Annotated in this window: 48 protein-coding genes, 1 other RNA gene and 1 pseudogene; 36 read left to right on the top strand and 14 right to left on the bottom strand. The window is 62.9% G+C overall.

Annotated elements, in window-relative coordinates; translation table 11 throughout:
- Window positions 1-94: 94 nt before the first annotated feature.
- The 4 genes from QN224_RS16750 to QN224_RS16735 all read left to right on the top strand — a co-directional run bounded on the left by QN224_RS16750 (window position 95) and on the right by QN224_RS16735 (window position 2,062).
- A complete protein-coding gene (locus tag QN224_RS16750) occupies window positions 95-934 on the top strand; it encodes a DUF4432 family protein (RefSeq protein ID WP_283977608.1) in 840 nt (279 codons plus the stop codon).
- A 73-nt stretch (window positions 935-1,007) separates the two neighbouring features.
- Complete coding sequence (locus QN224_RS16745) at window positions 1,008-1,346, top strand: TIGR01244 family sulfur transferase (RefSeq protein ID WP_173509720.1); 339 nt, start codon at window positions 1,008-1,010, stop codon at window positions 1,344-1,346.
- Window positions 1,347-1,406: 60 nt separating this feature from the next.
- Window positions 1,407-1,757 (top strand): cupin domain-containing protein, encoded by a 351-nt coding sequence (locus QN224_RS16740; protein ID WP_283977607.1) that lies wholly within the window; start codon window positions 1,407-1,409, stop codon window positions 1,755-1,757.
- Window positions 1,758-1,855: 98 nt separating this feature from the next.
- Entirely contained in the window at window positions 1,856-2,062 is a 207-nt protein-coding gene (locus tag QN224_RS16735) for a hypothetical protein (RefSeq protein ID WP_283977606.1), read from the top strand.
- Between the two features lie 128 nt (window positions 2,063-2,190).
- Here the strand turns inward: QN224_RS16735 and QN224_RS16730 are convergent, their stop codons facing one another.
- The 3 genes from QN224_RS16730 to QN224_RS16720 all read right to left on the bottom strand — a co-directional run bounded on the left by QN224_RS16730 (window position 2,191) and on the right by QN224_RS16720 (window position 5,804).
- Window positions 2,191-3,840, bottom strand: coding sequence for a thiamine pyrophosphate-binding protein (locus QN224_RS16730; protein WP_283977605.1), 1,650 nt, complete (start codon window positions 3,838-3,840; stop codon window positions 2,191-2,193).
- Between the two features lie 63 nt (window positions 3,841-3,903).
- Entirely contained in the window at window positions 3,904-4,857 is a 954-nt protein-coding gene (locus tag QN224_RS16725) for a DMT family transporter (protein ID WP_173509724.1), read from the bottom strand.
- An 11-nt stretch (window positions 4,858-4,868) separates the two neighbouring features.
- Window positions 4,869-5,804: an alpha/beta hydrolase gene (locus QN224_RS16720; protein WP_283977604.1), complete on the bottom strand. Its 936-nt coding sequence runs from the start codon at window positions 5,802-5,804 to the stop codon at window positions 4,869-4,871.
- Window positions 5,805-6,061: 257 nt separating this feature from the next.
- Between QN224_RS16720 and QN224_RS16715 the strand changes: the two genes are divergently transcribed.
- From QN224_RS16715 to metF, 4 genes are all read left to right on the top strand, one after another.
- A complete protein-coding gene (locus QN224_RS16715; protein WP_283977603.1) occupies window positions 6,062-6,835 on the top strand; it encodes a ribonuclease in 774 nt (257 codons plus the stop codon).
- A 119-nt stretch (window positions 6,836-6,954) separates the two neighbouring features.
- Complete coding sequence (gene ettA / locus QN224_RS16710; RefSeq protein WP_173509727.1) at window positions 6,955-8,604, top strand: energy-dependent translational throttle protein EttA; 1,650 nt, start codon at window positions 6,955-6,957, stop codon at window positions 8,602-8,604.
- A gap of 405 nt (window positions 8,605-9,009) precedes the next feature.
- Window positions 9,010-10,032 carry a metalloregulator ArsR/SmtB family transcription factor gene (locus QN224_RS16705; RefSeq protein ID WP_283977797.1) on the top strand — a complete coding sequence of 341 codons (1,023 nt, stop codon included), beginning with the start codon at window positions 9,010-9,012 and terminating at the stop codon, window positions 10,030-10,032.
- A 2-nt stretch (window positions 10,033-10,034) separates the two neighbouring features.
- Window positions 10,035-10,970 (top strand): methylenetetrahydrofolate reductase [NAD(P)H], encoded by a 936-nt coding sequence (gene metF, locus QN224_RS16700; RefSeq protein ID WP_283977602.1) that lies wholly within the window; start codon window positions 10,035-10,037, stop codon window positions 10,968-10,970.
- Window positions 10,971-11,492: 522 nt separating this feature from the next.
- On the opposite strand, the gene QN224_RS16695 is transcribed toward metF, so the two are convergent.
- The 5 genes from QN224_RS16695 to QN224_RS16675 form a co-directional block, all read right to left on the bottom strand.
- Entirely contained in the window at window positions 11,493-12,422 is a 930-nt protein-coding gene (locus QN224_RS16695; protein WP_283977601.1) for a DMT family transporter, read from the bottom strand.
- 239 nt (window positions 12,423-12,661) lie between these two features.
- Entirely contained in the window at window positions 12,662-13,873 is a 1,212-nt protein-coding gene (locus QN224_RS16690) for a lytic murein transglycosylase (RefSeq protein ID WP_283977600.1), read from the bottom strand.
- 248 nt (window positions 13,874-14,121) lie between these two features.
- Entirely contained in the window at window positions 14,122-14,907 is a 786-nt protein-coding gene (locus QN224_RS16685; RefSeq protein WP_269282190.1) for a glycoside hydrolase family 25 protein, read from the bottom strand.
- Window positions 14,908-15,106: 199 nt separating this feature from the next.
- The gene (locus tag QN224_RS16680; RefSeq protein ID WP_283977599.1) at window positions 15,107-15,781 is read right to left on the bottom strand and encodes a class I SAM-dependent methyltransferase; all 675 of its coding nucleotides are present in this window, start codon (window positions 15,779-15,781) and stop codon (window positions 15,107-15,109) included.
- Entirely contained in the window at window positions 15,778-17,028 is a 1,251-nt protein-coding gene (locus tag QN224_RS16675; RefSeq protein ID WP_283977598.1) for a DUF3419 family protein, read from the bottom strand. The genes QN224_RS16680 and QN224_RS16675 overlap by 4 nt, the downstream gene beginning before the upstream one ends.
- 181 nt (window positions 17,029-17,209) lie before the next feature.
- Here QN224_RS16675 and QN224_RS16670 point away from each other — a divergent pair.
- Window positions 17,210-18,576 (top strand): annotated as a pseudogene (locus QN224_RS16670) (serine hydrolase domain-containing protein).
- 140 nt (window positions 18,577-18,716) lie between these two features.
- Here the strand turns inward: QN224_RS16670 and QN224_RS16665 are convergent.
- The 3 genes from QN224_RS16665 to QN224_RS16655 form a co-directional block, all read right to left on the bottom strand.
- Window positions 18,717-19,724 carry a lytic transglycosylase domain-containing protein gene (locus QN224_RS16665; protein ID WP_283977597.1) on the bottom strand — a complete coding sequence of 336 codons (1,008 nt, stop codon included), beginning with the start codon at window positions 19,722-19,724 and terminating at the stop codon, window positions 18,717-18,719.
- A gap of 117 nt (window positions 19,725-19,841) precedes the next feature.
- Window positions 19,842-20,477 (bottom strand): LysE family translocator, encoded by a 636-nt coding sequence (locus QN224_RS16660; protein WP_283977596.1) that lies wholly within the window; start codon window positions 20,475-20,477, stop codon window positions 19,842-19,844.
- 196 nt (window positions 20,478-20,673) lie between these two features.
- Window positions 20,674-21,888: a pyrophosphate--fructose-6-phosphate 1-phosphotransferase gene (locus QN224_RS16655; RefSeq protein ID WP_173509737.1), complete on the bottom strand. Its 1,215-nt coding sequence runs from the start codon at window positions 21,886-21,888 to the stop codon at window positions 20,674-20,676.
- Between the two features lie 401 nt (window positions 21,889-22,289).
- Here QN224_RS16655 and QN224_RS16650 point away from each other — a divergent pair, with 401 nt between their 5' ends.
- The 17 genes from QN224_RS16650 to murB all read left to right on the top strand — a co-directional run bounded on the left by QN224_RS16650 (window position 22,290) and on the right by murB (window position 40,958).
- On the top strand, window positions 22,290-22,994 hold the full coding sequence (locus QN224_RS16650) for a DnaJ family molecular chaperone (protein ID WP_173509738.1): 705 nt from the start codon (window positions 22,290-22,292) through the stop codon (window positions 22,992-22,994).
- The gene (locus QN224_RS16645; RefSeq protein ID WP_283977595.1) at window positions 22,991-23,755 is read left to right on the top strand and encodes an N-acetylmuramoyl-L-alanine amidase; all 765 of its coding nucleotides are present in this window, start codon (window positions 22,991-22,993) and stop codon (window positions 23,753-23,755) included. The genes QN224_RS16650 and QN224_RS16645 overlap by 4 nt, the downstream gene beginning before the upstream one ends.
- A gap of 226 nt (window positions 23,756-23,981) precedes the next feature.
- Window positions 23,982-24,521, top strand: coding sequence for a lytic transglycosylase domain-containing protein (locus QN224_RS16640; RefSeq protein WP_173509740.1), 540 nt, complete (start codon window positions 23,982-23,984; stop codon window positions 24,519-24,521).
- A gap of 183 nt (window positions 24,522-24,704) precedes the next feature.
- Window positions 24,705-25,892 (top strand): FAD-binding oxidoreductase, encoded by a 1,188-nt coding sequence (locus QN224_RS16635; RefSeq protein WP_283977594.1) that lies wholly within the window; start codon window positions 24,705-24,707, stop codon window positions 25,890-25,892.
- A 192-nt stretch (window positions 25,893-26,084) separates the two neighbouring features.
- An RNA gene (gene rnpB, locus QN224_RS16630) (RNase P RNA component class A) lies at window positions 26,085-26,483 on the top strand.
- Window positions 26,484-26,911: 428 nt separating this feature from the next.
- Entirely contained in the window at window positions 26,912-27,352 is a 441-nt protein-coding gene (gene mraZ / locus QN224_RS16625) for a division/cell wall cluster transcriptional repressor MraZ (RefSeq protein ID WP_173509742.1), read from the top strand.
- 14 nt (window positions 27,353-27,366) lie between these two features.
- On the top strand, window positions 27,367-28,392 hold the full coding sequence (gene rsmH, locus QN224_RS16620) for a 16S rRNA (cytosine(1402)-N(4))-methyltransferase RsmH (RefSeq protein ID WP_283977593.1): 1,026 nt from the start codon (window positions 27,367-27,369) through the stop codon (window positions 28,390-28,392).
- 5 nt (window positions 28,393-28,397) lie between these two features.
- Complete coding sequence (locus QN224_RS16615; protein ID WP_283977592.1) at window positions 28,398-28,781, top strand: hypothetical protein; 384 nt, start codon at window positions 28,398-28,400, stop codon at window positions 28,779-28,781.
- Window positions 28,781-30,526 (top strand): penicillin-binding protein 2, encoded by a 1,746-nt coding sequence (locus QN224_RS16610; RefSeq protein WP_283977591.1) that lies wholly within the window; start codon window positions 28,781-28,783, stop codon window positions 30,524-30,526. Before QN224_RS16615 ends, QN224_RS16610 begins: the two co-directional genes overlap by 1 nt.
- 66 nt (window positions 30,527-30,592) lie before the next feature.
- Window positions 30,593-32,053: a UDP-N-acetylmuramoyl-L-alanyl-D-glutamate--2,6-diaminopimelate ligase gene (locus QN224_RS16605; protein ID WP_283977796.1), complete on the top strand. Its 1,461-nt coding sequence runs from the start codon at window positions 30,593-30,595 to the stop codon at window positions 32,051-32,053.
- A gap of 1 nt (window position 32,054) precedes the next feature.
- Entirely contained in the window at window positions 32,055-33,488 is a 1,434-nt protein-coding gene (locus tag QN224_RS16600; RefSeq protein WP_283977590.1) for a UDP-N-acetylmuramoylalanyl-D-glutamyl-2,6-diaminopimelate--D-alanyl-D-alanine ligase, read from the top strand.
- A gap of 242 nt (window positions 33,489-33,730) precedes the next feature.
- Window positions 33,731-34,831: a phospho-N-acetylmuramoyl-pentapeptide-transferase gene (gene mraY, locus QN224_RS16595; RefSeq protein ID WP_173509747.1), complete on the top strand. Its 1,101-nt coding sequence runs from the start codon at window positions 33,731-33,733 to the stop codon at window positions 34,829-34,831.
- Window positions 34,832-34,838: 7 nt separating this feature from the next.
- A complete protein-coding gene (murD, locus tag QN224_RS16590) occupies window positions 34,839-36,230 on the top strand; it encodes a UDP-N-acetylmuramoyl-L-alanine--D-glutamate ligase (protein WP_283977589.1) in 1,392 nt (463 codons plus the stop codon).
- Window positions 36,231-36,292: 62 nt separating this feature from the next.
- Entirely contained in the window at window positions 36,293-37,447 is a 1,155-nt protein-coding gene (ftsW, locus tag QN224_RS16585; RefSeq protein ID WP_173509749.1) for a putative lipid II flippase FtsW, read from the top strand.
- Window positions 37,448-37,450: 3 nt separating this feature from the next.
- Window positions 37,451-38,575, top strand: a complete 1,125-nt coding sequence (gene murG / locus QN224_RS16580) for an undecaprenyldiphospho-muramoylpentapeptide beta-N-acetylglucosaminyltransferase (RefSeq protein WP_283977588.1) — start codon at window positions 37,451-37,453, stop codon at window positions 38,573-38,575.
- A complete protein-coding gene (gene murC, locus QN224_RS16575; protein WP_283977587.1) occupies window positions 38,572-39,981 on the top strand; it encodes a UDP-N-acetylmuramate--L-alanine ligase in 1,410 nt (469 codons plus the stop codon). Before murG ends, murC begins: the two co-directional genes overlap by 4 nt.
- A gap of 2 nt (window positions 39,982-39,983) precedes the next feature.
- Entirely contained in the window at window positions 39,984-40,958 is a 975-nt protein-coding gene (gene murB / locus QN224_RS16570) for a UDP-N-acetylmuramate dehydrogenase (RefSeq protein ID WP_283977586.1), read from the top strand.
- 75 nt (window positions 40,959-41,033) lie between these two features.
- On the opposite strand, the gene QN224_RS16565 is transcribed toward murB, so the two are convergent.
- Window positions 41,034-42,344: an MFS transporter gene (locus QN224_RS16565; protein WP_283977585.1), complete on the bottom strand. Its 1,311-nt coding sequence runs from the start codon at window positions 42,342-42,344 to the stop codon at window positions 41,034-41,036.
- A gap of 578 nt (window positions 42,345-42,922) precedes the next feature.
- Here QN224_RS16565 and QN224_RS16560 point away from each other — a divergent pair.
- The 8 genes from QN224_RS16560 to ligA all read left to right on the top strand — a co-directional run bounded on the left by QN224_RS16560 (window position 42,923) and on the right by ligA (window position 54,450).
- On the top strand, window positions 42,923-43,849 hold the full coding sequence (locus QN224_RS16560) for a D-alanine--D-alanine ligase (RefSeq protein WP_173509754.1): 927 nt from the start codon (window positions 42,923-42,925) through the stop codon (window positions 43,847-43,849).
- Entirely contained in the window at window positions 43,837-44,766 is a 930-nt protein-coding gene (ftsQ, locus tag QN224_RS16555) for a cell division protein FtsQ (RefSeq protein ID WP_173509755.1), read from the top strand. Before QN224_RS16560 ends, ftsQ begins: the two co-directional genes overlap by 13 nt.
- Complete coding sequence (ftsA, locus tag QN224_RS16550) at window positions 44,763-46,094, top strand: cell division protein FtsA (RefSeq protein WP_173509756.1); 1,332 nt, start codon at window positions 44,763-44,765, stop codon at window positions 46,092-46,094. Before ftsQ ends, ftsA begins: the two co-directional genes overlap by 4 nt.
- Window positions 46,095-46,195: 101 nt before the next feature.
- Window positions 46,196-47,989: a cell division protein FtsZ gene (gene ftsZ / locus QN224_RS16545; RefSeq protein ID WP_283977584.1), complete on the top strand. Its 1,794-nt coding sequence runs from the start codon at window positions 46,196-46,198 to the stop codon at window positions 47,987-47,989.
- Between the two features lie 341 nt (window positions 47,990-48,330).
- Window positions 48,331-49,284 carry a UDP-3-O-acyl-N-acetylglucosamine deacetylase gene (gene lpxC, locus QN224_RS16540; RefSeq protein WP_283977583.1) on the top strand — a complete coding sequence of 318 codons (954 nt, stop codon included), beginning with the start codon at window positions 48,331-48,333 and terminating at the stop codon, window positions 49,282-49,284.
- Window positions 49,285-49,551: 267 nt separating this feature from the next.
- Window positions 49,552-50,418: an outer membrane protein assembly factor BamD gene (locus QN224_RS16535; RefSeq protein ID WP_283977582.1), complete on the top strand. Its 867-nt coding sequence runs from the start codon at window positions 49,552-49,554 to the stop codon at window positions 50,416-50,418.
- 36 nt (window positions 50,419-50,454) lie between these two features.
- Complete coding sequence (recN, locus tag QN224_RS16530; RefSeq protein WP_283977581.1) at window positions 50,455-52,128, top strand: DNA repair protein RecN; 1,674 nt, start codon at window positions 50,455-50,457, stop codon at window positions 52,126-52,128.
- Window positions 52,129-52,296: 168 nt separating this feature from the next.
- Complete coding sequence (gene ligA / locus QN224_RS16525) at window positions 52,297-54,450, top strand: NAD-dependent DNA ligase LigA (protein ID WP_283977580.1); 2,154 nt, start codon at window positions 52,297-52,299, stop codon at window positions 54,448-54,450.
- 197 nt (window positions 54,451-54,647) lie between these two features.
- On the opposite strand, the gene QN224_RS16520 is transcribed toward ligA, so the two are convergent.
- Entirely contained in the window at window positions 54,648-55,052 is a 405-nt protein-coding gene (locus tag QN224_RS16520) for a VOC family protein (RefSeq protein WP_283977579.1), read from the bottom strand.
- A gap of 118 nt (window positions 55,053-55,170) precedes the next feature.
- Window positions 55,171-56,100 (bottom strand): LysR family transcriptional regulator, encoded by a 930-nt coding sequence (locus QN224_RS16515; protein ID WP_283977578.1) that lies wholly within the window; start codon window positions 56,098-56,100, stop codon window positions 55,171-55,173.
- Window positions 56,101-56,206: 106 nt separating this feature from the next.
- On the opposite strand from QN224_RS16515, the gene QN224_RS16510 reads away from it, so the two are divergent.
- Window positions 56,207-56,953, top strand: coding sequence for an SDR family oxidoreductase (locus tag QN224_RS16510; RefSeq protein WP_283977577.1), 747 nt, complete (start codon window positions 56,207-56,209; stop codon window positions 56,951-56,953).
- A 36-nt stretch (window positions 56,954-56,989) separates the two neighbouring features.
- Window positions 56,990-57,589, top strand: a complete 600-nt coding sequence (locus QN224_RS16505; RefSeq protein ID WP_283977576.1) for an NAD(P)-binding domain-containing protein — start codon at window positions 56,990-56,992, stop codon at window positions 57,587-57,589.
- Window positions 57,590-57,671 lie beyond the last annotated feature (82 nt).

Raw genomic sequence — 57,671 nt, 5'->3', positions numbered from 1 at the left:
AATCGATTTAAGGATGAGCCAAGCGGCAGTTCAATGAATTGCAGCCCACCGTTTGCACCGGAGAGACGCGTGGGGCCGACTGCGGGAGATACATATGGAAACGACCTTGACCAGCACGCACGACGGCGTCCGGAGTCATCTCCTGTTCGACCGCTCGTCTGCGCTCGACATTGCCGCCTTCGTGGTCGATGGCACGGATCTTTCTCCCGGCTCCGCTATTCCCTCGGATGGCGACCCGCGGATCGACCGGGCGCTTGCCGGCTTTTTCTTCACCTGCGGTCCCGATCACATTCGCCATCCCGAGCCGGTCGAAGGTCAAGACGGGAGGCGCTACCCCCTACATGGTTCGCTTGCAGGCACGCCCGTCGTCCGGACGGAGATGTCCGCCGACGCCACCCGTTGTGAGGCTCTGACCGAGGTGGATCTTGCCTGTGGCGGCAAGGCGGCGCTCGAGCGCCGGTGGCATGTGAGCGAAGGCGGGCAATGCGTGATGCTTGAAGACCGCGTGACCAATATCGGCGTCTCGGCCTTCGCGCCGATGATGATGTATCACATGAACATTGGCGGCCGGCTGCTTGGCCAGGAAACGCGCGTCGTCAGTCCATCGCTCGAAAGCGGATCACTGGAGTGGCGCTTCGGCGAAGGCGAGAGCGCCCACTTGTGCACTCCCGCGCACGCAGAGGACGGCTGGTCGGAGGTCGCGCTCGGGCCATTGCCGGGGCTTGGCGGGCGGCGGCTTATCGTCCGCTTTCGCGTGGACACGCTACCGTTCTTGCAGATGTGGCGCTGCCAGCGCGGAGGCGCCAACGTCATCAGCATCGAACCCGCATCGCACCGCCTGGCGAAGCGAGGAGAGCTCGCGGCATCAGGCGAACTCAGCCTCATCGAACCCGGGCAGTCGCGCGGCTACGCGCTCGCCTTTGCCGTTTCCTGAAGGTTGCTTCGCGATTGACGCCGCCTCATGCCCGGCCTACATCAGGCCAACGCAGTTCAGAGGAAGCATCATCATGGACATTCGCCAGATCAACGATGAATACTCGGTCTCCGGCCAGATCACGGTCGAGGACCTGGATGAGATCAAGGCGCTCGGTTTCAAGTCCATCGTCTGCCATCGTCCGGATTTCGAGGCGCCTGATCAACCGACTTTCGATGCGATCGCCGCACGCGCTGCTGAGCTGGGCCTGGAGATTACCCATATTCCGGTGGGCCCGATGGGCGTGACCGCCGATGCCGTGACGCGCATGGTGGATGCGCTCGACGAATTCCAGCGCCCGATGCTCGGCTATTGCCGTTCCGGCGCCCGCTCCACCGCAGTCTATCAGCAGACCCAGCATATCCGCGGCTGACAGGATCGGTTTGCCGCCTGCCGAGCGAACATGCTGTGAGTGCTGGATAGGGAGGTAAGCATGGCCGGACCGCATCTGATCAACCGGGACCAGTGGGCCGAAAGGCCTGACGTCTGGCAGGGCGAGTTCGAGGGCGGTCATTATGGCGCCGGCGTTTCTGTCATGTTCTACACGACCGACCGGATCGGCGGCGGTCCGAAGTTGCACCGGCACCCCTATCCGGAAACCTTCATCGTTCGCACCGGCCGTGCCCTGTTCACCGTCGGCGACCAGACGATCGAAGCGGAGGCGGGGCAGATCGTCGTCGCACCTGCGAACGTTCCGCACAAGTTCGCCAATCTTGGTCCGGGTCGGCTGGAGACCACGGACCTGCATGCGAGCGATGCCTTTTCGACCGAGTGGCTGGAATAGGCGCGGGCAGCCGAACAACCGTATTTCGCTATTCGCCGTCTCTTCAAACGCGCGTAGACTGTCTCCACCGGCAGATTTACCTGGAGCGGAGATCGGCCATGAATCCCTTCAATAACTTTCGAGATTATCCCATCCTTCCCGGCGACGTGTTGATCCTCGAAGGCGTGCTGAACAAGGCGCTGAAGGAACGCAATTTGTCTACTTCCAGCGAGGAGGCCGACCAACTCGCCAGAAGGATCATCAAGCTTTACCAGACCGGCGTCAGGGAGCCGGACCAGATTTGGGAGATGATCCGGACAATCTGACGAGCGACTCTGGAGAGAAGTAAGTCTCTCTCCCGCGCGCAAGAGCAATTCCAGGAAAAGTGTGTCCGGAATTGCATGGCTTCAAAGACTTAGATCTTTTCACTGTTTCAACGAAACAACGAAATGATCTAGCCGTTGCGGATTTCACTGAGCGTGCGCGTTGGCGTGATTGCTTCGGGGTCGAGCTTGATCTCGATGATCGCAGGCTTGCCACTGGCGCGTGCTCGGAGGAAAGCATCGGCGAATTCTTCCGTTCGCTCGACTGTTTCGCCGTGGCCGCCATAGGCGCGCGCAAGCGCTGCAAAATCCGGATTGGTAAGGTCCGTTGCGCTGACACGGCCTGGATACTCGCGCTCCTGGTGCATGCGGATCGTGCCGTAGATGCCATTGTTTATGACGAGCACGATGATCGGCAGCTGATAACGGATCGCGGTCGCGAATTCCTGCCCGTGCATGAGGAAGCAGCCGTCGCCGGCAAAGCAGATGACTTCGCGTTCCGGGTGGAGCTGCTTCGCCGCGACGGCCGCCGGCAGGCCGTAACCCATCGACCCCGAGGCGGGGGCCGCCTGGGTTCCATAACGGCGGAAGCGATGGAAGCGGTGCAGCCAGGTGGCGTAGTTGCCCGCGCCGTTCGTGAAGATCGTGTCCGGCGCGGTATTCGCCTCGATCCAGTTCATGATCGGCCCCATCTGCACGTCGCCGGGTCCTTTCTCGGGCGGCGTCGACCATTTGAGATAGGCTTCGTGCATCGCGGCGGTGCGAGCGGACCACGCGGGTTCGCCGTCCGCTGGCCTGATGTCGTCGAGTGCCGCAACGAAATCGCGTGGGCTCGCAGCGATCGCCAGATCCGGGCGGTAGACGCGGCCGAGTTCCGCGGGATCGGGATGGACATGAACCAGCGTCTGCCTGGGGTAGGGGACGTCGATCAGCGTGTAGCTGGAGGAGGGCATTTCCGAAAAACGGCCGCCGACGAGAAGGACGAGGTCGGCCTCCTTGATTTCCTTCGCCAGCGCGGGGTTGATGCCGATGCCGACATCGCCGGCATAGAGCGGGTTCAAGTGATCGAAGAGCATCTGGCGGCGGAAGGAGCAGCCGACCGGCAGCCGCCAGCGCTCGGCAAAGCGCTGGAACTCCGCGACGCTTTCGGCCGACCAGCGCGTACCGCCGAGAATGGCGATCGGCCGTTTCGCATCGGCGAGCAGTTCCTTCAACCGGGCGACCTGGCCACGGCCCGGATGGCTTTCGACCGGCTGGTAAGCGCGCGCGGGGGGCGCCTCGGTGCTCTCGGTCAACATGTCTTCAGGCAGCGTCAGCACCACCGGCCCCGGACGACCGGACGTCGCGACGGCAAAGGCGCGGGTGACGAATTCGGGGATGCGCGCCGGATCGTCGATTTCGCCTACCCATTTGGCGACCTCGGTGAAGGCGCGGCGATATTCGATTTCCTGGAAGGCTTCGCGCTCGCGCGCGTCGCGCTGCACCTGGCCGATGAAGAGGACCATCGGGATCGAATCCTGTCTTGCGACATGAAGGCCCGCGGAGGCATTGGTGGCGCCGGGGCCGCGGGTCACCATGCAGATGCCGGGCTCGCCCGTGAGCCGTCCCCAGCAATCCGCCATCATCGCCGCGCCGCCTTCCTGGCGGCAAACGACGACGTCGATGTCGGTGTCGTGGAGCGCGTCCAGTACGGCAAGATAGCTTTCTCCCGGCACGCACGAGATGCGCTTGACGCCGTTTGCGACCAGCGCCTCGACAATCAGTTGACCACCCGTTTTCATCCACACACCTCCCAATGCTCTTTCATTCTATCCGTTTGCGGATTTGTTCATTTTGCGGACGCCTCAGATCGCCGGCGACACCGGGGCGATGCTCGCCGTCTTCTCGACCTTGCGCTCGCGCCAGATGATATAGAGGCCCGAAGCGATGATGATCGCGATGCCCAGCCATTTCAGCGCATCCGGCAGATCGCCGAAGACCAGCCAGCCGAAGATCGTCGCCGAGACGATCTCGAGATATTGCAGCGGCGCGAGCACCGAGGCCGGGGCGGCGCGATAGGCATAGACGCCGAGCACGCCCGAGATCGTCGCGGTGACGCCGACGCCGAGCAGGTAGCCCCAGGCGTCGCCTTCCGGCCAGAGCGGATCGAACACGCTCGATCCGCTGCCTTCGCCGAACGACAGCAGGACGAGGCAGAAGAGGCCGCCCCAGATGCCGGCATGGAACTGCATCGACCAGGGATCCTCGTTCTGCGCGACCATGCGGGTGACCAGCAGGAATACGGCGAGGCCGAAGGCGGCGACGATCGGCAGAAGCGCAATCAGGCCGACTTCCTGCATGCTCGGCTGGATGACGAGCAATGCGCCGAAGAAGCCGACCGCACAGGCCGTATAACGGCGCCAGCCGATTGTCTCCTTCAGGAAGATACTGCCGAGAATGGTGAGGATGATCGGTTCGACGAAGAAGATCGCGATCGCGTCGGCCACCTCCATTACCTTCAACGTGGTGATGAAGGAGAGCATGGTCAGCACCAGCAGGCCGCCGCGCAGCGCATGCAGCGCAGTCTTGCGCCAGGTAAGGTCAAAGAGGGTACGTCGGACAAGGACGACCGGCAGGATGAAGACAACCTGCAGCAGGAAGCGAGCGGCGGTGATTTCCGCCGACGGAACCGTGGCAATCGCCAGCTTGGCAAAAATGTCGATCAGCGGCGAGATCAGAACGGCGATGACCATCAGCGTCAGGCCGTAGGAGACGCGGCTATGATCGGTGGCGATTTTGGGCAGCGAGAGGTCGGTCATGATCTTCCGTTTCAGCGCTTCCTGTCGACGGCCTTGAGGCACCAGGCGGCGAAGTCTTCCGTCGCCTTCTCCCGGCCGATCTCGTTGAGCGTCTCGTGGCGCATGCCGTCGTGGATCGTAACCGTGACATCGGTCATGCCGCGCGCCTTCATCCGCCCGGCCAGCCAGCGAATGGCGGCACCGTTGAAGGTCGAAGGATCGGCGCTGCCGCCGACGAGATGGACAGGCAGATTTACGTGCAGCCGTGCCAGCCGGTCCGCGCGGGCGCCGGCGAAGGCGAATTTGAACACGTCGATCCACAGCGACACCGTGGCATCGAAACCGCAGAGAGGATCGGTCACGTATTTGGCGACTTCACTTTCGTCGCGCGACAGCCAGTCGAAATCGGTCCTCCGATCGGCAATCGCCTTGCTCCAGGCGCCGAAGGTGAGCTTCGTGAGCAGCGGGCTCGGCACGTCCGAGCCTTTCAGCATCCTCTCGATCGCCAGCACCGCCTGACCGCCTCGGCCGGCGAGGCCCGGGCGGAAATTGGAATTCCAGACGGCGAGAGCGTCGTAGAGCTCGGGATCGCTTTCGGCGGCGTTGAGCGCGATGAGGCCGCCCATCGAATGGCCGAAGAGAACGATCGGCAGGCCCCGGTGGCTGGCGGCGGCCATCTCGCGCATTGCCCGCAGGTCCGCTATGACCTTCTCCGTTCCGTCGCGATGCGCGAAGGTTGCAAGCGGCGCGTCCGGCGCCCGGCTCTCACCGTGGCCGCGGTGGTCATGCGCGTAGACGTGAAATCCGTGTGCCGCCATCGCTTCGGCGAAGCGCGCATAGCGGCCGGAATGTTCGGCGAGCCCGTGGCTGACGATGAGAATGCCCTTCGGCTCGGCAGAGGTGGCGAAATGGCGCCACCCGAGCGCGGCACCCGTCGGGCTCTGATGCGTCCTCACCTGCCCGAACATGCATGCCCCCGGAACATTCGTCAGACTCTCGTGTGCGCCCAACAGAGGACGCCGGTTGCGCAAAAACCGGAAACACTTTCCAGCGGAAAAATGCTCCGCCGGATATCAAATCGATTTGGGCCGCAAAGGCAATCACTGCTTGTTGCTTGTTGCGCATGAGGTCACAACGAATCCGGAAATGAGGATTAGGGGTTGCAATTTTCGCGCTTTTGTCGATATTTGTTCTCGTTTTGTTTTCTTGTAGGAGGCTATCTGAAATGCGGGCGAAGGCGGTAACGAATCTTACGAGGGTTGCGACGCTCATTCTGGGGCTGGGACTGTCGTCCCTTGCCGCAGCCGAGGACGTGTCGACGGACGAAACTGCGGGGGCGACAAGCTCCGACAAGACGCAATATGTGCTGGCGGTGAGCTGGCAGCCGGGATTTTGCGAGACGCGACCCACCCGCAAGGAATGCGTGGACCAGACGGCCGACCGTTTCGATGCGACGCATTTCTCGCTGCACGGGCTTTGGCCGCTGAAGAAAAGCTACTGCGGCGTCGAGGCGGAGCTTAAGGCGCGCGACCGCAAGGGCGATTGGCTGGACCTGCCGAAGCTTGCGATGGCCGACGAGCCTGCAGCCCGTCTGCTTGTCGCCATGCCCGGCGTCAAATCCGGCCTCGATCGCCACCAGTGGCTGCAGAGCGGCACGTGCCAGGCGGCAAAGGCCGAGGATTACTTCAAGCTGCAACTGCGTCTCCTCGATGAACTGAACTCGTCCGCGGTGCAGGCCCTTTTTGCTGAAAAGGTCGGTTCCGAGATCGGCGAAAGTGAGATCAAGCAGGCTTTTGACCGGAGCTTCGGCGCCGGTGCTGGTGACCGGGTGCGCATGCGTTGTCAGACGGTGGAGGGCCGCAGCGTCATCACCGGCCTCACCATCGGGCTTTCCGGAGATCTCGCGGGCAAGGACGCCCTTAAAAGCCTGATCCAGGCGGCCGGACCGACAGAGTTCAAATGCGCCAAGGGGATCGCCGACGCTGCCGGTCGTGGCTGATCCGTGACGGGTAGCCTATGGGGAGGGAATGGCGGGGCGGGGCCTTTGGCGGATTGCCCCGCCACCATAATTCGCCTACATAGCGGGCAAATTTCCCTTCCGATGCGGAGCATTCCTTTATGGCACGTCAGTTCATCTATCACATGGCCGGGCTCAACAAGGCCTACGGCAACAAGAAGGTCCTGGAGAACATCCACCTGTCGTTCTATCCGGACGCGAAGATCGGTATTCTCGGCCCCAACGGCGCCGGTAAGTCGACGGTTCTCAGGATCATGGCCGGCCTCGACCATGAATATACCGGCGAAGCCTGGGTCGCCGAGGGCGCGACCGTCGGCTATCTGCCGCAGGAACCGCAGCTCGATGCACAGAAGACGGTGCTCGAGAACGTCATGGAAGGCGTTGCCGCCAAGAAGGCTATCCTCGACCGCTACAACGAGCTGATGATGAACTATTCCGACGAGACGGCGGAAGAAGGCGCAAAGCTCCAGGACGTCATCGACAGCCAGAATCTCTGGGATCTGGACAGCCAGGTGGAAATGGCGATGGACGCGTTGCGCTGCCCGCCGGGCGATGCGGAGGTCACCAATCTCTCGGGCGGTGAGAAGCGCCGCGTCGCGCTCTGCAAGCTGCTGCTCTCGCAGCCGGATCTCCTTCTGCTCGACGAACCGACCAACCATCTCGACGCCGAGACGATCGCCTGGCTCGAAAAGCACCTGCGCGAATATCCCGGCGCCGTGCTGATGATCACCCACGACCGCTACTTCCTCGACAACGTCACCGGCTGGATCCTCGAACTCGACCGCGGCCGCGGCATTCCCTACGAGGGCAATTATTCCGCCTATCTGCAGGCGAAGTCCAAGCGCATGGCGCAGGAGGGTCGCGAAGAGGCCACTCGCCAGAAGGCAATCAGCCGCGAGCAGGAGTGGATCGCTTCGAGCCCGAAGGCCCGCCAGGCAAAGTCGAAGGCGCGTATCCGTGCTTATGACGAGCTGGTCAAGGCGGCGGCCGACCGGCGTCCAGGCGACGCGCAGATCATCATTCCGGTCGGCGAGCGTCTCGGCCAGGTGGTGATCGAGGCGGAAAACATCTCCAAGGGCTATGACGACCAGTTGCTGATCGAAGGCCTGAACTTCAAACTGCCGCCCGGCGGCATCGTCGGTGTCATCGGTCCGAACGGCGCCGGCAAGACGACGCTCTTCCGCATGATCACCGGCCAGGAACAGCCCGACGAAGGCGCGGTCCGCATCGGCGACAGCGTCCAGCTCGGCTATGTCGACCAGAGCCGCGACGCGCTCGACGGAAGCAAGACTGTCTGGGAGGAAATCTCCGGCGGCAACGACGTCATCAAGCTCGGCAAGCACGAGGTCAACTCGCGCGCCTACTGCTCGTCCTTCAACTTCAAGGGCGGCGACCAGCAGCAGAAGGTCGGTACGCTCTCCGGCGGCCAGCGCAACCGCGTGCACCTCGCCAAGATGCTGAAGGCCGGCGGCAACGTCATCCTGCTCGACGAACCGACAAACGACCTCGATACCGAAACGCTGGCGGCGCTCGAGGACGCGCTCGAAAACTTCGCCGGCTGCGCCGTCATCATCAGCCACGACCGCATGTTCCTCGACCGTCTTGCGACCCATATCCTCGCCTTTGAGGGCGACAGCCATGTCGAATGGTTCGAAGGCAATTTCGAGGACTACGAAAAGGACAAGATCCGGCGCCTCGGCCCGGATTCGGTCAATCCGAAGCGGGTGACCTATAAGCGCCTGACGCGCTGAGGCCTGAGCGGTCGAGGAGAGCGCAGACGGGGCAGGTTTCCCGTGCAACGGATCGTTGCGCTTTCGCCTGCTCATCGGTGCTCGTCACAGGAATGCAGCACGCCCAAGTCCTGGGCGCAGAAAACGCGTTGCTGTTCCGTACCGCTCTCCTAGGCTCAGCCCGCTTGAAGCCAGCCACAGCGCCGACGCGCCGTGGCTGAATTCCTGTGCCTTGCACGGGAATGAGCGTGGATGGCCCGGCTTGGGTCCCGACAGGAGTGCGGCCTCGTCGCATTCGATGATGGCGGAGATTTTCCGCCGTCCCAGCTATCTTCCGCGCGCCATTCCATTGTCTTTCCGCGCAAATTCGCTTGCACGCGTCTCGCAAATTACATAAAGATATCTTTATGTGTTGATGAGGAGACGATAGTGAGCCGAGGAACGCTTTGGTTGGACGCGTTGGTCGACGTTTTGAAGGCGGCGGGTGAGCCGACGCGAATGCGCCTTCTCGCGCTGCTTTCCGCCAGCGACCTCACCGTTACCGATCTTACCGAAATTCTCGGCCAATCGCAGCCGCGTATTTCCCGGCATCTGAAGCTGCTGGCCGAAGTGGCGCTCATTGATCGCTATCAGGAAGGGGCGTGGGCCTACTTCCGCCTGCGGCAAGAGGGGGGGCGCGTCGCTCTGGTGCGCGATCTCCTGGCAGCAGCCGCGGATGAAGACGCCATTCTCGCCAAGGATGCGGCGCGGCTGGCCGTCCTGAAGCGGCAGCGTGCCGAGAAGGCGCAGGCCTATTTCAGTCGTAACGCCGCCGGATGGGATGAACTGAGACGGCTGCATGTCAGCGAAGGCGATGTCGAAGCCACGCTGAAGGCGATGGTCGGCGACGAGCCGGTCGAGAGCCTGCTCGATCTCGGCACCGGCACGGGGCGCATCCTGCAGCTTTTCGAGGGTATCTACCGGCGCGGCATCGGCGTCGACGCCAGCCGCGACATGCTCGCCGTGGCGCGGTCCAATCTCGATAAAGCCGGGATCACGAAGGCGTCCATCCGCCACGGCGACATTTTCAATCTGCCGCTGGATGGCCAGGCTTTCGATCTCGTGACGATCCATCAGGTGCTGCATTTCCTGGAGGAGCCGGAAGCGGCGATCACCGAGGCCGCGCGTATGCTCGCGCCTGGCGGCCGGCTCGTCATCATCGATTTCGCGCCGCACGGGCTTGAGTATCTGCGCGACGAGCACGCCCATGCGCGCCTCGGCTTCTCCCATCAGGCGATGGCCGACTGGCTGCAGAAGGCAGGCCTTGCGCTGGAAAAAACAACCGACCTCGCGCCGGAAGGTGCGGACGAGGGCAAACTGACAGTGACGATCTGGCTGGCGCGCGATCAGCGCGTTGCCGATCACATCGCCGATATGCCGCGTCAGCGCGTTCAGGCAGGGGGAGTTTGAGAATGGCAACACGCACGCTTTATCCGGCCGAGCGCGGCAATCTCAGGCTGTCATTCGAGTATTTTCCTCCGAAGACGGACGAGATGGAGGCACAGCTCCTCCAGACCGTGGCCGACCTCTCCGTTTTCAACCCCGCCTTCGTCACCGTGACCTACGGTGCCGGCGGCTCGACGAAAGCCCGCTCGCTGACGACCGTCAGGCGGATGATCGGCGAAATGGGCATCGGGAACACTGCGGCCCATCTGACCTGCGTCGGCGCCCCAAAGGCCGATGTCGATGCGGTGATCGAGGAGTTCCTTGCCTTCGGCGTCCGGCATTTCGTGGCCCTTCGGGGCGACCCGCAGGGCGGCATCGGCAGCGCCTACCAGCCGTTTCCGGGCGGTTATGAAAACGCCGCCGCCCTCGTGAAGGCCTTGCGTGCCCGAGGCGACTTCGAAATCGCGGTCTCGGCCTATCCGGAAAAGCACCCGGAGAGCCCGGATGTCGCCGCCGACATCGACATGCTGAAGCGCAAGGTCGACAACGGCGCGACGCGGGCGATCACCCAGTTCTTTTTCGACAACGATGATTTCGAGCGCTATCTGGAGCGGGTGCGGCGGGCTGGCGTCCGGGTGCCGATCGTGCCAGGAATCCTGCCGATCAACAATCTCACGCAAGTGCAGAGATTCGCCGGCCTGTGCGGAGCGCGGATTCCGCAGGCGATAATTTCGCGGCTCGCCCATCTTGAAGAGCAGCCGGCCGAGCGGTTCAAGGAAGCGACCCACATTGCCGCCGAGCAGATTGTCGATCTTGCGCGGCGCGGCGTGCGCGACTTCCATCTCTACACGATGAACCGCTCGCCGCTTGTCACGGCGGTTTGCGACCTGGTCGGCTATGCGCGTGCACCGGCACAGGAGACCGCCGTCGAACTCCCGATCAAGGCGGTCGCAAGGGCATAGATATAGATAGTGCCGGCGGGCGCGCAGTGTCGGAACAGAGAGAAAGCCCATGAACGGATCAACGTTCATGGGCTTTGGTCATTATCGCAGCCTATTGACCGGTACTCTATGAGAGGCCTGCCTGACTAATCTTGCTGCAAATGGATTTTCCGGAATTAAAGTCCCGTCTCCGTATGGACTTGTCAGCGGCCCTGCTCAGACAAAAAGCATTACGGCCACGAATGCAAACGCTGCACTGATCATGAGGACATTCAACGAATGTGTAAGTCCCATAAGCTGATCCTCCCTGCGTTGACGGGTAAAACATAGGGCGAAAAAGCGGCGCGTGAAAGCGAAACTTGTGCTGCGCTGCGAAATGCGCCTGATCGAGAAACCATATTCACAGGTCTAACTGCTCGAAATCGCTCAGCAATTTCCGTTGCCACATTTTTTTCACAATTGCTTCGCAGCGGTTAATATGAACGTTTGTAATGCTGCGTGAGCGGGGCGTGGCGTGGCGGCGAGAGCCGTTTTGATTCTGTTTCAAGCCGAATATCGAAGTTTCAGGATGCGTCCGTCGAGGACCGTGAGACCGGTCGCAATCAGGGCCATGCCGGCGACGTCCATCGCCTGCAGCGTTTCGCCTAGGAAGAGATAGCCAAGCAGGATGGCGCTCGGCGGCACCAGGAGAGTGACAAGCGAAGCATTCGTCGCGCCGGCTTCCGCCATGACCCGGAAATATAGAATATAGCCGTAGGCGGTGGAGACAAGGGCAAGCCCGAGGATCGCGAGCACAGCGGTCATCGGCGGCATGGGCAGTATCCAGGGCGTATCGGCAAGGGCAGCGATCGGCAACATCATGAGTGTCGATGCCGTCAGTTGTCCGGCTGCCGTGACGGGCGGCGCCAGATTGCGGAAGCGCTTGCCGTAGGTTGCCGCGAGACCGTAGCTCACGGCAGCGAGCACGGGCAGGACGAGCGCCCAAAGCGGAATCGTGGTGGAATGGCCGACAAGACCCGCGAGCGCGCTCGGCCCGACAAGCACGATGGTGCCCGCCAGTCCCAGCAGGCAGCCGCTGATCTTGGAGGCGCTCAGTTTCTCGTCGTCCGTCGCCATGTTGGCGATCAACACGGTCCAGACCGGAGTCGTGGCGTTCAGGATCGCGGCGAGCCCTGCGCCGATATGGGTCTGGCCGAGGAAGATGAAGGCGTGCGGAATGGCGTTGTTGATCAATCCCATCAACAGGAATTCGGGCCAGCGTTCCTTCAGCGCCGGATAGATGTCGTAGCGGCCGCGAATGTAGATGTGGAGAGCAAGTGCGGCGAGACCGAGGCGCAGGAGAACCAGCGTGAAGGGCGGCACATGGGCGACAGCCACCCGCGCGAAGAAAAACGACCCACCCCAGATGATACCGAGCAGGGCCAGGAGCGCCCAGTTGCGCATCGTCATCTGTGTGTTGATCGGTGAATTCATGATTGTGCCTGCGCCGTTCAGCAAATTGACGCGCAAGCCCTAATACGGCGAAGCGGGTGGTGCCACCCGCTTCTTGCTCGCGTTCGACTGTTTTCGAGCCCGTCCCGGCTTGTCCGATGACGAGCGGAGTTCTACAGCGCCGTGCGTCTTTTCAGACGCACAAAGATCGCCATTGCACTTTGAGTTGCTGCTTGTTTTTGTCCTTAACTCGGCTTCGACCTAAGGGAACATGCAGCAGATCAGAGCGCGCCCAGGAGCTCCGGCGTGGCCCAGCCGTCCGCGGGCAACCCCAGCTTCAGCTGCTCCTTCTGCAGCGCAGTGCGCGTGCCGGAGCCGAGAATGCCGTCGATCTTGCCGACGTCGTGGCCGAGGGCCTGGAGCCGCGTTTGCAGCGCTTTCATCTCGACATCGCCGAGGCCCGGCTCCGGATTGCCGCCCTGGTAGGGCGGGGCGCCGGCAAGGCGGGTGGCAAAATAGGCTGCGGAAGTCGTATAAATGAACGACTGATTCCACTCGAGATAGATGTTGAAGTTCGGATAGGTCAGGAAGGCGACGCCCTTGCGACCTTGCGGCACCACGAGGGATGCTTCAAGGCCGCTGTTGGCGGTGTTGCCGTCGCGCGGCGTGACGCCGAGCGCGAACCAGTCTCCCGCCGTCATGCCGGATTGCAGCCCGGTCTTCTCCCATGGCAGGTTCTCCGGGACGCTGACTTCCTGAATCCAGGGCTGGCCGGCCTTGAAGCCGAGGCTCTGGATGAATTTTGCCGCCGTGAGGATGGCATCCGATGAACTTTTCTTCAGATTGACGTGGCCGTCGCCGTCGCCATCGACGCCATAGGCGATGATGTCTTCCGGCAGCATCTGCACCTGGCCGATCTCGCCGGCCCAGGCGCCGGTGGTCGTCGCCGGGTCGAGGTCGCCGTGCTGCACCATTTCGATCGCGGCCAGCAGCTGCGGGCGGAACATTTCCGGGCGACGGCAATCATGCGCCAGCGTCACCAGCGCATTACGCGTGTTGAAATCGCCCTGGACCGCGCCGAAATCCGTCTCCATCGCCCAGAAGGCAGTGATGACCGGCGCCGGCACGCCGAATTCGCTTTCCGCCCGAGCGAAGACGTCGGCATATTCCCTCATCTTCTGCGCGCCGATATCGAGCCGGGCCTTGCTCACGGTGCGCTTGGAAAATTCGGTGAACGTCTGCTTGAACACGCCCTGAGCGCGGTCGCGGCTCAGAACCTTCTGGTCGATCGCGGCGCCGGCGAGAGCGCGGTCGGCGCCATCGGCCGGAATACCCTTGGCAACTGCCTCAGCCTTGACGCCCTCGAGAAACGTGGCGAGATCGCCGCCGCAGGCCACGGCTGGCGTCTGCGGTTGGGTCTGCGCCAGCGCCGAGGTGCCGGTCAGCGCGAGCAGTCCGAGAGTGAGAAGGGCTTTTTGGGCTGCGCCAGTCATCATAGTTCCTTTCTGTCGCCGGTCGGTCTCAGTCGGCCGGCGAGCCTGCAATCTGTCTACTGCATGTTTCCTTGGACCGGCGGCGATCCAAGGAAATATGCAGCGATTCCGAGTGCTACAGCGACCGTTGCGCGTCTGAACACCGCACGGCGCTGTAGGGATCAAATCTGCCCAAGCTCTCTCAGAGCATTATGACCGAATGAAGAAATGAGGGGCTTCCACGACCAAATCCGAACAGCAATTCCCGTCTATCTCGCCCGGGAAACCGCCGCGACCCACTTCTGCCAGTTTTTCGCGGACCCGGCGAAGGCATTGATGTCCGTGCTTCCCTGGATACCGGGGATGACGCCGGTGCTGGTGTATTGCCAAAAGGCCCAGCGGCGCTCCACATAGACCTCGCCCGGATGCTTGGCAACGGAGCGGACCCAGAAGTGATAATCCTTGAACTGGTCGACGAGATTGTCGCGATGGAAGTCAACGGACGTATAGATGATCGGCCGCTTGCCGTAATGCGCTTCCAGCCGGTCCATGAAGCGCTTCATTTCGGCGCGCACGGTCTCGGGCGAGGGGCGATAGCGGCAGGTCTTCGATTCGCCGTTCCATTCGACATCGAGCACCGGCGGCAGATAGACCGCGCTCTTTGGCACGTTGGAGATGAACCAGTCGGCCTGGGCGTCAGCGGTCGAGCAGAAGTAATAGAAGTGGTAGGGCGCGTAGGGAATCCCGGCGGCGCGCGCCTGCTGCCAATATTCGTTGAAGCGCGTATCCACCCTGTCCTTGCCTTCGGTCGCCTTGATGAAGGCAAAGGAGACGCCTGAATTCTTCACCCTCGCCCAGTCGATGTCGCCGTTCCACTTGGACACGTCGATGCCGTGAACGTGATGACCATGCGGCGTGCGACCGCCGAAATCCTGCGGGTCGGTATCCCGGAACCGCGGCGATATCGAAGCGGTCTGGACCAGGTCGTAGTCGGTTGAGGTGCAGGCGGAAAGAATGGTTGCGATAGGCAGCAAAGCCAGGAGAAGCCGGCGCATGAGTTTCCCGTTTCGAGACGATCGACGATCCTGCCTCACGCGATGGCTTCCATGATGATGATTTTCCCCTCGGAGGCGTGCCCCATTTTCACCATAACATCGTAAAAATTGAGTTAGCTCAAGTGGGGATTGCGACGGGACGAACGCTTCGGTGTCGCTGGCGCGAGCGCTTGCCTCGCCGGCGATGCGTCGAGTGTTATCAGGCCCCGTTCCGGTCCGGGCGGCGGTAGACGGCCAGCCAGGCATATCCCCGGCCGATCGACTTCAGTTCGAGCACCGCTCCGTTTCTATCGGCCTTGTCATGCAGGACGTCGAAAAGCACTTCACGAGGCGTCACGTGAAAGCGCCGGAGCCACGCCTGGAGCAGGCGGCGGAAGCCGCCGGGCCAACCCTCCTGCTGGCCGAAGTCGGCGATGTGAAGCGAGCCGCCCGGGTTGAGCGCCCCGATCGCGGCATCGAGCGACCGCTCCCATTCGGGGATCATCGAGAGCGCATAGGAAATGACGATCCGGTCGAAACCCGGGAGGTCGAAAGCGGCGGGTGCGAAATTCGTCGCATCGGCGACGCGCAAGGTCACGTCCGACCGGCCCTGCCGCCGAAGCTTTGTCCTCGCCGTGGCGAGCATTTCTGCAGAAATATCGAGACCGAACAGCCGGGCGTCCGGATAGAGCTCGCCGATCATGGCGAGGTTGCGGCCCGTGCCGCAGCCGACTTCGAGCACGGAGGCGCCCGACGGCGGGTTGAGCTCACGGATCAGCGTGTCGCGCCCGAAGAGATAATATTTCCGCGTAAAATCATAGATGTACCGCTGATAGCGGTACATCTGGTCCATAAGGCGGGCGTGATTGTTTTCCAAGGGCTGGGCGGCGCTCATGCTTTCTTCCGGTAGACGTGGAAGCCGCCGTAGATGGCCGAACGGTCCTCGGCGCCGAGCTTGACGGACGTCTCGGCATCGTAGTGCCACTGGTCAAGCAGTGCGGCGGAGACGCGGCCCGGCAGGATGCTTGCTTCCGCGGCCGTGCGGAAGATCACCATGGCCCCGGCATCGGCGGTGCGCGTGATCTCCGTCCAGAGATCGTTCAACTGGCGATCGGTCATCCAGTCCTGCGCGTCGAGCAGGACGTAACGATCGACGGACGAAGCGGCCTTGCCGGCAAGCAACTCGGTGAAGCTTGCGTGGTGCACTTGGACGCGTTCGGCATGGTTGCGGATCGCCTCGTGGTTCTGGGCTTGCAGATAGGCCGGCAGCTCACCTTCGTGGGCCTGCGGATAGCGTCGGGCGAATGCCTGCCAGGCGAAATAGTTCTCGCGAAGCGGAAAATGGCAGGTGAGCTTCTCAAGACGGTGGCGCAGCACCGCGGCCAGCGACTTCTCCTCGCTCAGGCTCGCCAGTTCGTCGAACTGCTGCGGCGGGATGCCGAGGCCGAAAAGCGAGCTCTTGCGGCTGGTGATCCAGCGGATGACGGGACGGTCGAACAGCGGCGCGAGCTTGTCGTCGAAGAACTGACGCTGTTCGCGCATGGAGCGCGCCTTGACGAAGTCTTGCGGGTTGATGCCGTGAAGACGGGCGAGCAGATGACTGGCGGCAATGAAGCGGCCGAGCAGGCCGGTGCGATAGATGTTGCGGCCGAAGACGCCGATGCGGCGGCGTCCGTTGAGTGCGCGGCCGTTCCAATAGGCGCGGGTCGCGGCATCGAGTTTCGGGGCGAGGAAGAGATCAAAGGCCTGTACGTTCGACCGAGTGCCGGTTTCCCCGAGAAACCGTACGACATCCTTATGGCTCGGCAGGTGGCGGAAGGCCGCGAGTTTCAGCCGGTTCAGTGCGATGTGGTGTGGATTGAGATCGACGACATCGATACGAGCGGGGCCGGCAGAGAGATAGGTCAGCATGTTGCAGCCGCCGGAGCCGATCGTCACGAGGCGGTGTCCGGGGCGGATCTGCATTGCCGTCATGTCGACGATCGGGTCTTCCCAGATCTGCGGATAGACGAGCCCGGAGAAGAGCAGCCCGAACAGGCGTTCCGACAGGCCGGCGAGGGAGAGGGGCTTGTGCTGCAGCAGCGCGCTTTTCAGCTTCGGGTTCTTCCTACCAAAGCCGGCATCGGGAGCGAGTTCGGTCATCTTTGCCTGTCATCCAGTTGAAACTTAGCCGCTTCTAAAGTGACTCCGCTACACTTTGATGACGGGGTTTCGCACAGGCGCGAGCTTTCCAAAGGGCTTTTCCTTTCGCCAGAATCCTGTTTCTCTCAAGGCTGTTGCGTGCCCTATGCGCGTGCATGCAGTAGAGCCCGGGAGGATGCGAATGAGACGTTTGCTGAAGACTATCGCCGGGGCGGTGGTCGTCGGTCTTGCGGGTATCGGCGGCTGGCTGGCGCTGTTTCCGCCGGACCTTCTGAAGGTCGGTGACGGCTATGCCGCCAAGATCGTCTGCTCCAACGTCTTCATTGCCAAACGCGATCCGCAGGCCGTCCTTGCGGAAGACGTGCAGGCACCGGGCCACCCGCTCCTGAAGTTTGTGCGTGTCTCTGTTGACCGGGACCGGGAGACAGTGACGGCGCGCATATTCGGCTTTGCCGCGCCTGGCCGAGCGGTCCATAGACCGGGATTTGGCTGCACCAATTTCGACGACGGCGGCGCGCATGCGCTTGCAGGCTCTGCAAGCGAGACAAGGGGTGCGACGGGAGCATCGGCCGCTCACGATCCGGCGCTCGGCTGGCCCGACGGCAGCAAGGCCGATATCGATCCGGCAATTCAGAGCGTCATCGAGGATGCCAGCCTGGCGGGGCCAGGCATAAGGGCGATAGCCGTCGTGCGCGACGGCCGGCTGGTGGCCGAAACCTATGGCCCCGGCTTTGACCGGGCAACGCCTCTGCTCGGCTGGTCGATGACGAAGTCCGTGACCGCGGCGCTGATCGGTCTGCGGATCGGCGAGGGGAAGATGGACGCTGCGCGCGGCGACCTGCTGCCCGCCTGGAGCGGCGACGATCGATCGCAAATCAAGCTTGCGGACCTGCTGGCGATGCAGAGCGGGCTCGCGTTCAACGAGGACTATGGCGATGTGACCGACGTCACGCGCATGCTCTATCTCGAATCTGATATGGCCGGCTTCGTTGCATCCAAGCTGCTGGAGGTGCCGCCGGGCACGAAATTCCGCTATTCGAGCGGTACCAGCAACCTTCTGTCGCGGCTCTGGATGCAGACGTTCGACGATCCGGCCGAAGCACTTGCCTATCCGCGAAAGGCGCTCTTCGCCCCACTCGGCATGACGAGCGCGGTCATGGAGACCGATGCGAACGGCACTTTCGTCGGCTCTTCTTACATGTATGCGACGGCGCTGACTGGGCGCGCTTCGCCCAGTTTCTGCTCGAGGACGGAAGCTGGAAGGGCAGGAGGCTTTTGCCCGAGGGCTATGTGTCCTTCATGCGGACGCCATCGGCGGCTTCCGGCGGCGATTATGGTTCGGCCCAGGTCTGGCTGCAGGAAAACGGCATTCGCGCCGGGACGGGCAGCTTCCCGCCGGACACGTTCTGGATGCTCGGGCACGACGGACAGGCGATCATGATCGTCCCCTCGCTGCGGCTGGCGGTCGTCCGTCTCGGCCTTACACCATCGCGACTCGGTTACGATGTGCAGAAGCTGAACGCCAAAATAATAGAGGCGCTCGATTGAGCGCCTCGGATGTCGAAGCCGTGTTGCTTGCGGAAGGCGCCCTCGCCACGCCTTCGTCAGAAGCGCAAAAGACGCAGTAGCACTTTGAATTGCTGCATGTTCCTTGAACCGCTTACGATTTAGGAAACATGCAGTAGCGCTTACCGCATGTCGAGCTCGTCGAGCATGCCCTTGCGCTTGGCGTGGTAATAATAGCCGCTGGCGTAGAGCTTCACCGCGCCATCATGCTGGTTGTCGGCCACCATCCAGGCGCCGCGCAGATACCGGGTCGCGTATTTGAGATTGGTTTCCGCGTCGAAGAGGCCCTCGGCCGGTCCTTCATAACCAAGGCCCTTGGCGGTGTTGTAACGGATCTGCATCAGGCCGTAGTTGCCCTTGCTGTAGGCGCGGGGATTGTAGTTGCTCTCGCGCTTGACGACCCGATGCACCAGCTCCAGCGGAATACCGTTCAGCTCGGCATAGTACTTGATCAGCCGGTCGAGCTCGGGCCGCGAGCTGGTCGGCGTTTTCGAGAACTTCATCGAATCGGGAATGACGCTTGCGACTGCGCCGACGGCCGAGCCGATCACGCTCGTGTTCGGCCGTGCGGTCGGAACGATCATCCTCCTTGCGACCAGCGTTTCCAGACCGACCGGCTCGCCCGTGTCGAAATCGGATTCCATGGCGGCAGCGACACCCAGGAAGGGCACGGCCGAGGGCCCGGCGTCAGCAGGCTTTTCGGCAAGCTCGGCCGATGCAAGGGGCTGTGCGGCGGGCGCCACCATCGCCACCTCGAATGCCTGGCCCGGTTTGGCCACGGGAACGGCGACCCGCTGCGGTGCCGCAAAGGCCAATGTCGTGTCCGTTGCCGGAGTGACGCCTGTCGCGGTTTCCGTCGCGGCCGACAGCGTTGCCGTTGTCGTGGCGGCGACTGGGATCGCCTGTGCTGCAAGCGCACTCGAAGCGGTGGTCGCCACCCCGTCCGGCGTCGGAAGGGCATAGGCCGTCATTTCCGTTCCGGGCTTCGCTATGGGCGTGACAGTCTGCACGGCGGTCAGTTCTTCAAGCGACGTATGCTCTACCGTGGAGCACCCCGAGGCCATGGCCACCGATGCCAAGGCAGCGGCAGTAAATGCCCGTTTTGAAAGGGAGATACGGAATATCGCCATAGTGTCACTTTCGTGCTTCTGGGCCCCGTAGCCCCCCGCAAATCAGTGGATGCCAACCACCGCGCTTGAATCTCCATTAACCGATGCCGTTGGTTGCGGCAAGCGTAGGGGCGATTTTCACGACGCGATCCGCTTCAGGCCGGCCGTCAGCAGCCCGGCGCCGATGAGCAGCGAACCGCCGGTGCGGTTGACCACGCGGCGAACATTTGGCCTGCGGATCGAGTTCCGCGCAGCCGAAGCGAGAAAGGCATAAAGCGCTGCATTGAACGTTGCGAGCACGAGGAACGTGGCCTCGAAAATCGCCATCTGGGCAAAAAGCGGCCGCGACAGATCAAGGAACTGCGGCAGGAAGGCGACGAAGAAGATGATGCTTTTCGGGTTGAGCGCGGTGACGGCATAGGCGTGCAGGAAGATGCGCAACGGCCGTTCCGTCGAGGCTGTGCCGTCGGCATCCTGATCTTCACTGCCGACCGGTGCCCTCCAGAGCTTGATGCCGAGCCAAACGAGGTATGCGGCGCCGACCCATTTCAAGAGGGTGAAGATGGCGGCCGACGTGGCGAGCAGCGCGCCAAGGCCGAGCATCGAGGCGGTCATGGCGGTGAAGTCGCCAAGGGCGACGCCGGCGACCGTCGCGCCGGCGGTCTTCCGGCCATGGCCGAGGGAGTAGGAGATCACAAGCAGGATGGTGGGGCCGGGGATGGCGAGCAGCACCGCCGAGGCGGCGGCAAAGGCAAACCAGTTTTCGAAGGACATGAAAAGACTCCGCGCTTGAATGGCTCTCTTTCCTGGGTAGAACCCGGAGGGAGCCACGCAAGCGCGGAGCCGTCAACTGTGCGGGCGCTGCTTAGCGCGGGAAGTATGTGCGGCTTTCCGTCCGCATCCCGCGCTAACTTCTTAGAAGCGATCACGTTTATGATTTCAGGTCGATCCGACCTGAAATCACCGTGATCTAGTCGGCCGCTTGCCACTTCTGGCCGATGACATCCATGACATCGCCGAACCACTTGGCCGACGTGTCGAAATGCTTGCCGCCCTTGATGCGCGGGAACTCGATCGTGCGCAGCTTGCCGCCCTGGTCCTCGTCATGGCCGGTGACGCCGGAGACCTTGTTGAGGGCGCTTTCGACCGCGAGGTCGACCATGCTCTGGATCAGGCGCAGGTCGTCGCCATTGGCGGGCGCGGAGCGGGCATAGTAGCCGGACTTCTGCACCATCGAGCGTTCGGCGCCGAGAAGGGCGGCGAACTGCTTGGAAAACCAATTGCCGACGTTGATCGTATCGATTTTCACATGGCCGAAAGCGTCACGCTTGACCGTCTCGCCGGCCGCCTCTCGCTCGGCGACGATCGCGTCGAGGCAAGCGCCTTCGCTGACGAACAGGGTGACGAAGCCGGCGCGGTCCATGACTTCACGCAGACGCTCGGCCTCGGCCTCGAGGTCGAACTTCATCTCCGGCAGGTATAGCCCGTCGATGTTCTTCAATTGCGCGTTCATCATAAAGCCGTCGACATAGTCCTTGTCTCCGGCCATCTGGATATAGGAGCGTGCGGTTGCCGCCGTGAGCCACCCGCAGTGGCGGCCCATGACTTCGTGGACGACGAGGGTGCGCGGCGCCGCGCTCTGCTCGTTGCTGACGTGGTCGAAGAAGCGCGCACCGTATTCGGCCGCGGTCCAGGCGCCGAGCGTCTGGCGAATAGGCACCACGTCGTTGTCGACCGTCTTCGGCAGGCCGACCACCGTGAGATCGTAGCCGTTGGCACCGAGATAGGCGGCAAGATCGGCCGCCGTCGTATTGGTGTCGTCGCCGCCAATCGTGTGCAGGATCGTCACGCCGTCGGAAGCCAGCCTTTCGGCAGCAACACGAAGCGGGTTCTGACCTTCCTTGACCAGGCCGCGCTTCACGCAGTCGGCGGTATTGGTGAGCTTCACGCGGCTGTTGCCGATCGGCGATCCGCCATGGCGATGAAGCACATGCGCCTTCTCGCGCATTTCCGGGGTAATTTCGATACGGTCGGCGAGAAGCAGGCCCTGATAGCCGGAGCGGTAGGCGACGAGTTCGTAGTCGGGCGCGATGTCCGTATACCGTTCGATCAGGCCGCCGACAGCGGATGAAAGGCAGGGGGCAAGCCCGCCCGCCGTCAGCATTGCGACTTTCTTCTTGGCCATGGTTCCTCCTCGGCGATTCGGCACTGGCTGGCGGCTCATCAGAGCCAATCACATTCATGATCCTTGCTTATTCAAGGACACCGTGGTCTAGCGCAAATCCGATGGAAGTTAAATGACAGGCCTGTGGATGCGCGAAAAGTTCGGGCATGGTTGCGGCGTAAACCGCGTCGCGTCGCCTTGGCGATGCGGGCTTTCAGTCGCGCCAGATTTTTTTGCCTGATCGCAATTTCACCGGAATCGAACGCGTTTATGCCGCACCGAAATCGGTTGAGATTTACGGCGATATGATTTATTGAGGGGCCATCACAACTCCGTCATCTAGGACATTTCCGGCTGCCGGCCGCTTGCAATTTGCCACCACATCGGGTCATGCTGCTGGTGGACAGGGAAAAATCGCACATATGTCATTCTGGGACAGCCTGCTGAAAATCGTCACGGCCACCGGAAACGCGCTTGCAGGCGTGGTGGAGGCTGTTCGCACCCTCTTTGAAGGAGATCCGGAAACCCGGCGCAAGGTCGCGTTCTCGGTCGCCATGATCGCCCTTTCGGCGAAGATGGCGAAGGCCGACGGGATCGTCAGCGAGAACGAGGTTGCCGCTTTCCGCGATATCTTCAAATTTCCCGCCGATCAGGCGCGGAACGTTGCGCGTCTCTACAACCTCGCGCGTCAGGACGTTGCGGGCTACGAGGCCTATGCCGAAAAGATGGCGTCGCTGTGCTCCTCCTGCGAGAAGAACTGCCCGATCCTCGAGGACATTATCGACGGACTCTTCCATATCGCGAAGTCCGATGGCGCTGTCCACGAGAAGGAACTGACCTTCCTCATGCGCGTCGCCGAGATCTTCAAGATGGACGAGGAGCATTTCCAGCGCATCATGGCGCGTCATGTTCATCTCTCAGGCGACCCCTATGAGGTGCTGGGCGTATCGCCGAAGGACGACTTCGCCAAGATCCGCAGGCGCTATCGCGTGCTCGTGTCCGAGAACCATCCGGACATGCTGGTGGCGCGCGGCGTTCCGGAAGAATTTCACGCGATCGCCAACGATCGCATGGCCGCGCTCAATGCGGCCTACGAGGCGATCGAGAAAGAACGCCGCGCCGCATGACAGCGAAGACATGCGATTTTCCCGGTGCGCGTCTCGTGCCGTCGCCGAACCACGGCGAGCGGGCGGGCGGTCGCAAGCCGGATATGATCCTGCTGCACTACACCGGTATGGAGACGGCGGTCTCGGCGCTCGACTGGCTTTGCCGCGAGGAAAGCCAGGTTTCCAGCCACTACTTCATCCACGAGGACGGGCGCGTCGACCAACTTGTCGCGGAGGAGCGGCGGGCCTGGCATGCGGGAAAAAGCTTCTGGAAAGGCGAGACGGACATCAACTCGTGCTCGATCGGCATCGAGATCGCCAATGCCGGCCATCCGGGCGGCCTGCCGGAGTTCCCTGAAGCGCAGATCGAAGCGGTCGTCGAATTGTGTCGGGACTGTGGCCGACGCTGGTCTATCGCCCCGGAAAGGGTGCTTGCGCATAGCGATGTCGCGCCGATTCGCAAGGTCGATCCCGGAGAAAAATTTCCCTGGGATGTGCTGCATGCCAAGGGGGTCGGTCACTGGGTAGAACCGACGCCGGTCGGCGGCGGCCGGTTTTTCCAGCGCGGCGACCGTGGGCAGCCCGTCGGGGCAATCCAGTCGCTCTTGTCACTCTACGGCTACGGTGTTGAAGTAACAGGCGATTTCTGTGAAAAAACCGAGGGCGCGGTGGCGGCTTTCCAGCGACATTTCCGTCAGGCGAGGGTGGACGGAATCGCCGATGTTTCGACCATCGACACCCTTCACAGGCTGCTTTCCGCGCTCCCGAATCTCAGCGTTTAGGCAGCGATTTTTGGGTGCGCTAATTTAGCGCGCTCTTCACTTTCCTGCGCGATTTTTTTGTGTTGCCACATGTTTACCATGATGGCCCCTTCATTTTCCCTGCATCAACTGCAGGGGATGCGGCGCGACCGCGCGGCTCTTTTGTCAATGAAAACGATCGGGAAATTCGGTCGGGTAGCGGGGTGCGCCGCCCGGGCGGTTCCCCAGACCGGAGACTTCAAACTACATGAGAATATCGTCTGTTGCTGCGGTGGCGGCATGCCTTGGCATGTTCTTCACCGGGATGGGTACGTCGTACGCGGGGGGCGTCGACAAGACCATCAAGACCTCTGCCCTTCCGTCGGCCACCAGAACGACAGGCTATCCGAAACCAGACCTGACATTATCGCCCGTCTCCCAATACACCATTCTCATCCAATCCTACGCAAAACAATATGGCGTCCCCGCCGGTCTCGCCCATGCCGTCGTGCAGGTCGAAAGCAACTTCGACGCCAGCGCGCGCGGCAGTTCCGGCGAAATCGGCCTCATGCAGATCAAGCCCGCCACCGCCCGCATGATGGGCTATTCCGGTTCCGCCAAAGACCTCTACGATCCGGAAACCAACATCAAGTTCGGCATGATGTACCTCGCGAAGGCGCGCGAGCTTTCGGACGGCACCACCTGCGGAACCATCCTGAAATACAACGCCGGTCATGCCGCCAAGCGGATGAATCCGGTATCGAAGCGCTATTGCGGCAAGGTCCGGACGATCCTGAACGAGACCTGATCCTCGGTCCCGGGGGGCGGCTTCGTCCCCGAACTGACATATGACTTGCCTTGGAGCGGTTCCGATCCGAGGCTTGGCCGGATAGGTCTCGCGTTCCGGCATACCGTTAATTCCCGATGGAATTCGGTGCCATTGTTAGTGCGGTATGTTATCCCCGACGGAAGCGAACAGTCGGGAAGTGGCATGTCGGAGAACTTTGATTTCGCCGTCGTCGGCAAGGGCATGATGGGTGCTGCGGCCGCGCGGCATCTGAGCGGTGCCGGTGCAAGCGTTGCGCTCATCGGCCCCGACGAGCCGGAAGATTGGGCCAACCACGGCGGCGTTTTCGCCAGCCACTACGACAATGCCCGCATTACCCGCACGATCGACGACGATCCGGTCTGGGCCCGTCTTGCCCGCCGTTCAATCGATCGCTACGCGGAGATCGCCGGCGAGAGCGGCGTCGACTTCTACGCGGAGGTCGGTTGCCTGATCGCCGCGCCGGCGCCAGGCGGCGAATTCGACTATCTGGAGAACGTCGGACACGCCCGTGACAGGCTCGGCGTCGAGGCGCCGCTGATTTTGGGCGATGATCTCGCTCAGCGCTTTCCCTGGTTTCGTTTCCCCAAGGGCTACGGCGGTATTCATGAGGCGCGGGGCGCGGGCCACATCAATCCTCGGGCGCTCGTGCTGGCGCAGACGATCCTTGCCGAAAGATCGGGCGCACGCGTCATCCGTTCCGAGGTGGCTGCCGTCGAGGAGAATTCGGATCATGCCGTCGTTACGACTGCCGACGGTCAAACGGTTCGGGCGGGGCGTGTCCTTGTCGCTGCCGGCGGCTTTTCGCTGTCGAAGGCGCTGCTGCCGCGGCCGATCGATCTCGCCGTGAAGGCGCGCACGGTGCTTTTTGCCGAGATCGCCGCCGAGGATCTCTCGAGTTTCGAGGGCATGCCATCGCTGATCGGCGCGGCTCCGGAGCAGGAGCGGAGCTATTATCTGCTGCCGCCGGTTGCCTATGCCGACGGCAAACACTACATCAAGATAGGCGGCGACCCGACCGACCGGCTGCTCGCGAGCGAACCGGCGGTGAGGGAATGGTTCCGCAGCGGCGGTAATGCGCCCGCGGCCGATCATTTGCGTGGCTTGCTTGCCGGAGTGATGCCGGGCTTCCAGCCTGTTTCGACGCATTTTGCGCCTTGCGTCACGTCGTTCACGCGCCACGGCTATCCCTATATCGGCTTTGCCAGCGATCGCGTCGCCGTCGTCACCGGCGGCAACGGTCAGGCCGCCAAGAGTTCCGACGAGATCGGCCGACTCGGTGCCGTGCTCGTCCTGAACGGGCATCTCGATGCCCCCGAATACGAGACCGATTTTGCGGTTTCGTACCGCTGACCGATCTACAGCGCCGCGCGTCCGATCGGACGCGCTAAGATCGCTGTAGCACTTTGAAGTGCTGCATGATTTTGTCCTTAAATCGATTCCGATTGAAGGAATCACGCAGTAGGCAAGCGGATCCGGGCAAGCGAAAGTGAAATCACCGATTTCTCTGGCGCTTGCCGCTTTGGTCAGTTAATGACCCCTCTGCCAGTTGGCCGGGCAGCCGCGCCCCGCAAGCGCCGAAAGGCCGCGGGGGGAGGAAAGTCCGGGCTCCACGGAGACACGGTGCCGGATAACGTCCGGCGGGGGCGACCCCAGGGAAAGTGCCACAGAAAGCAAACCGCTTCGCTTCGCGGAGTAAGGGTGAAAGGGTGGGGTAAGAGCCCACCGCGGACATGGCAACATGGACGGCACGGCAAACCCCACCGGGAGCAAGACCGAATAGGGATGACACGGGCGCGCGAGCGTCCAGCCGGTTTCCAGGCGCGTCATCCGGGTGGGTTGCAAGAGGCTGCGCGCAAGCGCAGTCCCAGATGAATGGCTGCCACGTTCCGTTCCTTCGGGGGCGGGACCATACAGAACCCGGCTTACAGGCCAACTGGCAATTTTTCTTCCATACCTTTTCGCGCGTCGACGTCCGGCGGCGCGTCGACCTTTTCCTTCTCCTTGAAACGAATCAGCTGGCAAAGGCCCATTGGCCGGCCCGCCCGGTCCCGGGCGGTTTCGCACGGGATTCCAATGGATTAGGGTTCCGATCGTAACCCTTTGTTAAACTTAACAACCTATCAATATTTGATCATCCGCGAGGCTTATTACGAGCTTCTCCCATTGACGCCCATATGGTCCCATGTTATCCCATAATGGTACTGCGCAAGGGCCGTGTCGTGGCCCATCATCGCAAAATTCCAAGGCTCCTTCCTCGGAAGGATTAGGCGGGCGCGCTTGTGTCCGGCGGGGGTCTTTTGTGCGCGCAGGCAGGTGTTCGCGCGGGTCGATGATCATGGCCCGTCAGTCGGAGGCGGCCGTTTCGCGTCATGAACCGCTTCTTGTCACATGCAACGAACCGGATCGATGCAAAGGGGCGGGTCTCCGTGCCTTCGGCGTTCCGTGCCGTGCTTTCGGATGGAGGCGTCCGGGAGTTATACTGCTTTCAGGACTTCGTCTTTCCGGCGATCAGCGTCGGAGGGCCGGAGCTTCTGGACCGGTTCGAGAAGCAGATGGCGGCCGAGGATCCGTTTTCGGATGCCGCCAACCAGATGTCGCTCCTCGTTCATGGGGGCGGCGTCTTTGTGAAGCTCGACCCGGAGGGCCGGTTGATGGTGACGGATTTCATTCGCGACTTCACCGGCATCTCGACCGATGTGACTTTTGTCGGCCGGGGCGATCATTTTCAGCTCTGGGAGCCGCAGGCGTTTGCGAGGGCGCAGGCGGAGGCCCGGGAAGGGCGCAAGTCACGGGGGTTGCGTCCGGAATAGAATGGAGAGGCGGAATGGTGACGGATCAAGGCGGCGGAGTTTCTGAAGCCGACGGCGGACCGGTTCGTCACATTCCCGTCCTGTTGAGCGAAGTGCTCGCCGCCCTCGATCCCGCGCCCGGCAAGATCGTTCTCGACGGCACTTTCGGTGCCGGCGGCTACACGTCCGCCATCCTGAAAGCAGGCGCCGACGTGATCGCGCTCGATCGCGATCCGACGGCGATTGCCGCCGGCCAACCGCTCGCCGCTGCCTCCGAAGGGCGGCTCACGCTCGTTCATTCCCGTTTTTCCGATCTCGCCGAGCACGCGCCGGCAGAGGGGCTTGATGGCGTCGTGCTCGATATCGGCGTCTCGTCCATGCAGATCGACGAGGCGGAGCGCGGCTTCTCGTTCCAGAAAAAGGGCCCGCTCGATATGCGCATGTCGGCCGCCGGCGTCTCCGCAGCCGATGTCGTCAACCGCGCCAAGGTCTCCGATCTCATTCGCATCTTCGGGTTCCTCGGCGAAGAGAAGCAGGCGGGCCGCATTGCCCGCGCCATCGAGAAGCGCCGCGCAGAGGCGCCGTTCGAAACGACGCGCGACCTCGCCAACCTCATCGAGACGGTGACGCCGCGCAAGGCCAAGGACAAGATTCATCCCGCGACCCGCGTCTTCCAGGCGCTTCGCATCTTCGTCAACGACGAGCTCGGCGAACTTGCCAATGCGCTTTTCGCGGCTGAGCGGGTGTTGAAGCCCGGCGGGCGCCTCGTCGTGGTCACCTTTCATTCTCTCGAAGACAGGATCGTCAAGACATTCTTCCAGGACCGATCCGGCAAGGCGGCAGGATCCCGCCACCTGCCGATGGTCGCTGCCCGCGCCGCAACCTTCACGCCAGTTGGCAAGCCTATGATTGCAGCCAGCGAGGAAGAAGCGTCCCGCAATCCGCGCGCCCGGTCCGCCAAGCTCAGGGCCGGCATCCGCACGGAGGCCCCATCGCCGGGAGACGATCTGTCCATTTTCAATCTGCCGGAACTGGCGAGCCTTGCGAAACTGGGGGGCTGAGAAAGATGCTGCGAACGCTCGACATTGTCCTGATCGTCGTCATGACGGCAGCCGCCACGGTGACCTATACGATCAAGCACCAGGCCGAGAACAAGCGCGAGGAGGTCCGCCGGCTCGATGCGGCCATCAAGCTTGAGGAAGACACGATCGATCTGCTGAGGGCGGACTGGGCGCTGCTGACCCAGCCGAACCGGCTGGAGCGCCTCGTCGCCGCCTTCGCCGTCGACCTGCAACTCGCGCCGACGCCTTCGACCCAGCTCGCCCGGCCCGAGGAGCTTCCGATGTTGAAGGCGGATCTGCCGCAGCCGGAAGATGACAAGGCGGCTGAAGACGGCGTCGCTGCCGTCATCAAGACGGATGATATCGCAACAGGTTCGGTGGCGCGCTGATGTCGTTTCTCTCCCGTATCATGGTGCTGAAGAGCAAGGCGCATTTCTCGGCGGGCGGCAATAACCGCCCGTTCGATGGGGTCAACGTCACAATCCAGGGTACGCGCAAGAAGAGCGCCAGCCAGGCGAAGAACCGGGTCGCGATCGTTATTGCCAGCTTCGGCATCGTTTATGCGGTGATCGGCGGGCGGCTGGTGCAATACGGCATGGCGCAGCCGGAGACCGTCTCCTCGATCGGGCGCGCCGACAACCTTATGGCTTCGCGCCCCGACATTCTCGACCGCAACGGTGAGATCCTCGCAACCGACATCCGCACCGTGTCGCTCTATGCCGAGCCGCACAAGATCGTCGATGCCGACGAAGCGGTCGAGCGTCTGGCGACGGTTCTGCCCGATCTCAACGCCCGCGAGATCTACAACAAGCTCAAGTCGAAATCGCGCTTCCAGTGGCTGCGCCGGCAACTGACGCCGAAGCAGCAGAGCGAAATCCTGGCGCTCGGGATTCCCGGCGTCGGCTTCCGCCCGGAAAAGCGGCGCTTCTATCCCGGAGGTCCGACCGCCGCCCACATCCTCGGCCATGTCAATATCGACAACCGGGGCGTCGCGGGCATGGAGCGCTACATCGACAGCCAGGGCCTCGCCGATCTGGCGGCGATCGGCATGACAAGCGACGCGAAACTCGAGCCGGTCAAGCTTTCAATCGATGTGCGCGTCCAGAACATCGTGCGTGACGTCATTGACGCGGGCATGAAGAATTTCCAGGCGATTGCCGCCGGCGCGGTCGTGCTCGACGTCAATACCGGCGAAGTTCTGGCGATGGCCTCGGTTCCGGACTACGACCCGAACAAGCCGGTGGAAGGCGCCGAGGAAGGCTGGATGAACCGCATGTCGAACGGCACGTTCGAGATGGGCTCGACCTTCAAGACCTTCACGATCGCGATGGGGCTCGACTCCGGCAAGGTGACGCTCAACGACAGCTTCGATGCGACTGCGCCGATCCGCATCGGCGGCTTCACCATCAAGGATTTTCACGGCAAGCGTCGCGTGCTGACCGTTCCGGAGATCTTCCAGTACTCCTCGAACATCGGCACGGCCAAGATCGCCGATCTGGTCGGCATTCCCGGGCACAAGGAGTTCCTGACGCGCATCGGGCTCCTGTCGAAGCTGCCGACGGAGCTTCCGGAGGTCAAGACACCGAGCCAGCCGCGCGAATGGAAGAAGATCAATTCGATCACCATCTCCTTCGGCCACGGCGTTTCGACGACGCCATTGCAGACGGCGGTTGCCGGGGCGGCGCTGGTCAATGGCGGCAAGCTCATCCCGCCGACCTTCCTTCCGCGCACAGAGGAGCAGGCAAGCGAGCTTGCAACGGCGGTCGTCAAGAAGAGCACCAGCGAAGATATGCGCTTCCTGCTCCGCTGGAACGGCATCGCCGGTTCCGGCAAGCGGGCTCTCGTCCCCGGCTTCAACGTCGGCGGCAAGACCGGCACGGCCGACAAGGTGGTCAACGGCCGTTACGCCAGCGACCTGAACTTCAACGCCTTCCTCGCCGCGTTCCCGATCGACAATCCCAAATACATCGTGCTGACTTTCATCGATGCGCCGAAGACCGGCGAAGGCGGCGGGCGGACCGCGGGCTCCAACGCAGCGCCAATGGTGCGCGACATCATCAGCCGCTCCGCGCCGCTTCTCGGCGTCGAACCGAAATTTGGAGAAGACGGTTCTGCCTTGCTTGTGTCTTATTGACCGTGAAATGAGAATGCGGACGATTCGTCATCCGGCGGATCGATATCGATGCGAGACATGCAGTTCATGAAGATCAAGGACCTGGCGGGAGCAGCTTTCCCGGAACTTTCGGCGCAACTGAAGGGTGCTTCCTCGGATGTCGAGATCGCCGGCATTACGGCCGATAGCCGGCAGGTCAAGCCGGGCGACCTGTTCGTCGCCGTCGCCGGGACAAAGGCGAATGGTGCCGCCTATATCGCGGATGCTCTTTCGCGCGGGGCCGCGGCCGTAATCACCGCGGCTGGCGCCGAGGCGGAGGCCGGCGCGCCGGTGTTCGGGCTTTCGGAGCCGCGCCGCTTCCTGGCGAAGGCGGCAGCCGCTTTCTACGGGCGACAACCGGAGACCATGGTGGCCGTCACCGGAACGGCGGGCAAGACCTCCGTCGCCTCCTTCACGCGCCAGATCTGGGCGCATTCGGGCCTTGCGGCTGCGATGATCGGAACGACGGGCGTCGTGGCGCCCGGCCGCAACGACTATGGATCGCTGACCACCCCGGACCCGGTCTCGCTGCATAAGCTGCTTGCCGAACTCGCCGATGCGGGCGTGACCCATGCCGCAATGGAAGCCTCCAGCCACGGCCTCGACCAGCGCCGGCTCGATGGCGTGCGGCTTGCCGCGGCTGCCTTCACCAATCTCGGCCGCGATCACATGGACTATCATCCGACGGTCGAACACTACATGGCCTCAAAGATGCGTCTCTTCGGGGCGCTGATGCCCAAGGGCGCGCCGGCGGTGATCTTTGCCGACGATCAGTGGTCGGACCAGGCGATCGCTGCTGCCCGCAAGGCGGGCCAGGACGTCCGCACCGTCGGGCGCAAGGGCGAATTCATCACGCTGAAGCGCGTCGAGCATTTCCGCCACAAGCAGTCGGCGGAGGTGCATGTCGGCGACGATATCTTTGAAATCCATGTGCCGCTTGCCGGCGACTTCCAGATCGCCAACGCGCTGGTCGCCGCCGGTCTCGCCATGTCCACCGGCATCGGGGCCAAGGCGGCCTTCTCGGCGCTCGAGAAATTGCAGGGCGCGTCAGGACGCCTGGAACTCGTCGGGCACACCAAGGACGGCGCGCTCGCCTATGTGGACTATGCCCACAAGCCCGACGCGCTGGAAAACGTTTTGACTTCGGTTCGCCCATTCACGACCGGCCGCATCATCATCGTCTTCGGGTGCGGCGGCGACCGCGACAAGGGCAAGCGGCCGATCATGGGCGAGATCGCCACGCGGCTTGCCGATGTCGTCATCGTCACCGACGACAACCCGCGCTCTGAGGTGCCGGAAGTCATCCGCGCGGAGATCATGGCGGCGGCCAAGGGCGCGACCGAAATCGGCGACCGCGCGGAGGCGATCCGTACCGCCGTCGGCATGCTCAAGAGCGGCGACACGCTGATCGTCGCCGGCAAAGGACACGAGGAAGGACAGACGGTCGGTTCCGTGACCCTGCCGTTCTCGGACCACGAGGAAGTGCGCAAAGCATTGGGAGGGCTATGATTTGAACTGGCTCTGGACAAGCAGCGATCTTCTGGCTGCGATGAACGGCCGCCCGGTCGGAAACCTGCCAGAGGGAATTGCCGGCATCTCGATCGACAGCCGAACGATCAACAAGGGCGAGGCATTTTTCGCGATCAAGGGCGATCGCGTCGACGGTCATGACTATGCCGGGATCGCACTTGCCAATGGAGCCGCCCTTCTTGTCGTCAGCGAAGGCAAGATTCCTGCGCTCGGCCGTCTGATCGCACCGATGATCGTCGTCGACGACGTGCTGGAGGCGCTGATCCGCCTCGGCTGCGCCGCGCGCGACCGGAGCGCCGCGAAGGTCATTGCCGTCACCGGTTCGGTCGGGAAGACCACGACGAAGGAAATGCTGAGGCACGTGCTTTCGCCACTCGGCCGCGTGCACGCCTCCGTTGCCTCCTTCAACAATCACTGGGGCGTGCCGCTCACCCTTGCGCGCATGCCGGAAGCGACGGACTTCGGCATCTTCGAGATCGGCATGAACCATCCGGGCGAGATCCGGCCGCTGACGAAGATGGTTCGGCCGCATGTGGCCGTCGTCACCAGTATCGCTCCCGCCCATCTCGGCAATTTCGCGAGTCTCGACGAGATCGCAACGGCAAAGGCCGAGATCTTCGAAGGCGTCGTCAATGGCGGTCATGCCGTCCTCAATCTCGACAGCCCGCAATACAACCTGCTGGAGCGGGCCGCCGGTGCGGCCGGGGTGAGCTACATCCATTCCTTCGGCGCCAATCCCAAAGCGGAGTTCCGGCTGGTTGAATTCGCCGGCGGATCGGAAGGCTCGGTGCTTTGGGCGGGGATCGGCGGCAGGACGCTGGAAGTCGCGATCGGCGCTCCCGGGCGTCACATCGCCGAAAACGCGCTGGCCGTCATCGCCGCGGCGAAGCTTGCAGGCGCCGATCTCGATCAGGTCCTGACGTCGCTTGCGACCATGCGGCCGGAAAAGGGCAGGGGACTGCAACACCGCCTGAAGGTCGGCGCGGGTCACCTGACGCTGATAGACGAGAGCTACAATGCCAACCCGGCGTCGATGCGCGCTGCGATCTCGCTGCTCGGCGATGCCGAACCACCGGTCGGCGGACGGCGGATCGCGATCCTCGGCGACATGCTGGAGATGGGCGAGCACGCGGCCGATGTCCATGCCGCCCTTGCGGAGCCGATCGTCGAGGCGGGAATTGCGGACGTCTGGCTAGCCGGGCCCGAGATGGCGCATCTGCGCGACGCGCTGCCGCCGGAGGTTTCGGTCGTCTATCGGCAGGCCGTCGACGATCTTACGGATTACGCACTCGCGGCGCTTGCCGCCGGCGATGTCGTGATGGTCAAATCATCCAAGGGAACCGGCTGCGCGAAGATCGTCCAGGCTCTTCTCGATGCCTATCCGGAAGAGGCGGTGAGGCGCGGGGAAGTATAACGGGCGTTGCCACTACTGCATGTTTCCTGATCGGAACCGATTTAGGGAAAGAACATGCGGCAATTGAAAGTGCGACAGCGAGCTTTGTGCGTCTGAAAGGATGCACGGCGCTGTGGTGCTGGTGGATACCGCCCTTCGGCCAGGGGATATGGCCTAACATAGTCGACCACAAGCGGGTAACGTCTATCAGATGATTCTGTTGGACAATGTCCGATACTAAAACCTTTGGGGAAAGGTCCCTTATGCTGATCTGGCTCGTGGAACTGGCGGACCACTTTCAATTCTTCAACCTCTTTCGCTACATCACTTTCCGCACGGGTGCAGCTCTCTTTACTTCCGCCTTGATCGTCTTCCTGTTCGGCCCGGCGATGATCGCATCGCTTCGCATCCGCCAGGGCAAGGGCCAGCCGATCCGCGCCGATGGTCCGCAGACCCACTTCAAGAAGGCCGGAACGCCGACCATGGGCGGCCTGATGATCCTTGCCGGCATCGTCGTCTCGTCGCTGCTTTGGGCCGACCTGTCCAGCGTCTATGTCGTCTCGACCCTTCTCGTGACGCTCGGCTTCGGCGCGATCGGCTTCTACGACGATTACCTCAAGGTGACGAAGCAGTCGGACAAGGGCTTTTCCGGCAAGGCGCGTCTCGGCATCGAATTCGTGATCGCGGCGATCGCCGTCTTCTTCATGATGCGGGCCGCGCTTTCGGCGGGGACCGCGGGCTCCACCTTCGGTTCCTCGGTTACTTTCCCCTTCTTCAAGGACCTGATGCTCAATCTCGGTTATTTCTTCGTGCTTTTCGGCGGTTTCGTCATCGTCGGCGCGGGCAATGCCGTGAACCTGACCGACGGTCTCGACGGGCTTGCCATCGTGCCCGTGATGATCGCGTCCGCCGCCTTCGGGCTGATCGCCTATCTCGCCGGTAACGCCGTTTTCGCCAACTATCTGCAGATCCATTTCGTACCGGGCACCGGTGAACTCGCCGTGATCCTCGGCGCCGTCATCGGCGCGGGTCTCGGCTTCCTCTGGTTCAACGCGCCACCCGCCGCAATCTTCATGGGCGATACCGGCTCGCTGGCGCTGGGTGGCCTCATCGGCACGGTTGCCGTCGCCACGAAGCATGAAGTCGTGATGATCATCGTCGGCGGCCTCTTCGTCATTGAGACGTTGTCGGTGATTATCCAGGTCTTCTGGTTCAAGCGGACCGGCCGCCGCGTCTTCCTGATGGCGCCGATCCACCATCACTTCGAAAAGAAGGGCTGGACGGAAAGCCAGGTGGTGATCCGCTTCTGGATCATCGCCGTCATCCTCGCGATGATCGGCCTTTCGACGCTCAAGCTGCGGTGAGTGTGCGATGATCCCGGTCACCACATTCAAGGACAGGAAGGTCGCACTCTTCGGGCTCGGTGGTTCCGGCCTCGCGACGGCGCAAGCGCTGGTCGCGGGCGGGGCGGACGTCGTCGGCTGGGACGACAATCCCGACAGCGTCACCAAGGCCGCCGCAGCGGGGCTTTCGACGGCCGATCTGCGCGGCGTCGACTGGTCCGGCTTTGCCGCTTTCGTACTCTCTCCCGGCGTGCCGCTGACGCATCCGAAGCCGCATTGGACCGTCGATCTTGCCCATCAGGCGGGTGTCGAGATCATCGGCGACGTGGAACTTTTCGTGCGCGAGCGCCGGGCGCACGCGCCCGACTGCCCTTTCATCGCCATCACCGGCACCAACGGCAAGTCGACAACGACGGCGCTTATCGCCCACATCCTGAGAGAAAGCGGGCGAGACACCCAGCTTGGCGGCAATATCGGCACCGCGGTACTGACGCTCGATCCGCCGAAGGCCGGACGTTTCTACGTGGTGGAATGCTCCTCCTACCAAATCGATCTTGCGCCGACGCTTGAGGCGACGGCCGGCATCCTGCTCAACCTGACCCCGGATCATTTGGACCGGCATGGCACGATGCAGAACTATGCCAATATCAAGGAGCGCCTGGTGGCGGGAAGCGACACCGCGATCGTGGGCGTCGACGATAGCTTCTCGACACTGATCGCCGATCGGGTGGAGCGTGCCGGAACCAGGGTCGTTCGCATTTCACGTCGGCAGGTGCTTGCTGATGGGCTTTATGCCGAATGCTCGCGGTTGATGCGCGCCCGTGGTGGCACGTCTTCGCTCTTCACCGATCTTGCAGGCATCCAGACGTTGCGGGGCGGGCATAACGCACAGAATGCGGCTGCGGCGATTGCCGCCTGCCTCGCGGTCGGCGTCGAGGAGAAGGACATCGTCGACGGTCTCCGCAGCTTCCCGGGGCTGAAGCACCGCATGCAGCCGGTCGGGAAAAAGGGTGATGTCGTCTTCGTCAACGACAGCAAGGCGACCAATGCGGATGCCGCGGCGCCGGCACTGTCGAGTTACGATCGGATCTATTGGATCGCCGGCGGTCTGCCGAAGGAAGGCGGCATCGCCTCGCTGACGCCGTTCTTCCCGAAGATCGTCAAGGCCTATCTGATCGGCGAGGCGGCGCCAGCTTTTGCAGCGACGCTCGGCGAGGCCGTGCGCTACGAGATTTCGGGAACGCTGGAGAATGCCGTGGCGCATGCGGCGGCGGATGCAGCACGAGACGAGGGGGGACCATCGGCCGTGATGCTCTCACCGGCTTGTGCAAGCTTCGATCAGTACAAGAATTTCGAGGTGCGCGGAGATGCCTTCGTCGGGCATGTGGCGGCGCTCGAAGGCGTGACCATGCTCATCTGACGGGCGGAGTTGGGCTGAACTATTGACGTGGCGCACATGTGCGCCGGAAAGGGGACAGACAGATGGTAAGCCGAGCCGAACGTGGCCCTGTGGCCGACTGGTTCTGGACGATCGACAGGTTTTTTCTCGCAACCTTCGTCCTCCTGATGGGCGTCGGCTTCATGCTCTCCTTCGCGGCGAGCCCGCCGGTCGCCGAACGGCTCGGCCTCGACAGCTTTCATTTCGTCAAGCGTCACGCGCTCTTCCTCCTGCCGTCGCTTGCGGTGATGGTCGGCATCTCCTTTCTTTCGCCGCGGCAGGTCAGGCGCGCAGCGATCATCCTTCTCGCAATTTCTCTCGGGATGATGGTGCTGGTTCTCTTCGTCGGTCAGGAGGTCAAGGGCTCGCTGCGCTGGATTTCGATCGCCGGCATCTCCATTCAGCCTTCGGAATTCATGAAGCCGGCCTTCGTGGTCGTCTGCGCCTGGCTTTTCTCCGAGCACGCAAGGCAGCCTGAAATCCCGGGCAATCTTTTCGCCATCCTGCTTTTCGGTATCGTCGGCGCGCTTCTCGTCGCCCAGCCCGACCTCGGCCAGACTATCCTCACGACGGCCGTCTGGGGCGGCATGTTCTTCATGGCGGGCATGCCGTGGCTCTGGATCATCGTGCTCGCGGGCGCGGCGGTCGGCGGCTTCTTCGTCGCCTATACCATGCTGCCGCACGTCGCCGGCCGTATCGACCGCTTCCTGACCGGCGAGGGCGACACGTTCCAGGTGGACACGGCGCGCGAGGCGATCATCCGCGGCGACTGGTTCGGCCGCGGCCCGGGCGAGGGCGTGGTCAAGCGCATCATTCCCGACAGCCACACCGACTTTGTCTTCTCGGTAGCCGCCGAGGAATTCGGCATCGTCTTCTGCATGGCCATCGTGCTGATCTTTTCGTTCCTCGTCATGCGCGGCCTCAGCCATGCCTTCCGCGAGCGCAACGATTTCAACCGCTTCGCCGTCGCCGGGCTGGTCCTGCAGATCGGCATCCAGTCGCTGATCAATATCGGTGTGAACCTCGAACTTCTTCCGGCCAAGGGCATGACCCTGCCGCTGATCTCCTACGGCGGCTCGTCGATGGTGGCGATCTGCGTGACGGCCGGATTCATCCTGGCATTGACCCGTCACCGGCCGGAAAAGCGCGCCGTGGAGCGTAGCCTCTTTCGATCCGGCGTCGGCGTGCCGGCGGAGTAAGTCATGAGCAAAGGCATCATTCTTCTTGCCGCCGGCGGCACCGGCGGTCACCTTTTTCCCGCGGAAGCGCTGGCACATGAGTTGAGGGCGTCCGGCTATTCCGTGCATCTGGTGACGGACAGCCGCGCCGAGCGCTTTGCCGGCAGGTTTCCGGCGGACGACATCCATGTCGTGCCGTCGGCGACGATCGGCTCGAAGAACCCGATCAAACTGGCGCAATCGGTCTGGAAGCTCTGGACAGGCCTGCGCGCGGCGCGGCGGCTGATCGCGCGCCTGAAGCCGAAGGCGGTGATCGGTTTCGGGGGTTACCCTACCGTGCCGCCGCTGCTGGCGGCGACCGGCATGGGTGTCCCCTCGATGATCCACGAGCAGAACGCCGTGATGGGACGAGCCAACAAGATGCTGGCATCGCGCGTTCGGGCAATCGCGGGAGGCTTTCTGCCCGAGGGGACCGGCGGTTTCGCGACGAAAACGGTGACTACCGGCAATCCCGTTCGTCCCGCCGTGCTCCAGGCGGCGGGCGTGCCCTATGCGACCTCGGCGAGCGATGCGCCCTTCCACCTGGTCGTCTTCGGCGGCAGCCAGGGCGCACAATATTTCTCGCAGGCGATTCCACAGGCGGTCTGCCGTCTCGACGACGCCGCGCGCCAGCGGGTGCGGGTCACGCAGCAGGCGCGCCCTGAGGATCGGGAAGGTGTCATCGCGGCATACCAGAAACTCGGCGTCCCGGCCGAGGTTGCCCCCTTCTTCAACGACATGGCGGCGCGGATCGCGGCGGCCCAACTCGTCATCTGCCGTTCGGGCGCGTCGACCGTTTCCGAGCTTGCCGTGATCGGCCGGCCCGCAGTCCTTGTGCCCTATCCCTATGCGCTCGATCACGATCAGGCGGCGAATGCCGCCGCGCTTGCGGCCAAGGGCGGCGCCCGTGTGATCGCACAGGCCGAACTCAGCGCCGAACGGCTCTCTGGCATCCTCGCCGACGCCATGAACAATCCGCAATCCCTGGCGCAGATGGCCACCAATGCCCGCGAAACCGGCAAACCGGACGCCGCGCGCTTGCTTGCGTCCCTCGTAGAGGCTATTGCCAGCGGTTTGACAGTCGAGAAATTCAAGGAAACACGCTCATGAAAATGCCGAAGACGATCGGGCTCGTACATTTCATCGGTATCGGCGGCATTGGCATGAGCGGTATTGCAGAGGTGCTGCACAATCTCGGTCACCGGGTGCAGGGTTCGGATCAGTCGGACAGCGCCAACGTGCAGCGCCTGCGCGACAAGGGCATCAGGATCTCCGTCGGCCACAAGGCTGAAAACCTCGGCGATGCCGAGGTTGTCGTCGTCTCGACCGCGATCAAGAAGGACAATCCCGAGTTGATCGCCGCGCGCGAAAAATTCCTGCCCGTCGTGCGCCGCGCCGAAATGCTGGCCGAACTGATGCGCTTCCGCAATGCGATCGCCATCGGCGGCACGCACGGCAAGACGACGACGACCTCGATGGTCGCAGCGCTGCTCGATGCAGGCGGGCTCGATCCGACCGTCATCAATGGCGGCATCATCAACGCCTACGGCACCAACGCGCGCATGGGCGCCGGCGAATGGATGGTGGTCGAGGCGGACGAGTCCGACGGTACCTTCCTGAAGTTGCCGGCCGACATCGCCGTCGTCACCAATATCGACCCGGAGCATCTCGACCACTACGGTAATTTCGACGCCGTGAGGGCGGCCTTCCGGCAGTTCGTCGAGAACGTGCCCTTCTATGGCTTCGGCGTGCTCTGCCTCGATCATCCCGAGGTCCAGTCGATGGTCGCCAAGATCGAGGACCGCAAGGTCGTCAGCTATGGCGAGAACCCGCAGGCGGACGTGCGCTACCACAATATACGCATGGACGGCGCGACCTCGATCTTCGATATCGAGATCCGCCGCCGCCGTACAGGGCAGGTGATCACGATGAAGGATCTGCGGCTGCCGATGCCCGGCCGCCACAACGTTTCCAATGCCACGGCCGCTATCGCCGTCGCCCAGCGTCTCGGCATCAAGCCGGAGGATATCGCGAAGGGGCTCGCCGCCTTCGGCGGCGTCAAGCGGCGTTTCACGCTTACCGGCGAGTGGAATGGCGCGCGCATCTTCGACGACTACGGCCATCACCCGGTCGAGATCAAGGCGGTCCTGAAAGCGGCGCGCGAGGCCTGCCAGGGACGGATCATCGCTGTCCACCAGCCGCATCGCTACAGCCGCCTGTCGAGCCTCTTCGAGGACTTCTCTTCCTGCTTCAACGATGCCGACACGATCCTGATCGCGCCCGTCTACGCGGCGGGCGAGGACGCGATCGACGGCGTGAATTCGGAAGCGCTGGTCAATCGCATCAAAGCGGCGGGCCACCGTGACGCGCGCCATGTCGCCGGGCAGGAGGAAATCGCACCGATCGTCTCGAAGATTGCGCAGGCGGGCGATTTTGTGGTTCTCTTGGGGGCTGGCAGCATTACCTATTGGGCTGCAGCCCTGCCCAAGGAACTCGCGAATATTTCAGGAATTTGAGCATGAAACAGGTCAACGGTCAGAAACTTCTCGAAGCGCTCGGAAGCGGCGTCAGTGCAGTTCGCGGACGCATCACGCCCGATGCCCCGATGGACCGCGTGACCTGGTTTCGCGCCGGTGGGCTTGCCGAGCTCATGTTCCAGCCGCACGACACCGACGATCTCGTCACGTTCCTGAAGCTCGTGCCGGAGAACGTACCGGTCATGGTCATCGGCGTCGGTTCCAACCTGCTCGTGCGCGACGGCGGCATTCCGGGCGTCGTCATCCGCCTATCGGCAAAGGGCTTCGGCGATCTTGAGATCGTCGGCGAAAACCGCATCAAGGCGGGTGCCATCTGCCCGGACAAGAATATCGCCGCGATGGCGCTCGACCACGGCATTGGCGGCTTCTATTTCTACTACGGCATCCCGGGTTCGATCGGTGGTGCGCTACGGATGAACGCCGGCGCGAATGGCGGCGAGACGCGCGAGCGCGTCGTGGAGGTCCATGCGGTCGACCGCAAGGGCAAAAAGCATGTGCTGAGCAAAGCCGACATGGGCTATTCCTATCGTCACACTGCAGCGGCGAAGGACCTGATCTTCACGCATGCGATTTTCGAAGGCTATCCGGAAGACAAGAACAAGATCCGCACCGACATGGACGCCGTTCGCCAGCATCGCGAGACGGTGCAGCCGATCCGCGAAAAGACCGGCGGCTCGACCTTCAAGAATCCGGAAGGCCACTCCGCCTGGAAGCTCATCGACGAGGCGGGTTGCCGCGGCATGATGATCGGCAGCGCGCAGATGTCGCCGCTTCACTGCAACTTCATGATCAACACGGGGCAGGCGACCGGCTACGAGCTCGAATATCTCGGCGAGACCGTGCGCCAGCGGGTAATGGAACATTCCGGCGTGAAGCTGGAGTGGGAGATCAAGCGCGTCGGCAATTTCATGCCAGGTTACGAGATCAAGGAATTCCTTGGCCGCGGCATAGCCTAAGCCGGAAAATAGCAAAGGAAAGGGCCGCGACGGTTGCCGTCGCGGCCCTTTCTGCTTTTCAATTCGGTGTTGTCGTCAGCCGGAAACTTCCACTTCCTTCGAGAGCAGCAGGCAGACGAGCGTGATCAGCGCGGCGGCCAGCAGATAGTAGCCGACATGGCCGAGGCTGTAGTTAGTCGCAAGCCAGGTGGCGATGTAGGGCGCCAGCGACGCGCCGAAGATGCCGGCGAGGTTGAAGGTCATCGAGGCACCGGTGTAGCGCACCGCCGTCGGGAAGGGGGCGGCGAGTGCTGCGCCGATCGGCCCGTAAGTGAGTCCCATCAGACCAAGGCCGATGATCGAAGAGGCGAAGGCGCCGCCTAGGCCGCTCGTCATCAGCGGAGCCATGACGAGACCGAAGATGCCGATGCCGATCGTCGTCAGCACCAGAACGAGACGCCGACCGAAGCGATCCGAAAGAATGCCCGAGACCGGGATCATCAGGCCGAAGAAGACGACGCCGGCCATCTGGACGACCAGGAACTGCTCGCGCGAATAACCGAGCTTCGCCGTGCCCCAGGAGAGCGAGAAGACGGTCATCAGGTAGAACAGAACAAAGGTCGCGAGCGCCACGAAAGTGCCGAGCACGAGACTGCGCTTGTGTGAGCGGAAGATTGCCGCGACCGGAACTTCGACGCGCTCATGCTTGTCGATCGCCGTCTGGAATTCCGGCGTCTCGGTGATCTTCAGGCGGACATAGAGGCCGACGATGACGAGGAGCACGCTGGCGATGAAGGGGATGCGCCAGCCCCAGGCGAGGAAGGCTTCCTCGCTCATCACTTCGCCGAGCACGAGGAAGGTGCCGGCGGAAAGGATGAAGCCGATCGGCGCACCGAGCTGCGGGAACATCGCGTACCAGCTCCGCTTGCCTTCCGGGGCGTTCTCGGTAGCGAGCAGCACGGCGCCGCCCCACTCGCCGCCGAGCCCGAGGCCCTGGCCGAAGCGGCAGAGCGCCAGCAGCAGCGGCGCGGCAATGCCGATCGTCGCATAGGTCGGCAGAAGACCGATGACGACGGTCGAAATGCCCATGGTCATGAGTGCCGCAACGAGTGTCGCCTTGCGGCCGACCTTGTCACCGAAATGGCCGAAGACCACCGCGCCGAAGGGGCGGGCGAAAAAGGCGATCGAGAAGGTGGCGAAGGACTGCAGCATCGCCGAGGTCGGATCGGCCGAGGGGAAGAAGAGATGCGGGAAAATGATCACCGCCGCCGTCGCATAAACGTAGAAGTCGAAGAATTCGATGGTCGTGCCGACGAGGCTGGCGAACAGCACCCGTGCAGGCGAGTTCACTGCCGGCTGATGCAACGCACTATCCTTCGGCGACAGCGAGGTTGTCGCGTCTGTCATTGTCTTGTTCCTGATATGATTGTCATGCCGTCTTGGGAGGCGGTCGGCGGGTCTTAGCGCAAGTTTCCGTCGGGAGAAACCCTGAAATAGTAAGAAATGCGAACTAAATTTGCGGCGGGCGCAGCATTGTTCCGCCGGCGCGTGGCTCGGCATGATCTGCCCGCTCGATGCCTCGATTTTCGGCAAGGGCCAGATCCCGGCAACATTCCTTTGCGGTAGTCACCGCCGTTCGCAAGATTGTCGAAGTGATGGTGTCCCACGTGAGCGGCGCGCTCAGGCAAGCCACGAGAGCCTTGCCAAGAACCCCGAAGGATATCCAGGGGCTTCATTTTTCGCCGTCCGCACTCATTTCTTAACGTAGTCGTACAAACCACTGATTTCTCGGCTGATTGCCTTGTTTCGGCAGGCGTTTTCGGCGGCAAAGCTGACGCGCTTCATGAGAAGAGTTAACCAAAGTAAACGATTCATTAACCATAATGCCGTTCTAGTGGCGCTGTTCGGGCGCCGGCGACTCGGCAGCCGGAATCAGCCAGACGCAAGCAAGAATAGTGATAGTGGCGTATTGTTTGGGGGTTTTGATGAGCGGCAGGCATGTTGCTGTCCTGATGGGCGGATTTTCCTCGGAGAGGCCGGTGAGCCTGTCTTCCGGGGCTGCTTGCGCCGATGCCCTTGAAGCCGAAGGCTATCGCGTTACGCGCGTGGACGTCGGGCGCGATGTGGCCGCAGTTCTTGCGGACCTGCGTCCGGAGATTGCCTTCAACGCCCTCCACGGCCCCTTCGGCGAAGACGGCACGATCCAGGGCATCCTGGAATATCTCGAGATTCCCTATACCCATTCCGGCGTGCTTGCCTCCGCGCTCGCCATGGACAAGGCGCAGGCCAAGCATGTCGCCAAGGCTGCCGGCATTCCGGTCGCTGATGCGTTGATCATGGATCGGCGCACATTCGGCAACCGGCACCCGATGAAGCCGCCCTATGTGGTCAAGCCGGTTCGCGAAGGTTCGAGCTTCGGCGTCGTCATCGTCAAGGAGGATCAGTCGCATCCGCCGCAGGTGATCACGTCCAGCGAATGGCGCTACGGCGACCGTGTCATGGTCGAGCGCTATATCGCCGGCCGCGAGCTGACATGCGGCGTCATGGGCGATGTCGCGCTCGGCGTCACCGAGATCATTCCTCAGGGGCATGCCTTCTACGATTATGATTCAAAATACGTAAAAGGTGGTTCAAGCCACGTCATTCCGGCGCAGATTTCACCAAATATTTACCAAAAAATACAAACACTCGCTTTGAAGGCGCATCAGGCAATCGGTTGCCGCGGCGTCAGCCGATCCGACTTCCGCTTCGACGATCGCGGTCCCGGCGAGGGCGAGTTGATCTGGCTGGAAATCAATACCCAGCCCGGCATGACCCCGACCTCCCTGGTGCCCGAGATGGCGCAGCATGCGGGCCTTCAGTTTGGTGAGTTTCTCAGGTGGATGGTGGAGGACGCATCGTGTTTGCGTTGAGGGGCAGAAGGGGCAGAAGGGTGCGTCACCCGCTCGGCGTCGCCGGCGAGGCGGATGAGACGTTCGTGCTGCCGCGTCCACTGCGCAAGGTCGTGCGTTTCCTGGTCAGTCTTGGCACGGGCCGCATCCGCTTTCCCGCGCACACCGGTACAGTGTCGGCCGCCGCCTTCCTTGCGGCGACGGGCTTCTATGGAATGTCGCTTGGGGGTCACACGCAGAACTTCGCGCAAGCCTCAACGACGGCAGCCGGCTTCGCCATCGAGGACGTTCGGGTTTCCGGCAATGAGCAAACCTCCGAGATCGATATTCTCCAGCAGCTCGGGCTCGATGGCGCGACGTCGCTCGTCGCTCTCGACATCGCTGAGGCCCGCAGGCTGATCAGCGAATTGCCCTGGGTGCAGAACGTGACCGTGCGCAAGGTCTATCCCGGCACGATCGAGGTCAACCTCGAGGAACGCAAGGCCTTCGGCATCTGGCAGCACGGCTCCGACCTGTCGCTGATCGAGCGCAGCGGCAGTGTCATCGCGCCGCTTCGCGACAACAAATTCGCCGCTTTGCCGCTGTTCGTCGGTCGCGATGCAGAGACGGCGGCGGCCGGGTTCTACGACGAATTCTCGCGCTGGCCGGAGTTCCGCTCCCGTGTGAAGGCTTTCGTGCGGGTTTCCGGCAGGCGGTGGGACCTGCGCCTCGACAACGGCATCATCGTCAAGCTTCCGGAGAACGACGTCGCCAGGGCGATGAAGGTTCTCGCCGAGATGGAGGAGAGGCATCAGCTTCTCGAGCGCGACATCGCCGCCGTCGATCTGAGGCTCGAAGACCGCACCACGGTACAATTGACGCCGGAAGCCGTTGCCCGGCGAGAGGTCGCGTTGAAGGCGAGGGAGAAGATGCTGAAAGCCCAGGAGAAGCGGATATGAGTTTGTTCGGATCCGCCAATTTTGGCCTTCCGCGTCTGAAGCCGCTTTCGTCCAAGCGGTCGCACGTCGTCTCGGTGCTCGACATCGGCTCGACCAAGATCGTCTGCATGATCGGCCGGCTGACGCCGCGCGCCGAAAGCCAGATCCTGCCCGGTCGCACCCACAACATCGAAATCATCGGCATAGGCCATCAGAAGTCGCGCGGTGTGAAGAACGGCGTCATCGCCGATCTCGACGCGGCGGAGGGCGTCGTCAGGCTCGCGGTCGATGCCGCGGAGCGGATGGCGGGGCTGACGATCGACAGCCTGATCGTCAATGTTTCCGCCGGCCGGCTGCAGAGCGACGTCTACACGGCGACGATCGATCTCGGCGGACAGGAGGTCGATGCAAGCGATCTCAAGAAGGTGCTGGCCGCCGCCGGCCAGCAGTCGCAGCGCTCCGATCGGGCGATCCTGCATTCGCTGCCGACCGGCTTCTCGCTAGATGGCGAGCGCGGCATCCGCGATCCGCTGGCGATGTTCGGCGATGTCCTTGGCGTGGATATGCACGTGCTGACGGTCGAGCGGGCGGCTCTCAAGAATCTCGAGCTCTGCGTCAACCGCGCTCATCTCTCGGTCGAGGGCATCGTTGCGACGCCTTACGCCAGCGGTCTTGCCGCACTCGTCGACGACGAGGTGGAGCTTGGCTGCGCGGCCATCGACATGGGCGGCGGCACGACGACGATTTCCGTCTTCGCCGAAGGCAAGCTGGTTCATGCCGACGCCGTCAGCCTCGGCGGCCATCATGTCACCACCGATCTTGCACGCGGTCTCTCGACGCGCATCGAGGATGCCGAGCGGCTGAAGGTCGTGCACGGTTCGGCGCTGCCGAACAGCGCCGACGAGCGCGACATCGTATCCGTCCCGCCGATCGGTGAGGACGATCGCGATCAGCCGACCCATGTGCCGCGCGCTCTGGTGTCACGCATCGTTCGCGCCCGTATCGAGGAGACGCTGGAACTCATTCGCGATCGCATTCAGCGTTCGGGCTTCAGCCCGATCGTCGGCAAGCGCATCGTACTGACGGGCGGCGCCAGCCAGCTGACCGGTCTGCCGGAAGCGGCGCGGCGCATTCTCGCCCGCAACGTCCGCATTGGTCGCCCGCTCGGCGTGTCCGGTCTGCCGGCCGCGGCGAAGGGGCCCGCCTTTTCCACGGCTGTCGGGCTGATGATCTATCCGCAGGTCGCTGATCTCGAGACCCATGCTGCCCACGGCGGCATGTTCTCCACCTTCGGCGGCGGCAACAGCCGCATCGCCCGCATGGGACAGTGGTTGAAAGAGAGTTTCTGAGCTTCGCCGGCGTCGCAGGGCGCCGGGCGAAACAGGTGTTTGAGTTTTGAAGGATTTGGCCGGCTCGGCAAGGCGGCCAGAAAACGAGAAGGAACAGTGATATGACCATCAACTTGCAAAAGCCGGATATCACCGAGCTGAAGCCCCGCATCACGGTCTTCGGCGTCGGTGGCGGCGGCGGCAACGCCGTCAACAACATGATCACCGCGGGCCTGCAGGGCGTCGATTTCGTCGTCGCCAACACGGACGCGCAGGCGCTCACCATGACCAAGGCTGAACGGATCATCCAGATGGGTGTGGCAGTCACCGAAGGTCTCGGCGCCGGTTCGCAGCCGGAAGTCGGCCGCGCAGCCGCCGAAGAGTGCATCGACGAGATCATCGATCATCTGAACGGCACGCATATGTGCTTCGTCACCGCCGGCATGGGCGGCGGCACCGGCACCGGCGCGGCCCCGATCGTTGCGCAGGCCGCCCGCAACAAGGGCATCCTGACCGTCGGCGTCGTCACAAAGCCCTTCCACTTCGAAGGCCAGCGCCGCATGCGCCTCGCCGATCAGGGTATCGCCGAACTGCAGAAGTCGGTCGACACGCTGATCGTCATCCCGAACCAGAACCTCTTCCGCATTGCCAACGACAAGACGACCTTCGCGGACGCCTTCGCGATGGCCGACCAGGTCCTCTATTCGGGCGTTGCCTGCATCACCGACCTCATGGTCAAGGAAGGCCTGATCAATCTCGACTTCGCCGACGTCCGCTCGGTGATGCGCGAAATGGGCCGCGCCATGATGGGCACCGGCGAAGCATCGGGCGAAGGCCGCGCAATGGCTGCCGCCGAGGCTGCAATCGCCAACCCGCTGCTCGACGAAACCTCGATGAAGGGCGCTCAAGGGTTGCTCATCTCCATCACCGGCGGTCGCGACCTCACGCTCTTCGAGGTCGATGAGGCTGCAACGCGCATCCGCGAGGAAGTGGATCCCGACGCCAACATCATCCTTGGCGCCACCTTCGACGAAGAACTCGAAGGCCTGATCCGCGTTTCCGTGGTTGCAACCGGTATCGATCGCACGGCTGCGGAGGTGGCCGGTCGCACGGTTGACTTTCGTCCGGTAGCGCCGAAGCCGGTCGTTCGCCCGTCCGCAGCAATCCCGACCCAGCCTCAGCCGGTCGCCCAGCACCACCAGCCGGCACCACAGCCGCAGCCGGTTGCCCAGCCCGTGCAGCAGCAAAACACGGTCGACCAGATCGCGCTCGCAATCCGCGAAGCCGAAATGGAGCGCGAGCTCGATATCGCCACCCGCACCCAGGTCGCCGCGCCTGTGCAGCAGGTACAGCACGTGCAGGAAGAAGCCTTTCGGCCCCAAAGCAAGCTTTTCGCCGGCGCCGCCCCGGTGGAGGCCGCTCCCGTAGTGCGTCAGGCCCCGCCGGTGCAGCGTCCGGTCGAAATGCCGGTGCAGGCACAGGTCCAGCCGCAAATGCAGCCGCAAATGCAGCCGCAGCCGGTCCGTCACGAGCCTGCTCCGGTCGTGCGCCAGCAGGCCGAACCGGTGCGCATGCCGAAGGTCGAGGACTTCCCGCCAGTCGTGAAGGCCGAGATCGATCACCGCGCGCATGCCGCACCCGCTCACCAGGAAGAGCGCGGCCCGATGGGGCTCCTGAAGCGAATCACCAATTCGCTTTCCCGTCGCGACGATGACGATCACGGCGTCTCCGCCGACATGACGGCCGCAGCACCGAGTGCTGCCTCGCAGCAGCGCCGCCCGCTTTCGCCGGAAGCGAGCCTTTACGCGCCGCGTCGCGGCCAGCTTGACGATCACGGCCGCGTCTCGCCGCAGGCGCGCTCGCACGAAGATGATCAGCTCGAAATCCCGGCGTTCCTTCGCCGGCAATCGAACTGATTTTGAAGGACTGTTCCTTCACCTTGCCGAATGCCCGGGCGACTGCCCGGGCATTTTTCGATTTTCGTCGTTCTTTCAACCGCTTGCCACTTAAGTTGCGCGCATGACAATTGCGTAACAATGCGAAACGAACAGTGATTTGGAATGGTGCCTCCAAAATCTTATTTTCAGCATCGGAATTGGGGACGCATACGATTCGATCGGGCGCTGTTAGTTCAAGAGATCGAGGTTTCGGCCGACAGGCGCGAATCCTCGGGGATCTTACTTTGTGCCTTTGAACATCGTTGCATCCTTCGTGCGTTTGGCCCAGGCGGCCTCATTGAGTGAAAGTGACGACGAGAATGGGAATTGAACTCCTCGGGTTTCAGACGACGATTGCAAGCCCGGTAACGCTGAAGGGAATTGGCGTCCATTCAGGCGCGGAAGTGTCGATCACCTTCCACCCGGCCGAGGCCGATGCCGGCATCGTCTTCCAGCGGGTTCTCGCCGGCGGCCGCGTCGCCGAGTTCCGGGCCGTCTCGTCGCAGGTCGGCAACACCGATCTCTGCACGGTTCTCGGTTTCTCGCCGGCGACCTCTGTCGCGACGGTCGAGCACGTGATGGCTGCGATTTATGCGCTCGGTCTCGACAACTTGCTCGTCGAAGTCCACGGCGCCGAAATGCCGATCATGGACGGCAGTTCCGAGCCCTTCATCGACGCGATCGAACAGGTCGGCCTGAGGGCGCTTGCGGTGAAGCGGCGCTATATCCGCATCGTCAAGCCGGTGCGCATCGAATCGGGTGCCTCCTGGTCGGAGTTCACGCCCTATGACGGCATGCGCTTCGAGGTCGAGATCGACTTCGATTGCCCGCTGATCGGCCGTCAAGCCTGGAAGGGCGATATGACGCCTTCGGTCTTCAAGCGGGAACTGTCGCGCGCACGCACCTTCGGCTTCATGCGTGATGTCGAGCGGCTGTGGGCCGGTGGCTTCGCGCTCGGCTCGTCGCTCGAAAATTCGGTGGTGATCTCGGACGACAACGCGGTGATCAATGTCGAGGGCCTGCGGTATACGGACGAATTCGTTCGCCACAAGACCCTTGACGCAGTCGGCGATCTTTCGCTGGCCGGCGCTCCCTTCATCGGCTGCTATCGCTCCTATCGCGGCGGCCATAAGATGAACGCCAATGCACTGAAAGCCCTGTTGAGCGACAACAGCGCTTACGAGGTCGTCGAAACGGCAACGCCGCGCCAGCGCACCCGCTCGCGCGATTTGGTCGCCGTCGCCGCCCCGGGTTTCGCGCCTTGGTCCGCATAACAACAAGAGTGAGTTCTTCTCCAGTCGCCGGCCGAAAGGCCGGCTTTTTCATTGCGCCGGATGATTCCCCGAAGCGGAATCGAGGCCGGGAATAAGCTTTCACGCAAAGTATTGGGCGGGTTTCATCGGTGGAAAACGCGTAAAGCACTGCATACCGCCACAAATTTGCATGAATTGCTGATCATGACGTTGCGATCTTGAGGCAACTTGCTCTAAAACGCGCAGGTCTGGCGGGATGCGGTCCGCCGAGTGAAACGGGAATATTCGATGGTTCTTGCAGTTTCGGTCGACATAAGAAAATCGGTGCGCGTCGCCGCGGTCGTTATTGCGGCTGTGGCTGGCAGCAGCCTGATCACAGCCTGCCAGAACGATCCGGATATCGACATCACCAAGCTTGCGGCGGAAACCGATCCGCCGGAGGTGCTCTACAACCAGGGCCTTGCCAACCTCAATGCCGGCAAGACGACCGAAGCGGCGCGCAAGTTCGAAGCGCTCGACCGCCAGCATCCGTTCTCCGAATACGCCCGCAAGGCGCTGGTAATGAACGCCTTCGTCGCCTACCGCAATGGCCAATATCAGGACGCGATCAACGCGACGAGCCGCTATCTGAACCTCTATCCGCAGTCGGAAGACGCGGCCTATGCGCAATACATTCAGGGCCTCGCCTATACGAAGCAGATTCCCTCGGTGACCCAGGACCAGAAGGCGGCCGCCAAGGCGATCGATGCGATGCAGGCCGTCGTCGATAAATATCCGGACTCCGATTATGTCGAGGACGCGCAGTCGAAGATCCGCTTCGCCCGCGACCAACTCGCCGGCAAGGAAATGCAGGTCGGCCGCTACTACCTCGAGCGCAAGGAATATCTTGCCGCCGTTTCCCGCTTCCGCGTCGTTGTCGAACAGTATTCGAATACGAACCAGGTCGAAGAAGCGCTTGCCCGACTCGTCGAGGCCTATTACGCCATGGGTGTAACCACGGAAGCGCAGACTGCGGCGGCAGTGCTCGGGCACAATTATCCGGACAGCCAGTGGTATGCCGATTCCTTCAAGCTGCTGCAGTCGGGCGGCCTTGAGCCGCGCGAAACCGGCACGTCCTGGATCGCGCGCGCAGGCAAGAGGCTCATCGGCGCCTGATAGGCTCGGTGCTCGACAAGGAAGATATGAAACCGGATGCTCGCCCAGCTCTCGATCCGCGATATCGTCCTGATCGAACGGCTTGACCTCACCTTCGACGCCGGGCTCTCCGTGCTGACCGGCGAAACCGGCGCGGGCAAATCCATCCTTCTCGACAGCCTGTCGCTGGCGCTCGGCGGCCGCGGCGACGGCTCGCTTGTACGCCACGGCGAGGACAAGGGGCAGGTCACGGCGGTTTTTGACGTGCCTGCCGGCCACACGGCGCGGCTGATGCTGCGCGAAAACGGCATCGATGACGACGGCGACCTGATTTTCCGCCGCGTGCAGTCGACGGACGGCCGCACCAAGGCTTTCGTCAACGACCAGCCGGTGAGCGTGCAACTGATGCGGCAGCTCGGCCAGACACTGGTCGAAATCCATGGCCAGCACGACGACCGGGCGCTGGTCGATACTGACGCGCATCGCGCACTGCTTGACGCTTTCGGCGGCACCTCGGAAGCGGCGGAAGAGGTTGCCGCGCTTTACCGCGGCTGGCGCGACGCGGAACGCAATCTCAAGAAACACCGCGAAAAGGTAGAGGCGGCTGCGCGCGAAGCCGATTATCTGCGCGCCTCCGTCGAAGAGCTGGAGACACTTTCGCCGCGTGACGGCGAAGAGGAGGAGCTTGCAGAAGCCCGCGCGCGGATGATGAAGGCCGAGCGGATCGCCGGCGACATCAACGAGGCTTCGGAGTTCCTCAACGGCAATACATCGCCGGTTCCGCTGATCGCCTCACTTGTCCGGCGTCTCGAGCGCAAGAGCCACGAGGCCCCCGGCCTGCTCGAAGAGACCGTGGAGCTTTTGGACGGGGCGCTGAACCAGCTTTCGGACGCGCAAATGGCGGTGGAACGGGCGCTGCGCAACACGGAATTCGACCCGAAGGATCTGGAGCGCGCCGAGGAGCGGCTGTTCGCACTGCGTGCCGCAAGCCGCAAATATTCCGTTCCGGTCACGGAGCTCCCGGCGCTTGCCGTTCGCATGATCGCCGACCTCGCCGATCTGGATGCCGGCGAGGAGAAGCTGAAGCAGCTGGAAGTGCAGGTAGGAGAGGCGAGGGCGGCTTTCGACGCAACGGCCCGGTCGCTTTCCGAGAAGCGCCACCATACGGCGGACGCGCTTTCGGCCGCGGTGATGGCGGAGCTGCCGGCGCTGAAGCTCGAACGGGCGCGTTTCATGGTGGAGGTCACGAGCGATCCGTCGTCACCGACCGCCGATGGCATCGATATCGTCGAATTCCATGTGCAGACCAACCCCGGCACCCGGCCGGGGCCGATCATGAAGGTAGCTTCCGGCGGCGAACTTTCGCGTTTCCTGTTGGCGCTGAAAGTGGCGCTTGCCGATCGGGGCTCGGCGCCGACGCTCGTCTTCGACGAAATCGACACCGGCGTCGGCGGGGCGGTCGCCGATGCCATTGGCCAGCGGCTGAAGCGGCTTTCCAAGAATGTCCAGGTGCTCTCCGTCACGCACGCGCCGCAGGTGGCCGCGCGTGCTGCGACCCATCTCCTGATTTCCAAGGGGCCGTCGGCGGAAAAGGCAGAGACAATCGCAACCCGCGTTGCCCGTATGGACGACGAAGCGCGCACCGAGGAAATCGCCCGCATGCTCGCCGGCGCCTCGATCACCGAGGAGGCGAGGGCGGCGGCGGCGCGGCTGCTCGCCGGTAACGGCTGAGCGCAGCGACTTCATCCTCCCGGCTATGCACCATGGCGCGGCGCTTCTCTCGAGACGCGCAAAGGTTGCTGTAGCACCTGGAATCGCTGCATGATTTTGTCCTCAAATCGATTCCGATTTGGAGAATCATGAAGTACAAAACGACTCGCGAATCCGGAGTCGTCGCCCATGTCGAATGAAAGAAAACCAGTCGAGCAGTTGACCGAAACGGAGGCCGCCGAGGAACTGGCCTTTCTCGCGAGCGAGCTTGCCCGGCATGACGCGCTCTATCATGGGCAGGACGCACCGGAAATCTCGGATGCCGATTACGACGCGCTGAAGCGGCGCAACGACCTGATCGAGGCGCGGTTTCCCGCACTCATCCGTGAGGACAGCCCCTCGCGGAAGGTCGGCGCGGCACCCTCGCTCACCTTCCAGCCGGTCATCCATGCGCGGCCGATGCTTTCCCTCGACAACACCTTTTCCGACGAGGACGCCCGCGATTTCCTCGCCGCCATCTATCGCTTCCTCGGACGACTTCCGGATCATTCGATCGACTTTACGGCCGAGCCGAAGATCGACGGGCTTTCGATGTCGCTGCGCTATGAAAACCGCCGGCTGGTGACGGCTGCGACACGCGGCGACGGCACGACCGGCGAGAACGTCACCGCCAATGTCCGCACCATCGGCATGATCCCCAAGACGCTTCCAGCGGACGCACCGGATGTGGTCGAAGTCCGCGGCGAGATCTACATGGCGAAGTCGGACTTCGCTGCGCTCAATGCCGAGATGGCGGCGCAGGGCAGGCCCCTTTACGTCAATCCGCGCAACACGGCATCCGGCTCGCTCCGACAGCTCGACGCCAAGGTGACGGCGAGCCGAAAGCTCCGGTTCTTCGCCTATGCCTGGGGCGAGATGTCGGCAATGCCGGCGGACACGCAATTCGGCATGGTCGAAGCGTTCAAGGCCTGGGGTTTCCCGGTCAATCCGCTGATGCAGCGCTTCTCTTCCGCGGACGAATTGTTGGAACACTATCACCACATCGAGCGCGAGCGGCCGGACCTCGACTACGATATCGACGGCGTCGTCTACAAGGTCGACCGGCTCGACCTGCAGGCGCGCCTCGGCTTTCGCTCGCGTTCGCCGCGATGGGCGACTGCGCACAAGTTCCCGGCCGAGCAGGCCTTCACCCGGCTCAAGGGCATCGATATCCAGGTCGGTCGTACCGGCGCACTGACACCGGTGGCGCGGCTGGAGCCGATCACCGTCGGCGGGGTGGTGGTGACGAACGCAACCCTGCACAACGAGGACTATATCCGCGGTGTCGGCAATAGCGGCGAAGCAATCCGCGAAGGGCGCGACATCCGGATCGGCGACATGGTCGTCGTCCAGCGGGCAGGGGACGTCATTCCGCAGATCGTCGACGTGGTGATGGACGAGCGGCCGGAAGGTGCGGAGCCCTACAAGTTCCCGGCCACATGCCCTGTCTGCGGCAGCCATGCGGTGCGCGATCTCAACGAGAAATCCGGCAAGGTCGATGCCGTACGCCGCTGCACCGGCGGCTTCGTCTGCCGGGCCCAGGCGGTCGAGCACCTGAAACACTTCGTCTCGCGCAATGCCTTCGACATCGAAGGGCTTGGCTCCAAGCAGATTGAATTCTTCTTTGAAAGCGAAGACGAGAACCTCAGGATCCGTACCGCACCGGAGATCTTCACGCTGGAGCGCCGCCAGGAGTCCTCGCTCACCAAGCTCGAAAACATCGAGGGCTTCGGCAAGGTCAGCGTCAGAAAGCTCTTCGAGGCGATCAATACCCGCCGCTCGATCGCGCTTCACCGCTTCATCTATGCGCTCGGCATACGCCACGTGGGAGAGACGACGGCGAAGCTGCTTGCGCGCTCCTATGGCAGTTACGATCATTTTGGCGCAGCGATGATCGAGGCGGGCAGTTTTGCCGGCGACGCCTGGAACGAACTCAACAGCATCGACGGCATAGGCGAGGTCGTCGCCCGTGCCATCGTCGAGTTCTACAAGGAGCCCCGCAACGTCGAGGTCGTTTCGCGGCTTATCGAGGAAGTGACGCCGGAAAGTGCCGAGATGCCGGTCGTGACTGATAGTCCGGTTGCGGGCAAGACGGTGGTTTTCACCGGCTCGCTCGAGAAGATGACGCGCGACGAGGCGAAGGCGAAGGCAGAAAGTCTCGGCGCGAAAGTGGCGGGCTCAGTGTCGAAAAAGACCGACATCGTCGTGGCCGGCCCCGGTGCGGGCTCCAAGCTCGACAAGGCCCGCGAACTCGGCATCCAGACCATGGACGAGGACGAGTGGCTGGCGCTGATCGGCGGGTGAGCGTCAGTAGGCTTTGAATCGCTTGAGTCTTTCGCCGCGCGGACGGCAGTGGCGTCGCAACGGCTCGTCGGTAGAGGGATGCAGAGGCACTACGCTCCGTTATCCTCGGGCTAAACATCAAGCCCGAGGATGACGGAGCAACGGGAAAGCCAGCGGCAAACAATAAGTGCGAGCGGTACGTCCTCCGGCTCAGCTGGTCACGCCGCCTGCTCTGCCGACATATCCATCCACATGAACTCCCAGACGTGGCTATCCAGATCCTGGAAGCTGATGCCGTACATCGAGCCGTAGTCGATCGCCGGCTTCCACGGCTTGGCGCCGGCGGCGAGCGCCTTGGCGAGCATGTCGTCACACTCGGCGCGACTCGCGGCGGAAAGGGCGGTGATGACTTCCGTGCCCTTGGACGCGTCGCTGATCTCCCCGGTGATGAAATCACGGAATTTCGCCTCCGTCAGAAGCATGGCGAAGATATTGTCGTCGATGACCATGCAGGCGGCAGTCTCGTCCGAGAACTGTTCGTTGAAGGTGAAGCCGAGGGCGGAGAAGAATGCCCGCGAGGCCTCAAGGTTCTTGACTGGCAGGTTAACGAAAATCATGCGCATGGAATGTTCCTCGTGAAAGAGATCTTTGCTTCTACGCGGCAAGGACGAAGCGGGGCCTCGCCAGCCGACAGGGGTGGCGAAATTTAGCTGGCGCCGCGGCGAAAACTTTCAAGCATGATCAGCCAAGGCTGCCGGCAAAACGTTCCGCAAGCCTGTGCCGTTTGAAATGATCGGCGACGAAATCGATGAAGACACGTGCCTTGGCGGGTAGAAGCGTGCGGCTGCCATAATAGACCGATATCGGGCCGGCATCGGCATACCATTTGGGCAGGACGCGGACGAGTTCGCCGGATTCGAGATGGGGCAGTACGTCCGGCACGGCAACCAAGGTCACGCCGAGGCCGAGGAGTGCGGCGCGGCACATGGCGGCCGGATCGTTGACGACGATCGTCTCCTTCGGCGCGGCGGCCATTTCCTCCCCCGCGGCGTTGCGCATTATCCATTGCCGGATGCGGCCAGTGCGCGCCGAACGCATGACGATGCCGTCGAGGTCGGCGAGACCGGCGGGATCGAGCAGCGGGCTTCGCCCGACGAGATAGGCAGGAGAGGCGACCGCGATGATATGGGCGGGAGCAAGCACCCGCGAGACGATGCCGGGCGACAGCTCGAAACCGCCGCCGATTGCTGCGTCGAAACCTTCCGCGACGAGATCGACCTGCCGGTTGTCGAACTGCCAGTCGATCCGGATCGCCGGGTATTGCTTCAGGAAGTCCGGCAGCAGCGGCAGAATGTGGTCGATCCCGAAGGTCGGGCTGAGGCTGACCTTGAGCACGCCCGCGGGTCCCCCCTGTTCGCCGCCTGCTTCGGCGATCGCGCTTTGCAGTCCTTCGAGATTGTCGCGGATCGCGGCCAGGAAGCGCTCGCCGTCCTCCGTCAGCGTCAGCTTGCGGGTCGAACGATGGAAGAGGCGGATGCCGAGGTTTCTTTCGAGCATCGCGACATTGCGGCTGACGGCTGCGGGCGTCAGGCCGAGACGCCGGGCGGCACCGGAGAAGCCGCAATGCTCGGCGCTGCGGACGAAGGATTCGAGATTGGCAAGCGTTTCCATGGAGCTTTCAAGTGATCGTTGAAAGTTCTGAAAGTAATTACCGACTTATTCTAGCTGAATGGGATGGCAATATCCACTCCATCGAAACCTCAATGGAGTGAAGACAATGTCCAGCCAGAACCTTCAAGGAAAGGTCGCTTTCGTCACCGGCGGCTCCCGCTCGATCGGCGCTGCCATCGCCAAACGCCTTGCGAACGACGGTGCCGCCGTCGCCATCACCTATCACGGATCGCCCGAAAGGGCCGCCGCGGTGGTTGACGCGATCAAGGTCAAGGGCGGCCGCGCCGCCGCCATCAGGGCGGACGCCGGTGATGCCGCTGCGGTACGCGCGGCCGTCACCAAGGCGGTCAGGATGTTCGGCGGCATCGATATACTCGTCAACAATGCCGGCATCGCGCTCGGCGGTCCGATCGACGAGATCACCGAGACGGATTACAATCGCATGATTGCGGTCAACGTCACCGGCGTCTTCGTCGCCACGCAGGAGGCCGTGCGCCATATGAAGAGCGGCGGGCGCGTCATCCACATCGGCAGCTCGATGGTGCGCTACGCGGCCTTTCCGACCGCCTCGCTCTACACGCTGACCAAGGGTGCCGTTGCCGGCTTCAACCGCAGCCTGGTGCGCGATCTCGGGCCGCGCGGCATCACCGTCAACACGGTGCATCCCGGCCCCACCGACACCGACATGAATCCGGATGGCGGCCCGGTCTCCAAGATCGTCGGTCCCGGCATGGCGATAGGCCGCTACGGCAAGCCGGAGGAGATCGCAAGCGTCGTTGCCTATCTGTCGAGCCCCGAAGCAGCCTTCGTTACTGGTGCCGACATCGTCGCGGACGGCGGCTTTACGGCCTGACGTCGGAACAAACGGGAACATCGAAAGGAACGTGCCATGTCCATCGGCATCATCGGATCCGGTAATATCGGATCGGCCTTTGCCCGGGCGCTCGCGAGAGCCGGCGTACCGGCCGTCATTTCCAATAGCCGCGGGCCGGAGAGCCTGAAAGAGCTTGCCGGCGAACTCGCCCCTTACATCACCGCTGGTACGCGCGAGGAGGCCGCAAGCGCCGATATCGTCCTTGTCGCCGTCAACTGGTCGAAACTTCCAAAGGCGCTTGCCGGCCTGCCGGACTGGGACGGCCGCATCGTCATCGACGCGAACAATCCGATCGAGGCGCCGCTCTTCAAGCCCGCCGAGCTCAACGGGCGGCTTTCGAGCGAGATCTTTGCCGATCTCGTTCCCGGGGCCCGCGTGGTCAAGGCGTTCAATCATCTGCAGCCGCATCTCGTCTCGGGCAATCCGAATGCGGAAGGCGGGCGCCGCGTCCTGTTCTTCTCGGGCAATGACGACGCCGCCAAGGCGGAGGTTGCGCACCTGATCGACCGCCTCGGCTTCTTCGGCATCGATCTCGGCCCGCTCTCCATTGGCGGAAAGCTCGCGCAGTTCCCCGGCGGTCCGCTGCCGGCGCTCAATCTGGTGAAGTTCGACTAGAGCAATTCCACCTGTGCAACGGTTTCCGTCCGGAATGGCGTTGTTCCAAAGCATTGGATCATTTCGACAAATGAAATGATCC

It is taken from the genome of Sinorhizobium sp. 7-81 (assembly GCF_030124405.1).
In the GTDB taxonomy this organism is placed as follows: domain Bacteria; phylum Pseudomonadota; class Alphaproteobacteria; order Rhizobiales; family Rhizobiaceae; genus Sinorhizobium; species Sinorhizobium psoraleae.
This window is presented reverse-complemented; position numbering and strand designations above follow the sequence as displayed.

What these genes read in the sequence shown, in the direction of transcription:
- QN224_RS16680 (WP_283977599.1), bottom strand. Translation starts at nt 15,781, where the DNA reads ATGAGCGCCGCCCAGCCCTTGGAAAACAATCACGCCCGCCTTATGGAC.
- QN224_RS16715 (WP_283977603.1), top strand. Translation starts at nt 6,062, where the DNA reads ATGCGGGCGAAGGCGGTAACGAATCTTACGAGGGTTGCGACGCTCATT.
- metF (WP_283977602.1), top strand. Translation starts at nt 10,035, where the DNA reads ATGGCAACACGCACGCTTTATCCGGCCGAGCGCGGCAATCTCAGGCTG.
- mraZ (WP_173509742.1), top strand. Translation starts at nt 26,912, where the DNA reads ATGAACCGCTTCTTGTCACATGCAACGAACCGGATCGATGCAAAGGGG.
- QN224_RS16660 (WP_283977596.1), bottom strand. Translation starts at nt 20,477, where the DNA reads ATGTCCTTCGAAAACTGGTTTGCCTTTGCCGCCGCCTCGGCGGTGCTG.
- QN224_RS16560 (WP_173509754.1), top strand. Translation starts at nt 42,923, where the DNA reads ATGAGCGGCAGGCATGTTGCTGTCCTGATGGGCGGATTTTCCTCGGAG.
- murD (WP_283977589.1), top strand. Translation starts at nt 34,839, where the DNA reads ATGATCCCGGTCACCACATTCAAGGACAGGAAGGTCGCACTCTTCGGG.
- mraY (WP_173509747.1), top strand. Translation starts at nt 33,731, where the DNA reads ATGCTGATCTGGCTCGTGGAACTGGCGGACCACTTTCAATTCTTCAAC.
- QN224_RS16650 (WP_173509738.1), top strand. Translation starts at nt 22,290, where the DNA reads ATGTCATTCTGGGACAGCCTGCTGAAAATCGTCACGGCCACCGGAAAC.
- QN224_RS16740 (WP_283977607.1), top strand. Translation starts at nt 1,407, where the DNA reads ATGGCCGGACCGCATCTGATCAACCGGGACCAGTGGGCCGAAAGGCCT.
- QN224_RS16695 (WP_283977601.1), bottom strand. Translation starts at nt 12,422, where the DNA reads ATGAATTCACCGATCAACACACAGATGACGATGCGCAACTGGGCGCTC.
- QN224_RS16565 (WP_283977585.1), bottom strand. Translation starts at nt 42,344, where the DNA reads ATGACAGACGCGACAACCTCGCTGTCGCCGAAGGATAGTGCGTTGCAT.
- QN224_RS16610 (WP_283977591.1), top strand. Translation starts at nt 28,781, where the DNA reads ATGTCGTTTCTCTCCCGTATCATGGTGCTGAAGAGCAAGGCGCATTTC.
- murC (WP_283977587.1), top strand. Translation starts at nt 38,572, where the DNA reads ATGAAAATGCCGAAGACGATCGGGCTCGTACATTTCATCGGTATCGGC.
- QN224_RS16510 (WP_283977577.1), top strand. Translation starts at nt 56,207, where the DNA reads ATGTCCAGCCAGAACCTTCAAGGAAAGGTCGCTTTCGTCACCGGCGGC.
- ettA (WP_173509727.1), top strand. Translation starts at nt 6,955, where the DNA reads ATGGCACGTCAGTTCATCTATCACATGGCCGGGCTCAACAAGGCCTAC.
- QN224_RS16735 (WP_283977606.1), top strand. Translation starts at nt 1,856, where the DNA reads ATGAATCCCTTCAATAACTTTCGAGATTATCCCATCCTTCCCGGCGAC.
- QN224_RS16685 (WP_269282190.1), bottom strand. Translation starts at nt 14,907, where the DNA reads ATGCGCCGGCTTCTCCTGGCTTTGCTGCCTATCGCAACCATTCTTTCC.
- QN224_RS16605 (WP_283977796.1), top strand. Translation starts at nt 30,593, where the DNA reads ATGAAGATCAAGGACCTGGCGGGAGCAGCTTTCCCGGAACTTTCGGCG.
- QN224_RS16655 (WP_173509737.1), bottom strand. Translation starts at nt 21,888, where the DNA reads ATGGCCAAGAAGAAAGTCGCAATGCTGACGGCGGGCGGGCTTGCCCCC.
- QN224_RS16535 (WP_283977582.1), top strand. Translation starts at nt 49,552, where the DNA reads ATGGTTCTTGCAGTTTCGGTCGACATAAGAAAATCGGTGCGCGTCGCC.
- QN224_RS16750 (WP_283977608.1), top strand. Translation starts at nt 95, where the DNA reads ATGGAAACGACCTTGACCAGCACGCACGACGGCGTCCGGAGTCATCTC.
- QN224_RS16675 (WP_283977598.1), bottom strand. Translation starts at nt 17,028, where the DNA reads ATGACCGAACTCGCTCCCGATGCCGGCTTTGGTAGGAAGAACCCGAAG.
- ftsA (WP_173509756.1), top strand. Translation starts at nt 44,763, where the DNA reads ATGAGTTTGTTCGGATCCGCCAATTTTGGCCTTCCGCGTCTGAAGCCG.
- QN224_RS16640 (WP_173509740.1), top strand. Translation starts at nt 23,982, where the DNA reads ATGAGAATATCGTCTGTTGCTGCGGTGGCGGCATGCCTTGGCATGTTC.
- QN224_RS16515 (WP_283977578.1), bottom strand. Translation starts at nt 56,100, where the DNA reads ATGGAAACGCTTGCCAATCTCGAATCCTTCGTCCGCAGCGCCGAGCAT.
- QN224_RS16725 (WP_173509724.1), bottom strand. Translation starts at nt 4,857, where the DNA reads ATGACCGACCTCTCGCTGCCCAAAATCGCCACCGATCATAGCCGCGTC.
- ftsZ (WP_283977584.1), top strand. Translation starts at nt 46,196, where the DNA reads ATGACCATCAACTTGCAAAAGCCGGATATCACCGAGCTGAAGCCCCGC.
- QN224_RS16615 (WP_283977592.1), top strand. Translation starts at nt 28,398, where the DNA reads ATGCTGCGAACGCTCGACATTGTCCTGATCGTCGTCATGACGGCAGCC.
- QN224_RS16645 (WP_283977595.1), top strand. Translation starts at nt 22,991, where the DNA reads ATGACAGCGAAGACATGCGATTTTCCCGGTGCGCGTCTCGTGCCGTCG.
- QN224_RS16520 (WP_283977579.1), bottom strand. Translation starts at nt 55,052, where the DNA reads ATGCGCATGATTTTCGTTAACCTGCCAGTCAAGAACCTTGAGGCCTCG.
- QN224_RS16505 (WP_283977576.1), top strand. Translation starts at nt 56,990, where the DNA reads ATGTCCATCGGCATCATCGGATCCGGTAATATCGGATCGGCCTTTGCC.
- lpxC (WP_283977583.1), top strand. Translation starts at nt 48,331, where the DNA reads ATGGGAATTGAACTCCTCGGGTTTCAGACGACGATTGCAAGCCCGGTA.
- murB (WP_283977586.1), top strand. Translation starts at nt 39,984, where the DNA reads ATGAAACAGGTCAACGGTCAGAAACTTCTCGAAGCGCTCGGAAGCGGC.
- murG (WP_283977588.1), top strand. Translation starts at nt 37,451, where the DNA reads ATGAGCAAAGGCATCATTCTTCTTGCCGCCGGCGGCACCGGCGGTCAC.
- ftsW (WP_173509749.1), top strand. Translation starts at nt 36,293, where the DNA reads ATGGTAAGCCGAGCCGAACGTGGCCCTGTGGCCGACTGGTTCTGGACG.
- QN224_RS16635 (WP_283977594.1), top strand. Translation starts at nt 24,705, where the DNA reads ATGTCGGAGAACTTTGATTTCGCCGTCGTCGGCAAGGGCATGATGGGT.
- QN224_RS16690 (WP_283977600.1), bottom strand. Translation starts at nt 13,873, where the DNA reads ATGACTGGCGCAGCCCAAAAAGCCCTTCTCACTCTCGGACTGCTCGCG.
- recN (WP_283977581.1), top strand. Translation starts at nt 50,455, where the DNA reads ATGCTCGCCCAGCTCTCGATCCGCGATATCGTCCTGATCGAACGGCTT.
- rsmH (WP_283977593.1), top strand. Translation starts at nt 27,367, where the DNA reads ATGGTGACGGATCAAGGCGGCGGAGTTTCTGAAGCCGACGGCGGACCG.
- QN224_RS16730 (WP_283977605.1), bottom strand. Translation starts at nt 3,840, where the DNA reads ATGAAAACGGGTGGTCAACTGATTGTCGAGGCGCTGGTCGCAAACGGC.
- QN224_RS16745 (WP_173509720.1), top strand. Translation starts at nt 1,008, where the DNA reads ATGGACATTCGCCAGATCAACGATGAATACTCGGTCTCCGGCCAGATC.
- ligA (WP_283977580.1), top strand. Translation starts at nt 52,297, where the DNA reads ATGTCGAATGAAAGAAAACCAGTCGAGCAGTTGACCGAAACGGAGGCC.
- QN224_RS16665 (WP_283977597.1), bottom strand. Translation starts at nt 19,724, where the DNA reads ATGGCGATATTCCGTATCTCCCTTTCAAAACGGGCATTTACTGCCGCT.
- QN224_RS16720 (WP_283977604.1), bottom strand. Translation starts at nt 5,804, where the DNA reads ATGTTCGGGCAGGTGAGGACGCATCAGAGCCCGACGGGTGCCGCGCTC.